This window comes from Nonomuraea corallina (genome assembly GCF_027620315.1).
GTDB classification, from domain to species: domain Bacteria; phylum Actinomycetota; class Actinomycetes; order Streptosporangiales; family Streptosporangiaceae; genus Nonomuraea; species Nonomuraea corallina.
The window spans coordinates 1-54,767 of record NZ_JAPNNL010000027.1; the positions used below are offsets into that span (position 1 = coordinate 1).

The following is a 54,767-nucleotide window of genomic DNA, read 5'->3' on the forward strand; positions in this document are numbered from 1 at the left end:
CCCCGCCGCCGGACCCGCCGGACCTGCGGGAGCGGCGCGGCCCGTCGCTGACCACCGTCTCCTCGTTGCTGCGGACGCGGGTGTCCTGCTCGGAGGTGCGGCGCCGCGAGCCGGGCGCGCGCCTGCGCTGCCCAGGCTGGCCGGGCTGCCCAGGTTGGCCGGGCTGGCCTGGTTGATGGCCGGGCTGGGGGCCGGGTCGCGGGGCGGGCTGGCCGGGCTGGGTGCCCGGCTGAGGGCCGGGCTGCTGGAAGGGCCGCTGGCCGGGGCCGCCGGGCCCTACCGGATAGCCGCCGCGGGCGGGCGGCGCGGGACGCGGGTCGGAGGGCGGGTCGCCGTACTGCTGCGCGGCCATGGTGCCGGTCTGCTCGTAGGCGGCCTCGGGACGACGGGTGGGCGACTGCCCGCCCCAAGGGGCGTCGCCGGTTTGCGGCGGCGGCTCCTGGGGCACGGAACGAGTTGAGCCGGAGCGGCGGCGCCTTCCCGGGCGGGCCGTCCCTTCGTTGCTGCTGTAACTCACGCGTCCTCGCATCGTCGTCGGATATCACGGCGGATTGGGGCGTGACTCCTCGCCGTCCTCGGGTTGTGTCGTGCGGCCTGTCGTCTAGGTGGTCGTCCATGCGGGGCCGACGACGTCCGGCGGTCCGTTCCCGAGGACGAACGAGACCGTCAGGTGATTCCAGGAACAACCTTGGCAGACCTCGACCACGTAGACCCGGAACTCGTCGTAATCATGAGCCATCTCCGCCAGCTCCGCGGCGCCCTTTGCCCGACCGGCATGACGGCCGAGCGAGTCCCCGTAGACATAGGTCACGTTGGTGACGTTCCCCCGCTCGCACAGGGGGCAGAGGCGGTCGGTCGGCTCGCCGAAGTGGCGGGCCGCCCGGAGGAGGTACGGCTGTGCGTCGCAGACGTCGCCGGGCGAAGTCCGCCCGGCGCGCACGGAGTGAACTACCGCCCGCTTCGCGAGGCCGTAATCCACCACCCTTCGCTGTGACCACATGGGCGCCAGACTACGGCTTTTTTCCGATTGATCCCAACGACTTGGGGAAGTCCACGATTGCTTGATATAGCGACACGACGTATCCTCTGGATGTATCGGCTCGATACATCGACGCGAGAGGAGGGCGGTTCCCATGGCCGGCGGACAACGCAGGGTGCTGGAACTGGCCGTGCTCGGGTCGCTGCACGAGACGCCGCTTCATGGCTATGAGCTGCGCAAACGGCTCAACACCATACTCGGCATGTTCCGCGCTTTCTCCTACGGGTCGTTGTATCCGTGCCTGCGCTCGCTACTGGAGGAAGGGCTCATCGCCGAGGAGCAACCGGATCAGCCCACGATCGTGGGTGGCCGATCGAAGATCGTCTATAAGCTCACGGCGGAGGGCAAGGAGCGTCTGCAGGAGCTGCTGACGCAGGCAGGCCCGTCCGCCTGGGAAGACGAGAGCTTCGGCGTCCACTTCGCGTTCTTCCGCCACACCGAGGCCGAAGTCCGCCTGCGCATCCTCGAAGGCCGGCGCAGCCGCCTCGAGGAGCGCCTCGACAGCGTGCGCACCGCCCTGGCCCGCACCAGGGAGCGGCTCGACAGTTACACCCTCGAGCTCCAGCGGCACGGGCTCGAGTCCGTCGAGCGCGAGGTCCGCTGGCTCAATGAGCTGATCGCCACGGAGAGACGGGCCTCCCAGGAGGGCCCTGCAACAGATACCACGTCAAGCAATGAGTAAGGGAGCGAGTGCGATGGGTTCGGTTCGCGTGGCCATTGTCGGTGTCGGCAACTGCGCGGCGTCACTGGTCCAGGGCGTTCACTATTACAAGGACGCCGACCCGGCCGCGCGTGTGCCGGGCCTGATGCACGTGAAGTTCGGTGACTACCACGTAGGCGACGTGGAGTTCGTCGCGGCCTTCGACGTGGACGCCAAGAAGGTCGGGCGCGACCTCTCGGAGGCGATCGTCGCCAGCGAGAACAACACGATCAAGATCACCGATGTGCCCCCGACCGGGGTGATCGTCCAGCGCGGACACACCCACGACGGCCTGGGCGAGTACTACCGTGAGATCATCGAGGAGTCCGACGAGGCTCCGGCCGACGTGGTCCAGGTGCTCCGCGACAGCCAGGCCGACGTGCTCGTCTCCTACCTGCCGGTGGGGTCCGAGGACGCCGCCCGGTTCTACGCGCAGTGCGCGCTCGACGCCGGGGTGGCCTTCGTCAACGCGCTTCCGGTGTTCATCGCCTCCGACCCCGAGTGGGCCGAGAAGTTCACCGAGGCGGGCGTGCCGATCGTCGGCGACGACATCAAGTCGCAGGTCGGCGCCACCATCACGCACCGCGTCCTGGCCAAGCTGTTCGAGGACCGCGGGGTCGAGCTGCTGCGCACCTACCAGCTCAACTTCGGCGGCAACATGGACTTCATGAACATGCTGGAGCGCAAGCGCCTCCAGTCGAAGAAGATCTCCAAGACGCAGTCGGTGACCTCGCAGATCCCGCACGAGATGGCCAAGGCCGACGTGCACATCGGGCCGTCGGACCACGTGCCGTGGCTCGACGACCGCAAGTGGGCCTACGTCCGCCTCGAAGGCCGCTCCTTCGGCGACACCCCGCTCAACCTGGAGTACAAGCTGGAGGTGTGGGACTCGCCGAACTCGGCCGGCATCATCATCGACGCCGTCCGCGCGGCCAAGATCGCCCTGGACCGCGGCGTCGGGGGCCCGATCCTGAGCGCCTCCTCGTACTTCATGAAGTCGCCGCCCGTGCAGTACTCGGACGACGAGGCCCGCGAGCAGGTCGAGAAGTTCATCCGCGGCGAGATCGAGCGCTGAGCCCCGGCGTCGGCGGCGCCGCTGGTGCGGCGCCGCCCGCTAAGGGGCGTACGGCTGGCGCGCGGCGGGCGGCAGGTCCTCGACCGAGGCCGTCGGCCAGCGGAGCGGGTCCGGGCCGAGCTCCGACAGCTGCGGCACCTGCTCCCGGCACCACGGCGAGATGGAGATGAGTCCGCTGACCACGCCGTCGGCGAACTCCGGCCAGGCCATCCACCGCGTCTCCCCCACCTCGTCGGGGTTGGGGCTGGCGGAGCCGTCGACCAGCACCCGGTAGACGGGGCAGAGCTCGTGCTCGACGATGCCGTTGCCCATGACCGCGCGGTAGGAGAAGCGGGGCAGCACCAGGTCGGCGCGCTCGACGGTGAGGCCCAGCTCGAACGACAGCCGGCGGATGACCGCCTGGTCCAGCCGCTCGCCCGGCAGCGGATGGCCGCAGCAGCTGTTGGTCCACACCCCCGGCCAGGTCAGCTTGTGTCCGGCCCGCCTGGTCAGCAGCACGCGGCCCTCGCGGTCGAAGGCATAGCTGGAGAAGGCCAGGTGCAGCGGTGTCTCCGGGCCGTGCACGGACAGCTTGGGCGCGGTGCCGAGCGCGTGGCCGGAGCCGTCAACGAGTACCACGTGTTCCACAGTCGTCACGCTATGAAGCGTACGTGATCATGAGCGTCTCCTGAACCCCCGCGCTCACCCGAGGCGCCTGTCTCTCCGGTCTCCGCGCGTTTCCGCACGAGGTTAGGCTTGCGGCGTGTCTTTCGTCGCCGATCTGCGCGTGGTGCTCCAAGGGCGGGATTTCAGACGGCTCTTCGGCACCCGGCTGGTCTCCCAGTTCTCCGACGGGATCTTCCAGTTCGGCGTCGCCGGGTTCGCCTTCTTCAGCCCCGAGAGCCAGACGACCGCGCTCGCGGTCGCGGCGGGCCTGGCCGTGCTCCTGCTGCCCTACAGCATCCTGGGCCCGTTCGTGGGCGTCTTCATCGACCGGTGGTCGCGGCGGCAGATCCTGGTGATCGCGCCGCTGGTGCGCGGCGTGCTGCTGGTCGGCGCGGCGGCGCTGGTCGCGGCCGACGTGCCCGACGCGGTCTTCTACGTGGCCGCGCTGGCCGTGCTGGGCGTCAACCGGTTCTTCCTGGCGGCGCTCGGCGCCTCGCTGCCGCACGTGGTGCCGGCCGACCGGCTGATGGCCGCCAACGCGGTCACGCCGACGTCCGGCACCGTGGTGACGTTCGTCGGCGCGGGGGTGGGCTTCCTGCTGCGGGAGCTGTTCGGCGGCGGTGACACGGGGGTGGCGCTGCTGCTCGTCACCTCCGGCCTGGTGTTCGGGCTGAGTTCGCTGGTCGCGCGGACGATGGAGCGCTCGCTGCTCGGCCCGTCCGGCGACCCGGACCGGCCGCAGGCCCGCGAGGCGCTGCGCAACGTCGTGACCGGGCTCGTCGACGGCGCCCGCCACCTGGCGGGCCGGCCGATCGCCGCCGCGACGATGGGCGCGATGGCGGCCCACCGGTTCTTCTACGGCATGGCCACCGCGCTCGGCATCATCCTCTACCGCTACTACTTCACCGACGGCGATCCCGACGCGGCGCTGCGCGGCATCAGCCTGGTCGTGGCCACCTCCGGCGTCGGCTACTTCCTCGCCGTGATCATCACCCCGTACGCGACGGAGCGGTTCACCATCACCGGCTGGGTGCCGATCGCGCTGTCGTCGGCCGGCGTGCTCGCGGGCGTGCTGGTGGCGCCTTTCCAGGAGTGGGGGCTGCCGGCGGCCGGGTTCGTGCTCGGCCTGGCCGGGCAGAGCGTCAAGATCTGCGCCGACACGACCGTCCAGCGCGACGTCGCCGACGTCTATCTGGGCCGCGCGTTCTCCCTCTACGACATGCTCTTCAACGGCATGTACGTGCTGGCGGCGGCCCTGTCGGCGGCCATCCTGCCGCCCGACGGCAAGTCGTACGCGGCAGTAGTGATCATCACGGTGGGCTACCTGGCGAGCGGCCTGGCCTACCGGATGATCACTCGGTCCCGCGCGCCGGTCAGCCCGTGACCACGCCGTTGTCCCCGGCCCAGTCGAGGAGCGCCTCGGTGGCCGCTTCCTTGCCGATGACGCCCTTGTCGAGCCGCAGGTCGAGCAGGAACTTGTAGGCCCTGCCCACCACCGGGCCCGGGCCGACGCCGAGCACCCGCTGGATCTCGTTGCCGTCGAGCTCGGGGCGGATCTTGGCCAGCTCCTCCTCTTCGGCCAGCCGGGCGATGCGCTCCTCCAGCTGGTCGTAGGTGCGCGACAGGGCGGCCGCCTTGCGCTTGTTGCGCGTCGTGCAGTCGGCCCTGGTGAGCTTGTGGAGCCGGGTCAGCAGGTGGCCGGCGTCGCGCACGTAGCGGCGCACCGCGCTGTCGGTCCACTCGCCGGTGCCGTAGCCGTGGAAGCGCAGGTGGAGCTCCACCAGGCGGGACACGTCGGCCACCACGTCCTTGGGGAAGCGCAGCTCGCCCATCCGCTTCTTCGTCAGCTGGGCGCCCACGACCTCGTGGTGGTGGAACGACACCCGGCCGCCGGCCTCGTGGCGCCGGGTCTTGGGCTTGCCGATGTCGTGCATGAGCGCCGCCCAGCGCAGGATGCGGTCGGGCTGGGCGTCGTCCTCCTGGGCGATCGCCTGGTCGAGCACGGTCAGCGTGTGCTCGTAGACGTCCTTGTGCCGGTGGTGCTCGTCGATCTCCAGGCGCAGCTTGGGCAGCTCGGGCAGCACGTGCGCGGCCAGACCGGTGTCGACGAGCAGGCGCAGCCCGTCGCGCGGATGAGGGCCGCAGACGAGCTTGTCGAGCTCGTCGCGGATGCGCTCGGCGGAGACGATCTCGATGCGCTCGGCCATCTCGGTCATCGCGGTCACCGCCGCCTGGTCGACCGTGAAGCCGAGCTGCGAGGCGAACCTGGCGGCGCGGAGCATGCGCAGCGGGTCGTCGCCGAAGGAGCGCTCGGGCGGGCCGGGGGTGCGCAGCCGCTTGGCGGCCAGGTCGGCCAGCCCGCCGTAGGGGTCGACGAACTCGTGGGAGGGCAGCCGCACCGCCATCGCGTTGACCGCGAAGTCGCGGCGCTCCAGGTCGGCCTCCAGCGTCTCGCCGTACAGGACCTCGGGCTTGCGCGACTTGGGGTCGTAGCTCTCGCTGCGGTACGTGGTGATCTCGATCAGCCAGCCGCCCTTGCGCACGCCGACCGTGCCGAAGTCGATGCCGATGGTCCAGACGGAGTCGGCCCAGTCACGCACGAGGTCGAGCACCCGTTCAGGCCGCGCGTCGGTGGTCAGGTCAAGGTCCTTGCCGACCCGGCCGAGCAGGAGGTCGCGGACCGGGCCGCCGACGAGGGCGAGTTCGTGGCCGCCGTCGGCGAACAGACGGCCGAGCTCGTCGGCCACAGGGGCGATCTTGCGGAACAGGTCTCGCATGGCCCGCTGCTGAGTTTCGGTCAGATTTGAGTCGGACAAGCTGGGTAGGTCCTTCGAATCGGAACATATCCCCCGAGCCACACCGGGGCCGGGTTACCTTCGGTCTGGGGACCGACGGCGCGATGGAACGAGGCAAGGAGGTCTTTCATGAAGGACGCCCTCGCGATCCACCGCTGGCTCCTCGCACACCAGGTCCACCATGAGATCGTACGCCTTCCGCGCCCCATCACTTGCGCGGACGAGCTTCCCGCGACGATCTCCGCCGCGCCCGAGAGGTGCGTGACGGTCACGGTGTTCGAGGTCGCACCGAGGATAGGGCGCCCGTTCGTCGTCGCCGTCGTCCACTCGCTCGCCGCACCGCCACGCCCGGGAGCCGTCGGAGGGCTGCTCGGCGTCCGCACCGTGCGCCACGCACCAGCCCACCTCGTCAACGAGGCCACCGACTACGCCGCCGGGCTGGTCGGGCCGCTGCTGCTGCCGGAAGAGCTGCCGGTGTTCATCGACGACCGGCTCAGCGCCGACACCGATCCGATCTTCTCCGCCATCGGCGAGCGCCACGCGGTGCTCACCATGCGGGCCCTGGACCTGCTGACACTCCTGTCGGGCAAGACCGTCGACCTTCGCGCGCCGGGCCCCCACGCGGGCCTGGAGGCGGTCGCGCAGGGGCACTGAACCCGTACCATTGCGGGCGTGCGTCGTACTCCAGCCCGGGCCGAAGCGTGATCCGAAGGACCACGCTGCTCGCCGTGCTCTCGGCAGCGCTGCTCGCCCCGATCACGGTGGCGGCGGCGCCGGGCCCGGCTGCCGCGATCACCAGCAGCGCGATCACCAGCAGCGCGATCACCAGCAGGCAGGGCGTCGAGCTGGCCCTCACGTCCGTGACCCCGGACTACGCCACCGAACGGGCGACCGAGATCAAGGTCACCGGCACGGTCCGCAACAGCGGCTCCGCGCCGCTGCCGGGCCTGCGGGTCAGGGTGCGCTACTCCCCCCAGCGCTTCACCGACCGGGCCGCGCTCAGCACCTTCGCCGGTGACACCACGACCGTCACGCAGCCGCCCAACGTCTCCACCCAGTCGAGCATGGTCATCCCCGAGCTGGCCGCCAACTCCTCCGTCGAGTTCGAGCTGACGATGACGCCCGCGCAGTTCGGCCTGACCGCGTTCGGCGCCTACCCGCTCGCCGTCGAGGTGGTCCAGTGGGACGCCGCCCAGCTCGCCTCCCAGCGCACCTTCCTCACGTACGCGCCCGCGACCGCCCAGCCGCGGCCGGTGCGCAACCGGCTGTCGTTCGTGCTGCCCGTGATCGACCAGCCGCGCCGGGCCGACGACGGCACGTTCGTGGACGAGAAGCTGATCGCCGAGCTCACCGGCAAGGGCCGGCTGGCCGACCTCGCCCGCATCGCCGAGACCGCCCCCGCGAACGTCACCTGGGTCGTCGACCCGGCGCTCTTCGACGACGTCCAGGCCATGACCAAGCCGTTCCGGGTCAAGAAGGACGACGACATCGACCAGCGGCCCGCCGAGCCCGCCGCGGGCCAGTGGCTCACCTCAATGCGCGCGGCGCTGGCCGACAACGCCGTCATCGCCACCCCGTACGCCGACCCCGACGTGACCGCGCTGGCCCACCGGGGCCTCGACCGGCAGCCGGCCCGCGCGCTGGAGCTGGCCCGGCAGAAGGCCACGCTGATCAAGAACGACGTGGTGACGTCGACCTACTGGCCGGTCGGCGGCGTGATCGACGCCGACGCGCTCGACCTGCTCGCCGTCGGCACGCCCGGCGGCGCCCGGATCGACAAGGTGCTGCTCGATCCGGCGGCGCTGCCGACGGCGCAGGATTCCTCCGCCGCCGCCGCCGCGACCACGCTCGCCGGCACCCCCGACGCCGCGGCCACCCTCGACACCGTCATGGGCCCCGTCACCGCGCTGGTGGCCGACGCCGAGCTGAGCCGCCTCCTCGAACCCGCCGCCGGCACGCGCGGCGCGACCCTGCTGAGCAGGCAGCGGTTCGTCGCCGAGACCGCGACGCTCGCCGCCGAGCCCGGCCAGACCCGGGCGCGGTCCCTGGTCGTGGCCCCGTCCCGGCGCTGGAACCCCAGCCCGACAGTCGTCTCGACGCTGCTGAAGACCGCCGGCAGGCTGCCGTGGCTGTCGCTCACCCCCCTCGACTCGATCAAGGTGTCCGCCACGCCGGCGCAGCGCGCCGGGCTCACCTACTCCGACAAGGACCGCAAGCAGGAGCTCAGCGGCAAGTACCTCGCCCCGGTCCAGGAGGTCGCCGCGCAGGCGGAGCTGACCGCCCTGATCACCGGCCAGAGCCAGTCGTCCTTCGACGCCGCGGTGCTCAGGCTCACCTCCTCCGCCTGGCGAGGCAGCGCCAAGGTCGGCCGCGCCGTCATCAAGCAGGTCGGCGACGCGGTCGAGGACCGGACCAGGCTGGTGTCGATCACCGGCGCCGGCCCCGACCAGCCGCGCACCCTCGCGGGCAGCGAGGGCGAGGTCCCGATCAGCGTCAAGAACGAGCTCGACGTCCCCGTCTCGCTGCACGTCACGGCCCGGTCCGACGACCCCGACCTGCTCGAGTCCGAGTTCCGGCAGCCGCTGCACATCAACGGCGAGCAGAGCGGCACCGTCCAGATCCCCATGACCGTGACCTCCTCCAGCGGCGGCGACGCCACGGTGACCGTCCAGCTCATGACCGCCGACGGCCGGCCCTACGGCGACCCGGTCAAGCTGATCGTGCGCACCACCGGCTACACCGGCATCGCGCTGGTCATCGTGGGATGCGCGCTGACCGTCATGCTGGCGGCGGTGGTGACGCGGATACTCCGGCGCAGGTCGCAACGGCGCGGCGCACGGGCAGCCAGGACTCGGGAGAGTGAGACCGCATGAGCCGCTTGCTGCGGGCCAGCGCCATCATGGCCGCCGGCACGATGGTGTCCCGCGTGACCGGGTTCATCCGGACCATGGTGCTGGCCTACGCCATCGGCACGGCCTTCCTCGGCGACGCCTACAACGCGGCCTACGCCATCCCCTACAGCATCCTCGACCTGCTGCTGCTCGGCGTGCTCAGCAGCGTCGTGGTGCCGATGATCGTCAGAGCCCAGCAGCAGGACCCCGACGGCGGCCGCGCCTACGAGCAGCGGCTGCTGACGTTCGCCACCATCGTGCTCATCGTGGTGGCCGCGCTGGCCGTGCTGGCCGCCCCCCTGCTCATCGACCTCTACACCGACTGGGACCGCGGTGAGAGGAAGTTCGAGGTGGCGGTGCGGCTGGCCCAGTTCATCCTGCCGCAGCTCGCCTTCTTCGGCATCGGCGCGGTGGCGGGGGCGATCCTCAACACCCGCGACCGGTTCGCCGCCCCGATGTGGGCCCCGGTGGTCAACAACCTGGTCGTCATCTGCGTCCTGATCGCCTACGCCATCGTCGTCACCGACGGCTCCGACCTCAACAGCGTCAGCAACGGCGAACTGGCCCTGCTCGGCCTCGGCACCACGGCCGGCATCGTGGCCCAGGCCACCGTGCTGGTGATCGCGCTCAAGCGGGCCGGGTTCCGCTTCGTCGCCCGTTTCGACCTGCGCAACGCCCGGCTCGGCGAGATGGCCAGGGCCGGGGTCTGGACGATCGGCTACGTGGTGGTCACCCAGCTCGGGTTCATGCTCACCACCAACCTCTCCAGCGCCGCCGGCGACGCGGTCGCCGGCCACGGCATCTCCCCGTACACCCTGGCGTTCCAGCTCTTCCAGCTCCCGTACGGGGTCGTCGGCGTCTCGGTGATCACCGCGATGCTGCCCCGGATGAGCCGGGCCGTGGCCGAAGGGCGCTTCGCGGAGGTCCGCACGGAGTTCGGCTCCGGCGTGCGGCTCATCGGCGCGGTGATGGTGCCGGTGTCGCTGCTGCTCATGGTGCTCGGACCGGCGATCACCGTGCCGCTGTACGGTCACGGCGCCAACACCGTGGCCAACGCCATCTACATCGGCAACGTGCTGCAGGTCTACGGGCTCGCGCTGGTGCCGTTCGCGGTCTTCCAGATGCTGCTGCGGGTCTTCTACAGCTTCGGCGACACCCGTACCCCCGTCTTCGTCGGCGCCGGCACCACCGCGGTCAACGCCGCCTTGATGGTGCTGTTCTACAGCCTGCTGCCGGCCCGCTACGCGGTCATGGGGCTGGCGCTGGCCTACGCGATCGCGTACGGGCTCGGCGCGATCGCGGCCTGGATGCTGGCCAGCCGCAGGGTCGGCGGGCTGGGCGGCTGGCAGATCGGCATGGCGATGACCAAGATGTACCTCGCCGCGCTGCCCACCGCGGCGCTCGCCCTGGCCTCGGTGTGGGCGGTGCAGGAGGTCTTCGGCGGGCTCGGCTTCCTCAATTCGATGATCATTTTGACCGTGGGAGGCGGGCTGGGGATGCTCCTGTATCTGTGGATTGCCCACCGGGTTCGCATTCCCGAGGTCAGCTCGGTCGTTGGGATGGTCGCCGGGCGGGTACGCCGCTAAAGAGCGGGGGGAGCAACCTTCCCGGGCACTAGCATGGTGCCGACACGCGCGAATGGAAGCAGGAGGGGCGTGGGCGGATCCATCCGGCATAGCGTGCCTGCGCATCACACCGCCACGCAGGCGTGGAGAGTCGTGACCAGGGATGATCGGGCCAGCGGGGTGAGCCAGTGAGCACATCGGCAGTCGAGCCCGGCACCCGCCTCGCCCAGCGGTTCCGGCTGGAGGACCGGGTCAGCGAGTCCGACGGCGCCACCTACTGGAAGGCCATCGACGAGATCCTCGCCCGTCCCGTCGCGGTGCTGACCTTCTCGCCCGACTTCCCGCGCGTCCACGAGGTCGTCACCGCCGCCCGCGCCGCCAGCAGGCTCACCGACCCCCGCATCACCCAGGTCTTCGACGCCGCGGAGGACTCCGAGCACTCCTACGTCGTCAGCGAGTGGGTCACCGGCGACACCCTGTCCGACCTGCTGTCCTCCGGTCCGCTGGAGCCGGAGCGGGCCGCCGGGCTGGTCGCCGAGGCCGCCGAGGCGCTCGCCCACGCGCACGAGGCCGACCTCTACCACCTGTGCCTGCGTCCCGGAAACCTGGTGTGGACCACCGGCAACACGGTCAAGGTGCTGGGCGTGGCGGTCGACGCCGCCCTCTACGGGCTGACCACCGACCAGCCCGCGCTGGACGACGCCGAGGGCCTCGGCCGCCTGCTCTACGCGGGGCTGACCGGCCACTGGCCGGGCGACGAGGAAGAGGGCACGCTCCCGGCCGCGCCGATGACCGACGGCCACTTCTGCACCCCCCGTCAGGTGACCGCGGGGGTGCCCGGTTATCTCGATACGGTCACGATCCGGGCCTGCCTGCCCGAGTCGCGCAAGGGCCAGGGCTCGCTCTCCAGCCCCGCCCAGGTCGCCGAGGCGCTCGCCGGCGTGGCCAGGCCGATGCCGATCTCGATCCCGTACCCTTCCTCCCCGCCGTCCGTGACGTCGGCCTCCCCGAGCGAGGGCCTCGACACCGAGCGGCGCCGGCCCCCGCTGCCGCAGCCGGCGCCGCAGGTCATGACGCAGGGCGGCGGCGGCAACCTGCTCAACCGGGTGCTGATGACCGTCGTGGTGCTCCTGGTGATCGTCGCGGTCGGCGTCGGCGCCTGGACGATCGGCCGGAGCCTGGGCAGCCCCGACGACCGGGAGGCGCAGCCGTCCCCGACCGCCGCCGTCAGCCAGTCCCCCGCCCAGTCGCAGGAGGTCAAGCCGGAGGAGGCGACCGGGTTCGACCCGCTCGGCGACAAGGAGGAGAAGGCCGAGCTGGCGGCGCTCACCATCGACGGCAAGCCGAGCACGTTCTGGAAGACCGACAACTACAACAGCGCCGAGCTCGGCAACCTCAAGGACGGGGTGGGCCTGCTTGTCGATCTGGGCAAGTCCATGCAGATCAGCGACGTGGTGGCTACGCTGGGCGAGACGCCGGGCGCCAACGTCGAGCTGAGGGTGGGCGACGAGGCCGACCTGTCGTCGTTGAAGACCGTCGCCAAGGCGAAGGACGCCTCCGGCAAGACGACCTTCAAGCCGGAACAGACGGCGAGCGGCCAGTACGTTTTGATCTGGTTTACCCGACTCCCGGCAGACGCGGGCAAGTTTCATGGCACCATCTATGAAGTAGTGGTGCACTCTCCAGGATCGGCTTAACCAGGACCCCTCTTGTGAACTCCCCACCCGAGACTCCGTCTCCAGCGGATCGTCCCGGCGACGCGGTCAGCGACGCCGGTCTGCTGACCGCGCACATCCAGGGAGATCCTCACGCCTTCAGCGAGATCGTCAAGAGACACCGCGACCGGATGTGGGCCGTCGCGCTGCGCACGCTCGGCGACCCCGACGAGGCCGCCGACGCCGTGCAGGACGCCTTCGTCTCCGCCTACCGCAAGGCCGGCTCGTTCCGCGGCGAGGCCGCCGTCACCACCTGGCTGCACCGCATCGTGGTCAACGCCTGCCTCGACCGGATGCGCCGCAAGTCCGTGCGCCCGGTGGCGGACGACGAGCTCATCGAGGCCGCGGAGCGCGACACCCACCTGCCCGACCAGACGCTGGAGCGCGAGGTCTCGATGGAGGTCTCGGCCGCGCTCAAGCTGCTCCCCGCCGATCAGCGGGCCGCGCTCGTGCTGGTCGACATGATGGGCTACTCCGTCGAAGACGCAGCTCAGGTGCTCCAGGTGCCCAGTGGGACGGTGAAGAGCAGGTGCGCCAGGGGCCGCGCGAAACTTGCCCCGATTCTTTCGCATCTGCGGAACCGATCTGACTTGAGTCGCGTCTCATCCGCGAAGGGAGCAGAACTTCGTGACGGGTGATACGCACTACGATCTGGACGCCCTCGCCGATTTCGCCGAGGGTCTCCTGGACGTCGACAGAGCCGACCGGATCCGCGACCATCTCGCGGTGTGCCCCTCATGCGGGGAGCTGCTGGCGGATCTGGCGGCGGTTCGCGAGGTGCTCGCGGCGACCCCCACCCCGGCCATGCCGATGGGTGTCGCACTACGCATCGACAAGGCGCTGGCCGCCGAGGCGGAGTCGCGGCGCGGCGGGATCGGCCTGGCCGAGGAGCCGGACTGGGACGAGCTCATGCGCGACGCGCCATGGGAGCGGCAGGAGCCGGTTCGCCTCGGGGTCGTCTCCGACGACGGCACCGTCCTCCCGGCGCGGACGCGCACGGTCCGGCGGCGCCGGTGGGCCATGCCCGCGGTGGCCGCGGCGGCCGCGGCCGCGGTGGTGGGCACCGCGGTGGTGACGACGAGCCTGCTGGCCTCCGGCGGCGGCGAGCCGGCCGCCCGGCAGCCGGAGCTCGCGGCGTCGAGCCAGCCGTCCCGGCAGGAGACGCGGGCCAGGGCCTACGCGCTCACCGACAGCGGCCACAACTACAGCGACCAGGAGCTGCGCCAGGCGCTCGGCGACTTCCTCGCACCGGCCCCGATCGTCGGCGGCGACTCCGGCGGCAACCAGGTCGACCACTGCGTGAGCAAGGTGTCCAGCCGCGCCAAGCTGGAGGTCTTCGCCGTCGACCAGGGCCACTACAACGGCCAGGAGGCCATCGTCATGGCGTCCTGGAAGAACAAGGAGGCCAAGCGGCTGCGCATCGACGTCGTCGATCCGTTCAACTGCAAGAACCTGCGCAAGCCCGCTCTGGGCCGCTGGTAGCTCCGTGACCTCGAAAGAGCCCGCTTCGGCGGGCTCTTTCGCGTGTGCGCCCGAAGGCCGGGAATGGCGACGGCTTAGGATCTGTTGAGGCGAACGGCACCATCAGACAGAGAGGCGTGGGAGCGTTGAACGACGTTCGGAACGTGATCATCATTGGATCCGGCCCCGCCGGCTACACCGCGGCCGTCTACTCCGCACGCGCCGAACTCAAGCCTCTGCTTTTCGAGGGCTCCGTGACCGCCGGTGGCGCGCTCATGAACACCACCGACGTGGAGAACTTCCCCGGTTTCCCCGACGGCATCATGGGCCCCGACCTGATGGGCAACCTGCGCAAGCAGGCCGAGCGGTTCGGCGCCGAGCTGATCGCCGACGACGTGGTGGAGGTCGACCTCAAGGCCGACCCCAAGGTCATCAAGACCTACGACAAGACGTACTACGCCAAGTCGGTCATCCTCGCGATGGGCTCCGGCTACCGGGAGCTCGGCCTGGAGAACGAGAAGCGGCTGTCCGGCCGTGGCGTCTCCTGGTGCGCGACCTGTGACGGCTTCTTCTTCCGCAACAAGGACATCGTGGTCGTGGGCGGCGGTGACACCGCGATGGAGGAGGCGACGTTCCTGACCCGGTTCGGCCGCATGGTGACCGTGGTGCACCGCCGCGACCAGCTGCGCGCCAGCAAGATCATGCAGGACCGGGCGTTCGCCAACGACAAGATCCGCTTCGTCTGGGACAGCGAGGTCGTCGACGTCCTCGGCGACACCAAGGTGGAGGCCGTCAAGCTGCGCAACATCAAGACCGGCGAGGAGTCCGAGCTGGCCACCGACGCGCTGTTCCTGGCGATCGGCCACGACCCGCGCACCGAGCTGGTCAAGGGCCAGGTCGAGCTGGACGAGAACGGCTACATCAAGGTCGCCCACCCCGGCACCGCCACCAACATCGACGGCGTGTTCGCCGCGGGCGACGTCGTCGACCACATCTACCGCCAGGCGATCACCGCGGCGGGCACCGGCTGCTCGGCGTCGCTCGACTCCGAGCGCTGGCTCGCCTCAAACGAGAAGTAAGGGAGCGCATCCGTGAAGGCAGTTACCGACGCCACGTTCGAAGCCGAGGTCCTCAAGAGCGACAAGCCCGTTCTGGTCGACTTCTGGGCCGAGTGGTGCGGCCCGTGCCGGCAGGTCGCGCCCATCCTCCAGGAGATCGCCAACGAGCACGGCGACAAGCTGGAGATCGTCAAGCTCAACATCGACGAGAACCCCGAGGTGCCCCGCCAGGCGGGCGTCCTCCAGATCCCGACGATGAACGTCTACAAGGGCGGCGAGCTCGTCAAGCAGATCATCGGCGCCAAGCCGAAGGCCATGCTGCTCCGGGAGCTCGACGGCATCATCTAGGCCCCGTCCGCCGCGAGCCCTCCGCCCTCCGGGGTGGAGGGCTCGCGCGTTTCACGGCTCGCCGCGTCCGTCGCGGCCAGGTCCCGGCCGGGTGGCCGCTGGAGGGCTCTGAAGACCCTCTGGAAGGGGCGTACGGGGTCAGACGGGGCGGAGGGCGCGTTCGGGGCTCATGGAGCCCAGGAGCCGCTCCAGGGCGACCTCCACGTCCTCCCGCCAGGAGACGGCGGTCTTGAGTTCCAGCCGCAATCTGGGAAACCGCAAATGCGGACGAACCGTCTTAAAGCCCACGGAAAGCAAATATTCAGCGGGAACTACGCAACTAGGTTCTTCCCACTTAAGGTCCCCGAACGCCTCGATGGCTTTCACGCCGCGACGCGTGAGGTCTTTGGCGACGCCCTGGATGAGCATCCGGCCCAGCCCGCCGCCGGAGAATTCGGACACGATGTGCGCCGTCATCAGCAGCACGGCGTCGGCGCTCACCGGCGAGGTGGGAAAGGCCACCGAACGCGGGCTGTAGAGCGGAGGGCTGTAGAGGACGAACCCCGCGGGCACCCCGTCGACATAGACGATCTTCCCGCAGCTGCCCCATTCGAGGAGCGTGCCGGAGATCCAGGCTTCCTTCTCCAGCCCGGGGTCGCCCGACATCACCGCCCGCTCGCCGCTGACGGGGTCGAGCTCCCAGAAAACGCACTGACGGCAGCGCCTGGGAAGATCTTCCAGATTGTCCAGGGTGATATTGACCAGCCGACGCGACACCTACGGCCCCAATCGTAGACCCGGAAAAGCGCGGGAAAACCGCGTCCCCAGCTGGCATCGTAGCCCAGGGACAGTGCCACAAGCGGATATCACGGCCGTCTGGCCCCGTCACGGGCGACATGTCCGACTGGCGTAATCTGGAGTCTCGGATCGATATACACCTAGGAGGTGGGCCGTGACAGCAGAGCAGGATCACGGTCAGACGCCCGCGACCCAAGGGTCGCGGATCGACGCCTACGTCGACCGGTACGCGGCGCGAGCTACCGGGATGGTCGCCTCCGAGATCCGAGCTCTCTTCGCCGTCGCGTCGAGGCCCGAGGTGGTCTCGCTCGCCGGCGGCATGCCGTACGTCACGGCGCTTCCCCTCGACATGGTCGGCGAGCTGGTCTCGGATCTCGTGACCAGACGCGGGCCCGTCGCGCTCCAGTACGGCTCCGGCCAGGGCGACCCGCATCTGCGTGAGCAGATCTGCGAGGTCATGGCGCTGGAAGGGATCCAGGCGGGCGGCAACGACGTCGTCGTCACCGTCGGCTCGCAGCAGGCACTCGACCTGATCACGCGGATCTTCATCGACCCGGGCGATGTGATCCTGGCAGAGGGACCCTCGTACGTGGGCGCCCTCGGCACCTTTGCCGCATACGAGGCCAAAGTGGTGCATATCGCCATGGATGATCAGGGCATCGTGCCCGAATCCCTCGCCCAGACCATCTACGCCCTGGAAACGGCGGGAGCTCCGATCAAGTTCCTGTACACGATCCCGACCTTCCACAACCCCGGCGGCGTCACGCTCAACGCGGCCAGGCGGCAGCAGGTGCTCGACATCTGCCAGCGCGCCGGAGTGCTCATCGTCGAGGACAACCCGTACGGACTCCTCGGCTTCGACGGCGAGCCGATGCGCGCGCTGCGCGCGGACAACCCGGACGGCGTGGTCTACCTGGGGTCGTTCTCCAAGACGCTCGCCCCGGGCTTCCGCGTCGGCTGGGCCCTCGCGCCCCACGCCATCCGCGACAAGCTCGTGCTGGCCATGGAGTCGGCCGTGCTGTCGCACTCGTCGTTCACCCAGCTGGCCGTCGGCCAGTACCTCACCACGCAGCCGTGGCGCGAGCAGATCAAGACGTTCAAGGAGCTCTACCGCGAGCGCCGCGACGCCATGCTCGACGCCCTCGCATCCCTGATGCCGCCCGAGGTCACCTGGACGCGGCCCGCAGGCGGGTTCTTCGTCTGGGCCACCCTCCCTGAAGGGCTCGACTCCAAGGCGATCCTGCCCCGGGCGGTGGCCGAACGGGTGGCGTTCGTGCCCGGCACCGGATTCTTCGCCGACGGCAGCGGCTCGCGGCACATGCGGCTGTCGTTCTGCTACCCGGAGCCCGACCGCATCCGCGAGGGCGTCCGCCGCCTGGCGGGCGTCATCGAGCAGGAGATGCAACTGCGCGACATGTTCGGCACCGGCTCCACGCGCGGCCACGCCGGCGTCGACACCCCGGGTCCGGACCTGGCCTGACGCCTCCGACAGGGCCGAGGTCTCGTACGGACCCCGGCCCTGTCGGCGGTCACGCCCCGCGAGACGCGAGCGTACGGTCGTCAAGACGCGGGCGTGGTCGTCAAGACGCGGGCGTACAGTCACTTGACGCGGGCGTACAGGCACGGCGGGCGCGGGCGTGCTGGTCGCGCGAGACGCGGGTGTACGGTGACCGCCCCGGCTCGTGATGGACGCCAGGCCACCGTCGTACGCTGGCGCACCTGCCGCCGGTACGGTTGGACCAGACTGGACCACGGCCTGGAAAACGGCCTGGACCATGGTGACCGTTTGAGGAGACGAGATGAGCGACCTGGGCCACGTGCTCGTGCTGGCCGGGGGCCTGTCCTACGAGCGTGAGGTGTCGCTGCGCTCCGGCCGCCGGGTGAGCGAGGTGCTCAGGGCGACGGGCATCGACGTCGAGGCCCGCGACACCGACGCGTCCCTGGTCCCGTCCATCCTCGCCGACCCGCCGGACGCCGTGTTCGTGACGCTGCACGGCGGCGCCGGCGAGGACGGCGCGATCCGCTCGGTGCTGGAGCTCCTCGACGTCCCTTACGTGGGCGCCGACCCCGACGCGTGCCGGGTCGCCTTCGACAAGCCGACGGCCAAGGCCGTCGTCCGCTCGGTCGGCCTGCGCACGCCTTCCTCGATCACGCTGCCCAAGGAGACATTCCACGACCTCGGCGCGACGGCCGTGCTGGAGCGCATCGTCGACCAGCTCCGCCTCCCGCTGTTCGTCAAGCCCGCCCGCGGCGGCTCCGCCCTGGGCGCGTCCATCGTCCGCACCGCCGAGGAGCTCCCGGCCGCGATGGTCGGCTGCTTCGCGTACGGCGACATCGCCCTCATCGAGCGGTACGTCGAAGGCGTCGAGGTGGCGGTCTCCGTCGTGGACGTCGGCGACGGCCCCGTCGCGCTCCCGGCCGTGGAGATCGTCCCCGACGAGGGCGTGTACGACTACGCCGCCCGCTACACGGCCGGCCACACCGAGTTCTTCGCCCCGGCCCGCCTCTCCCCCGCCGCGGCGGCGGCCTGCGCCGAGACCGCCGTGACGGCTCACACGGCGCTCGGCCTGCGCGACATCTCCCGCACCGACCTCATCGTCGACGCCACGGACACGCCCTACTTCCTGGAGGTGAACGTCGCCCCCGGCATGACGGAGACCTCCCTCCTCCCGATGGCCGCCGAAGCGGCGGGCCAGGACCTCGGCGACCTCTGCCGCGCCCTGCTCCAGAACGCCGCCAACCGCCCCCGCACCACCCTCGCGAACCGCTGAGCACCACCCGCACCACGACGAACGCCGCCCGGCACATCACGGACCACGGCACGCCTCTCCCCACGACCCGGCGATCGCGTCTCCCGCGACCACTCGCCCTGGTGGATCGCGACCGCGACACGACCGAGGACGGATCGCACCCGTAAGTAGCCTTGGCCTGTGATCGACTCCATCTACTCGAAGAGCTTCGCCAGCGACAACCACGCCGGCGTCCACCCCACCGTCCTCGAAGCCATGGCAGACGCCAACCACGGTGACGCGCCCGCGTACGGTGGCGACACCTGGACGGCGACGTTCGAGCAGCGCGTCAAGGACGTGTTCGGCCCACAGGCCGAAGGGTTCGCCGTGCTGAACGGCGCGGGCGCGAACCTGGTCGGCCTGGCACTCATGCTCGGCCGCTATGACGCGATCATCTGCCCCGACACCGCCCACATCGCCACCCACGAGACCGGCGCCACGGAACGCCTGCTCGGGGTGAAACTCGTGACCGTGCCGACGCCTGACGGCAAGCTCCGCCCGGCCGACGTCGCCTCACGCCTGTCCGTCCTGGGCGCGCACCACCACCCTCAGCCCCGTGTCGTCTCCATCTCCCAAGTGACCGAGCTCGGCACCTGCTACTCCCCCGACGAGATCGCGGCCCTCGCCGAGACCGCCCACGCGGCCGGCCTACGCCTCCACGTCGACGGCGCCCGGCTGGCCAACGCGGCGGCGTACCACGGCTGCGGGCTGGACGAGATCACTACGGCGGCGGGCGTGGACGTCTTCAGCTTCGGCGGTACCAAGAACGGGGCGCTCGCCGCTGAGGCGGTCGTCGTCCTGGACCCATCGCTCGCCGGTGCGGTTCCTTTCCTGCGCCGCCAGTCGCTCCAGCTCGCTTCCAAGATGCGGTTCGTCTCGGCTCAGCTCACCGCTCTGCTCACCGACGATCTGTGGCGGCGGAACGCGGCGCACGCCAACGCCATGGCACTCCGCCTAGCGGACGGTCTCGCCGGAGTCCCTGACGTCACTCTTGAGCACCCGGTGGAGTCCAACGCCGTCTTCGCCCGGCTCCCCATCCCGATGGCCACGACGCTCCAGCGGCGCCACCGCTTCCACTTCTGGGACGAGGCGGCCGGTGTCGTCCGCTGGATGACGGCGTTCGACACCACGCCGGACCACGTCGACCACTTCCTCACCGACATCCGCAAGGCAGCCATGTGACCGAGCCGAGCTGCCACGTTTCACGTGAAACACCGCCCGCATGCGATGCGGATCGCTCGTTTCACGTGAAACATCGACCTCCGCCTATGACTGGAGTTGGAAAGCCGAAGGGTAGCGAGGGGGAACCGAGCGGCATGAAAGTCCAGCCCACGGGAACCGAGCGACGTGGGAGTCCAGTCCACAGCAGAACCGAAGCTCCCTGGGCAGCCGACGGGATGGAGCGGCGCCCCCCACGCGGCTACCACCGGGCGGCCGAGGGCTATCCCCGTTCAGCGGACGCCGCCCCGGCAGAGCATGGAGCGACGTCGTCAACGCCCGGCCGTCTCGCTCCGGCGTCAGGGGTCGGGGCCAGAAGCTTGGCTGCCGGAGAGAAGTGCGGACCGTATGAACCACATCAACGGTAGAGGGAAGGCAGTCGGGCGATTTCACCGAGTGAGGGCGCGGTCATGGAACGGCGAGGCAAAGATCGCCAACACCCGAGCGCCCTCACCTCACAGTCGAGCGAAGTGGTTCCACGTGGAATCTCGGCTGGGACTGACTGCTGGAGCAGCGCCGTCCGGCCGAGCAGGCGCTGATCAGCGTGGTCGCCGGGTCTCAGTCGCCTGTTTCACGTGAAACAACGGCCAGGCAGAATCATCAGAGCCCACGACCGGGGGTAGCTCTCGCCTTTCCTGTGGAAGTTCCTGTGCAGATGCCTCGCAGGATCTTCACTCACGGTCTCTCCTACACCACACCGTCCACAAGAAACCACACGCAAGGTTCCTACGCGGACGCCCACGGCGCCGAAGAGCCCATCCAGCCAGGCTTCCACTTCGACTCTCGTTGCCGAGCAAGAAGTGTCGACTCGATTCGGAGCGACTCGTACCGAACCAGCCGCAAGAGCGCAGCCACACGCCCACCGACCGATGCCGAGGAAGCTACTCCTCCGCCTCGCGCATGACGCGGGCCGCCTCAGGGGCCATGGTGCCGATGATGCGCTCCAGGTCGTCGATCGTGGCGAACTCCACCACGATGCGTCCCTTCCTGCGGCCCAGGTCCACCTTCACCTTGGTCTCGAAGTGGTCGGAAAGTCGATCCGCGAGGTGGGCGAGGCCGGGGGCGGTGGGCTTGTTCACCTGACGCTCGCGGGCGGGCTTCGAGGGAGCTGCCTGGACGTTCCCCAGCGCGACGATCTCTTCCACCGCGCGCACGGACAGCAGCTCGGCGACGATGCGCTTGGCGAGCTGGATCATCTCCTCGGGGGTGGACAGACCGAGCAGGGCGCGCGCATGACCGGCGGAGATGGAGCCGGCCGCCAATTTGAGCTGGACGTCGGGCGGAAGCTGGAGCAGGCGCAGGGTGTTGGTGATGTGCGATCGCGAACGGCCGACCTTCTGCGCGATCTGCTCGTGGGTGGCTTCGAAGTCGTCGAGGAGCTGCTGGTAGGCGGCGGCCTCTTCCAGGGGGTTGAGCTGCTCCCTCTGGAGGTTCTCGATCAGCGCGTCACGGAGGAGGTCGGTGTCGCGGGTGTTGCGGACGATCGCCGGGATCTCCTGAAGGCCCGCCATCTTCGAGGCCCGCAGCCGCCGCTCCCCCATGATGAGCTCGTACTGTCCACCCCCAACTGGGCGAACCACCACGGGCTGCAGGAGACCGACCTCACGGATCGACGCCTCCAAGTCCATGAGGCGCTCCTCGTCGAACACCTCGCGCGGCTGCCGTGGGTTCGGCACGATCGCGGAGACGGGGACTTCCTTGAAGTACGCGCCGGCGACAGGCTTCGGCCCCGCGTCGTGCGCCGCCGAGCCGTTGGCGGGCGGCACCGTCCCCGTGCCGTCGACAACGGGACCCGTCGGAATGAGAGCTCCCAGCCCTTTGCCCAATCCCCGCCGCTGCTGGCTCACTGCGTCTCCTCATCCACCCGGGCTGATTCCCGTCACTCCAGGAGAGGTTACCGGTGCGCGCACCGCACAGTGTCTCGTCTACGCACCGTCCCACCGGATTTACGACACCATGCCCTGAACATCCGATGCCAGAGCCTTTCCCGGCACATCTGACGACCGCTCGTCCCGGGCGTGGCGGCCTTCCGCAGCGGACGGTGTGCCAAGCATCGCGAGCCGTCCGGCCAACACCGGATGGGACGATCCTGTGCGAGCCGGTCCCCTACACCATGGCGCGGTGGGCGATCTCGCGGGCCGCGTCCATGTAGGCCATCGCGCCGCTGGAGCCCGGGTCGTACGTCATCACCGACTGGCCGTAGCTGGGCGCCTCCGACAGGCGGACGCTCCGCGGGATCACCGTGCTGAGCACCGTGTCCCCGAAGTGCGCCCGGACCTCGTCCGCCACCTGTGACGCCAGCCGGGTGCGGCCGTCGTACATGGTGAGGACGATCGTGGACAGCCGGAGCGTCGGGTTGAGGTGGGCCTTGATGAGATCGACGTTCCGGAGGAGCTGGCCGAGGCCCTCCAGCGCGTAGTACTCACACTGGATCGGGATCATGACCTCGTCCGCCGCCACCAGGGCGTTGACCGTGAGCAGGCCGAGCGACGGAGGGCAGTCGATGATGACGTAGTCGAAGTCGACCGCGTCGTAGGCCGCGAGCGCCCGGCGCAGGCGAGCCTCCCGGGCCACCAGGGAGACGAGCTCGATCTCGGCGCCGGCCAGGTCGATGGTCGCGGGGGCGCAGTAGAGGTTGGGCATGTCCGGCACCTGCTTGACGATGTCCGCCATCGGCAGGTCGTCGACCAGCACCTGGTAGACGTCGGGTACGTCGCCGCGATGCTCGGTGGCCAGGGCGGTGGACGCGTTGCCCTGGGGGTCCAGGTCGACCACCAGCACGCGCTCGCCCTTCATCGACAATGCGGCCGCGATGTTGACCGACGTGGTGGTCTTGCCCACCCCACCCTTCTGGTTCGCCACCGCGATCACCCGGGTCTTCGCCGGCTTGGGCCAGGAATCGTCAAGGAAGGAGTCGCCCGCCTGAATGGGCAACTTCGTGGCCGGTGTTTCACGTGAAACCACTGAGTTGAGCGCCTCTCGTACCAACGGCGAATCACCTGGGTTCAGGGGGGTCTGGGTCACGGTGGCCATCCTTTCAACCCGTGGCGTACCGGTGGCGGGAATTCGCTGTCGCGACACGCCCTTTTCGGGCCAGCCAACCCCCGTGGCGTGCTCGGACGGAGGCAGATCGGGCCAGCCCAGGCCGCTGTGCGCGACTGGCATGCCGTCACCTCCTTCGTCGCGACCTTTTCTGCTCAGGCGCGCGACCCGCTACGACGCGCACCAGTGTTGCAGGCGGCTCGACCTTACCGCGCCCCACGGTCACAAGCTCGGCCGCACGGGCGCCGACGGCCTTGAGTCGCGGCTCGGCCTCGGCGAGCTCCTCCGCCGCCCGCTCCCCCTTCATCGCGATCAGCTCGCCGCCCTCGCGGAGCAGCGGCATCGCCCAGGTGAGCAGGCGGTCGAGCGGCGCCACCGCGCGGGCGCTGGCGACGTCGAACTGCCGCTCGCCCCGCAGCTCCTCGGCCCGGCCGCGCAGCACCTCGACGTTGTCCAGCTTGAGCGCCTCGACGCACTCCTCAAGGAAAACGGTACGGCGGAGCAGCGGTTCCAGCAGGGTGACCGTGAGATCCGGCCGGACGATGGCCAGCACCAGCCCAGGCAGGCCGGCACCGGAGCCGATATCCACCAGGCGGACGTCCTGCGGCACGACCTCGGCCACCACGGCACAGTTGAGCAGGTGGCGGTCCCAGATCCGCGGCACCTCGCGCGGGCCGAGCAGCCCTCGGACCACTCCGGGACCGGCGAGCAGATCGGCGAACTCCCGGGCTCGGTCCCAGGCATCGCCGGTGAACACATCCCGCGCGATGTCAGGCGGAGGCGGCAGCTCGTCGCTCACTGCTGGGTGACCCTTTCTCACGGTGACGGTGTCAAGGCTATGCGGGGCGATCAGTACTGGAAGACTATCGGCCCCACGTGGACGGCACCCCGCGAGCACGCCGCTTCGACCTTTCCACAATCCGGAAGCCCAGCTCGGGACGGGATCTGTGGACAAGCCTGTGGATAAAACCCGGCTCGCTCGTACGTACGAAAGTTGTGGACAGGGCTCCGGAAACGCGAACGGCCGCCGGCGCCCGAAGGCGGGCCGGCGGCCGGGATGCCAGGGATGCGTCAGGCGGGCAGGACCACCACGTAGCGGTGAGGTTCCTCGCCCTCCGACTCGCTGCGCAGGCCGGCGGCGGCCACCGCATCGTGGACGATCTTGCGCTCGAAGGGGGTCATCGGCTCCAGGGCGCGGGCTTCGCCGCGATCCTTGACCTCGTTGGCCACTTCGGTGCCGAGCTTGCTCAGCTCCGCGCGGCGGCGCTCACGGTAGCCGGCCACGTCGAGCATGAGGCGCGAGCGCTCCCCCGTCTGCCTGTGGACGGCCAGGCGGGTCAGCTCCTGCAGCGCCTCCAGCACTTCGCCTTCCGGGCCGACCAGCTCGGTGCTCTTGATGCCGACGACGGAGACCAGCGCGCGGTCGCCCTCGACGTCCATGTCGATGTCACCGTCGATGTCGGCGATGTCGAGAAGCCCTTCGACGTAGTCGGCCGCGATCTCGCCTTCCTGCTCGAGCGCGTTGAGATCAGGAGCTTTCTCCTGCTCGGCCTCGGTCATGGCCGGCCTCTCCTTCGTGTTCACGACTTCTTGCTGCCGGTGCGCTTGCTGCGGCTCTGCTTGGTGGGCTGGTTCCTGACGATCTTAGGCTGAGGAGGCGGCGCGGGGGCCTCTTCCACTTCCGGAGTCGTCTTGCGCAGCCGCTGGACCATGCTGGGCTTGGGCTTGACCGGGATGACGTTGCCCTTGGCGTCGAACTGCGGCATCGGGTGCCGGCTGTAGAACCAGTGCTGCTGGCCGAGCGTCCACACGTTGGTCGTCACCCAGTAGAGGATCAGGCCGAGCGGGAAGTTCAGGCTGAAGAAGGCGAACAGCGGCGAGATCCACATGAGGATCTTCTGCTGCTGGGCCATGGGGTTGTCGGGCATCTGCGCCATGGATCGGGTGACGCTCTGCCGGACGGTGAGGAACGTGGTCAGCGAGCTGAGCGCGACGAAGAGGGCCAGCACGATCCGCGTCGTGAGCGGGGTCGCGTCCAGGGCGACGAGGTCCTGCTCGGGCATGAAGAAGTAGGCCGGCAGCGGCGCGCCGAAGATGTGCGCCTTGCCGGCGCTGTCGACCAGCTCCTGCGTCATGCCGAACTTCGGCTGGCCGCTGGCCATCGCGTTCAGCACGGTGAACATGCCGATGAAGATCGGGAACTGCGCCAGGACGGGGAGGCAGCCGCCGAGCGGGTTCGCGCCCGCACCCTGGTACAGCGCCATGACCTCCTGGTTCATGCGCTGCTTGTCGTTCTTGTAGCGCTTGCGTAGGTCTGCCACCTTCGGGGCGAGTTCCTGCATCTTCTTCGACGAGCGCATCTGCTTGAGGAAGAGCGGGAAGATGCAGATTCGCATCAGCACGGTCAGCGTGATGATGGTCAGTGCCCACGTCAGTCCGCTGTCCGGATTCAGGAACGTGCTGTATCCCGTATGGATCCAGGTGATGACGAAGGCTACGGCTTCATAGAGCCAGCTCAGCCAGGACAGCTCCACCGAGCTATCTCCCTTGCAATTCGTGAGACCGAACCGGGCGTGGGGGCACCGGGTCAATACCTCCGGGATGGAATGGGTGGCACCGCCCGATGCGCCGGACAGTCAACCAGGTGCCGCGCAGTGCCCCGTGAACGGCTACCGCCTCGAGCCCGTACGCGCTGCACGACGGGTAGAAGCGGCAGCGTGGACCGAGCAGCGGGCTGATGAACGCCCGATAGAACCGAATAGGGCCGATCAGCACCCGAGCGGCGAGGCTCGGTGTCGCTTGCGGCTGCTCCGTCATCTCTGCCCATCCATCGCGGATTCGTGCCGCCTGAGCAGTCGGTCCAAAGTGGAGTCGAGCTCTGCGGCAAGGTGCTCGTATCGCGCTGACGCTGCCGGGGGGTTCGCGCGTACCACAAGCAGGCTACCTCCCGGAAGCCGGTCGAGACGCTCGCGCATCAGGTGTCGGAGCCGCCGCTTGACCTTGTTGCGCACCACGGCGCCCCCGACGGACCGGCTGACGACGAAGCCCACGAGGGGCGTCCCTTCCCCGGAAACGGCGAAATGCACCACCAGCGTGGGGCGGCCGGCGCGTTTGCCGCGCTTGATCGCCGTCTGGAAGTCGTCGCCCCGCCGCATGCGGGTTGGCCGGGAAAGCATGGAAGACGCCTATCGCCCGCCGGTGTGGTTCACCGGCGGGCGGACAGTCGGGCGCGGGACGATCAGGCCGACAGCTTCTCGCGACCCTTGCGGCGGCGAGAGGCGAGGATGGCCCGACCGGCCCGGGTGCGCATCCGCAGCCGGAAGCCGTGGGTCTTCGCGCGGCGACGGTTGTTCGGCTGGAAAGTACGCTTGCTCACGAGTGGGCTCCAGGCTTGAAGGTGCGCACGAGGCGCTGAACACACATGGCTGGCCTGTCAAAAGGCGAGGGCACGCGAAATAGCCGACGCGTGACAAGCCGACCGTCGTACGCTACGCGGCGGAGCGCCCCAGGTCAAACCGGAGTCGTCATCCACGAATCCACAGGCGACTTTTCCACCGGCAGGACCACGTCCACATGTTGTGCACTCAGGTACCACTAGGCTGTGGACAACGCCTTGAACACAGCTGTGCACATAGATACTGTCGGCCCTTCCAGGCCCGCTAGAGGGCTGTGCATAGCTTGTGGATCTCCTGTGGAGACCGCGGGCGTCCCGGCCGGGGGCGACGCTGTGGACGACAGAGCACGGCGCGACGCGTTGGCCCGCTGGATGTGGATAACGATCGTGGGGGGCCGCGAAAGGAAGGAGGGGGAGACGCGCGATGAACAATGTCGACCTGGGCGCGGTGTGGGCCAGGGCCTTGGGCAACTTTCTCAACGAGAACGTGCCCATCCAGCAGCGCACCTGGCTCGGGATGGTGCGCCCCATCGCCCTCGCGGACGACACGATCGTGCTGGGTGTCCCCAACGACTTCCTGAAGGACCTCATCGAGGGCAAACTGCGCCCGCTCGTCGCCCACGCGCTCTCCCAGGAGCTGGGCCGCGCCATGCGCCTGGCCGTGATGATCGACACGACGGCCCCCGAGCCGCCCAAGCAGGAGCCTCATCCCCAGCCTGGGGGTAATGGTTATCCCCAAGGCCAGGACCCTCAGCCCCGTTTTCCACAAGGGCCCGCACCCCAGCATTTCGCGGTTTCCGAGCCTCCGCAGTTCTATTCTCCCCAGCCGGATCCGGGCCAGTCGTCCACCGATTATCCACAGCCGTCGTTCTCCTTCGACCAAGGTTCGTTCGACAAAGGCTCCTTCGCCAAAGGCTCCTTCGACCAGGGCTCGTTCGACCCGCCTCCGTCGTACACACCGCCTGTGGAGAAGGCGCCGGAACCGGCGCCGAACCGGTGGGAGGCCAAGAGCAACAAGCCCAGCGAGCCGGCCCGGCTGAACCAGAAGTACACCTTCGAGACGTTCGTCATCGGGGCCAGCAACCGTTTCGCGCACGCCGCGGCGGTAGCCGTCGCCGAATCCCCCGCCAAGGCGTACAACCCGCTGTTCATCTACGGCGACTCGGGGCTGGGCAAGACGCACCTTCTTCATGCCATCGGGCATTACGCGCAGAGCCTGTACGACGGCGCCCGGGTGCGTTACGTGAGCTCCGAGGAGTTCACCAACGACTTCATCAACAGCATCCGCGACCACAAGGCCGACGGGTTCCGGGGCCGTTATCGCGCGATCGACATCCTGCTCGTGGACGACATCCAGTTCCTGGAGGGCAAGGAGCAGACGCAGGAGGAGTTCTTCCACACCTTCAACACGCTCCACAACGCCAACAAGCAGATCGTGATCTCCAGCGACCGGGCGCCGAAGCAGCTGATCACGCTGGAGGACCGGCTGCGCAACCGGTTCGAGTGGGGCCTGATAACCGACGTGCAGCCGCCCGAGCTGGAGACGCGGATCGCGATCCTGCGGAAGAAGGCCATACAGGAGGGCCTGGCGGCGCCGCCCGAGGTGCTGGAGTACATCGCCAGCCGGATCTCCACCAACATCCGCGAGCTGGAGGGGGCGCTGATCAGGGTCACCGCGTTCGCCAGCCTCAACCGGCAGGGTGTGGATCTCCAACTGGCCGAGGTGGTGCTCAAGGACCTGATCACCTCCGAGTCGGGGCCGGAGATCACGATCGCCACGATCATGGCGAAGACGGCCGAGTACTTCGGCATCAGCATCGACGACCTGTGCGGCAGCTCGCGCAGCAGGGCGCTGGTGAACGCCCGGCAGATCGCGATGTATCTGGCGCGGGAGCTGACGGAGCTGTCGCTACCGAAGATCGGGCAGCAGTTCGGCGGCCGCGACCACACGACCGTGATGCACGCCGAACGCAAGATCCGATCGCTCATCGCCGAGCGCAGGTCGATGTACAACCAGGTCAACGAGCTGACAATGCGGATCAAACAGACGTCCCGCGGGTCCTAGTCGTCATGCACACCCTGTGGAAAACACTGTGGATCAGGGGAAACGCGCCGAGGGCCCGTTCGTACGCCCCACTATGCCCAGAAATTTTCCGCGCCGAGGCTGGGGATAACAGTGGGGACATCCTGAGGAGAACCTGGGGACTACTCGTGGATGACTTGGGGACGGCCTGTGCACAGTCTCCGAGAGGGCCGCGGAAGGCCCGTTTACCCCGTGGACAACCGGTGGAAACCCGGTGGATGACCGGTGGACGAAGGCACCAAGATCTGGGGATGCCCTGTGGGCGACGGCGCTTCATCCCCAGCCGCCGAAGTTTCCCCCAGGCGTCACCCACACCCTCAGTGGATGAAAATCGGGCCACTGAGCAGCGGATACGCGAGTTGTCCACAGTATCCACCGCCCCTAGTGTGATGACTCCACTTATCTCTTAAGAAGAAACTCAAGACCCATAGAGGGGTTCTCGCGGTTCGCGCGTGCGGGAGGCGAGACACTTGGAATCAACGACGAACCAGGAGGCTGATCACCGTGATGTTCCGAATCGAGCGAGACGTCCTCGCTGAGGCGGTGGCATGGACGGCACGCAGCCTCCCGGCACGGCCGTCCGTCCCCGTCCTGGCCGGCATGCGCCTGGAGGTGACCGACGAGCAGCGGCTGAAGCTGTCCGGCTTCGACTACGAGGTCTCGGCCGAGGTGACGCTCGAGGTCCACACCGGCGAGCCCGGCGTGGTCCTCGTCTCCGGCAAGCTGCTGGCCGAGATCACCCGCGCGCTTCCCGCACAGCCTGTGGACTTCGTGGTGGAGGGCGCCAAGGCGGTCGTCACCTGTGGCAGCGCCCGGTTCACCCTGCTCACCATGCCTGTGGAGGACTATCCGACGCTCCCGGCCATGCCGCCGGCGGCCGGGAGGGTGGGCAGCGACGTCTTCGCCGCCGCCGTCGGCCAGGTGGCCGTCGCCGCCGGGCGCGACGACACGCTGCCGATGCTCACCGGCGTGCGCATGGAGATCGAGGGCGACACCGTCACCCTGGCCGCGACCGACCGCTACCGCCTGGCCGTGCGCGAGCTCAAGTGGCAGCCGGGCCAGCCCGACTTCTCCGCCATCGCGATGATCCCCGGCAAGACCCTGGCCGACACGGCCAAGGCCCTGGGGGCCACCGGGGCCGAGGTGGAGATCGCCCTCAGCTCCGCGGGCGGCACCGGCGAAGGCATGATCGGCTTCTCCAGCGCGGGCCGGCGCACCACCACCCGGCTGCTCGACCCCGAGTTCCCCAAGTACCGCTCGCTGCTGCCCACCGAGTTCTCCGCGCGCGCCGACCTGTCCACAGGCCCGTTCGTGGAGGCGGTCAAGCGCGTGGCCCTGGTCGCCGAGCGCAACACTCCGGTGCGGCTGGCCTTCAAGAGCGGCGAGGTCGTCCTGGAGGCGGGCAGCGGCGACGAGGCCCAGGCCGTCGAGGCGCTGCCGGTGGAGTACGAGGGCGAGGAGATGAACATCGCCTTCAACCACCAGTTCCTGCTCGAAGGGCTGGGCGCGATCGACTCCGACGTGGCCAGGCTGCAGATGACCACCTCGACCAAGCCCGCCATCCTCACCGGGGGCAAGCCTGTGGACGAAGGCGGCACTCCCGACTACCGCTACCTGATCATGCCGATCCGCCTGTCCAGCTGAATAATCGGGCGATGATGATGGAAGCCGGACGAGAGGGTAGTGGGGCAGCATGCAGATCGGCATGGTGGGACTCGGCAAGATGGGCGGCAACATGGCCGAGCGGCTGCGCCGCGGCGGTCACGACGTGGTCGGGTTCGACCGCGATCCCTCGATCAGCGACGTGGGGAGCCTGAAGGAGCTGGTCGAGAGGCTGCGGGCGCCCCGCGTGGTCTGGGTGATGGTGCCGGCCGGGGTGCCCACCCAGCAGACGATCGACGACCTCGGCGAGCTGCTGTCCGAGGGCGACGTGGTCGTCGACGGCGGCAACTCCCACTATGTGGACGACCAGAAGCACGCCGCCGAGCTGGCCCGCAAGGGCATCGGCTTCGTCGACTGCGGCGTGAGCGGCGGCGTCTGGGGGCTGGAGAACGGCTACGCCCTCATGTGCGGCGGCGACGGGCCGCACGTCCAGCGGCTGATGCCGATCTTCGAGACGCTCAAGCCCGAAGGCACGGACGGCTTCGTGCACGCCGGGGACGTGGGCGCCGGCCACTTCGCGAAGATGGTCCACAACGGCATCGAGTACGGCATGATGCAGTCCTTCGCCGAAGGCTGGGAGCTGCTGGAGGCCTCCGACGTCGTCAAGGACGTCCGGGGCTGCTTCAGCAGCTGGCGCACCGGCACCGTGATCCGCTCCTGGCTGCTCGATCTCATGGTGCGGGCGCTCGACGACGACGAGCACCTGGAGGGCCTGCGCGGCTACGCCCAGGACTCCGGTGAGGGCCGGTGGACGGTGCAGGCCGCCGTGGACCACGCGGTGCCGCTCCCGGTGATCACCGCCGCGCTGTTCGCCAGGTTCGCCTCCCGTCAGGACGACTCTCCCTCGATGAAGGTGGTGGCCGCGCTGCGCAACCAGTTCGGCGGCCACGCGATCACCGCTACCGAGGGCTCCACGGACAAGGGGGCCGACTCGCCGGGCGCCGACGTGACCCCGCCGCCGCGCGACGCCGACCGGCGGTGAGTTTTCCACAGGGTGTGCGCCGATGACCGAAGAGGTCGGTGTGGCGGGCTAACCTTCGTGGGGTGCACGTCGCCCACCTCTCGCTGACCGACTTCCGGTCCTACGCGTCCGTGGAGCTCGGCCTGGAGCCGGGCGTCACGGCCTTCGTGGGGCCCAACGGCCAGGGCAAGACCAACCTCGTCGAGGCGCTGGGCTACGTGGCGACCCACTCCAGTCACCGGGTGGCCGCCGACGCCCCGCTGGTGCGCCACGGCGCCTCGCGGGCGGTCGTGCGCTGCGCCGTCCACAGGGACGACCGGCGCGCCCTGGTGGAGCTGGAGATCAACCCCGGCCGGGCCAACCGCGCCCGGCTCAACCGCTCCCCCGTCTCCCGCGCGCGCGACGTCATCGGGTTGCTGCGCACGGTCCTGTTCGCCCCCGAGGACCTCTCCATGGTCAAGGGCGACCCGTCCGAGCGCCGCCGCTTCCTGGACGAGCTGCTGGTCTCCAGGGCTCCACGGTTCGCGGGCGTGCGCGCCGACTACGACCGGGTGCTGAAGCAGCGCGGCGCGCTCCTGCGTACGGCCTCGCAGGCCCGCAGAGGGGCCAGGAGCGGCCGTAGAGCCGAGAGTGAGGTCGGATTCACGGCGGCGGGCGCCGGCGACGTGCTGAGCACTCTGGAGGTCTGGGACGCCCATCTGGCCCGCCACGGCGCCGAGCTGCTGCGCGCCCGGCTGGAGCTGGTCGAGGCGCTGCGCCCGCTGGTCGCCGCGGCCTACGCCGCGCTGGCGCCCACGAGCGCTCCCGCGACGCTCGCCTATCGCAGCACGTTGTCCACAGGTGGGGACGACTCGGAGGGCGAAATCCCCGGTGAGAGGGGATCTCCCGAGGCGCAGACGTTATCCACATGCCTGGGGAAAACTCTCGAGGAGCGGCTCAGGGAGCGGCTGCTGGAGGTCCGCTCCGCCGAGCTCGAACGCGGCGTGACCCTCGTCGGCCCCCACCGCGACGACCTGATCCTGCGCCTGGGCGAGCTGCCCGCCAGGGGTTACGCCAGCCACGGCGAGTCCTGGTCGTTCGCGCTCGCGCTGCGGCTGGCCGCCTACGACCTCCTGCGGGCCGACGGCGGCGATCCGGTGCTGATCCTCGACGACGTGTTCGCCGAGCTCGACGCGCAGCGCAGACGCCGCCTCGCCGAGATCGTCGCCCCGGCCGAGCAGGTGCTCATCACCGCGGCCGTGGCCGACGACGTGCCGTCCGAGTTGTCCGGAGCCAGGTTCGACGTCGCTGAAGGGAGCGTGCGACGTGTCCGCTGACCACGATGCCACCGCCAGGGGCGCCGCCCTGGCCAGGGAGAAGCTCGCCCAGGCGAAGGCCGACGCCGCCAGACGGGGCCAGCTCCCCCGCAGCGAGCCCAGGCGCAGGGCGGCCGGCCCCCGCCGGGACGCCGGGGACCCGCAGCTGTTCGGCCGGGCGATCGCCGAGCTGCTGGCGGCCCGGGGCTGGGAGCAGTCCGCGGCGGTGGGCGGCGTGTTCGGCCGGTGGGCCGACATCGTCGGCCCCGAGCTGGCCGCCCACACCAAACCCGAGTCCTTCGCCGACGGCGAGGTGCTCGTCGTGGCCGACTCCACGGCCTGGGCGACGCAGGTCCGGCTGCTCGCGCGCACCCTCGTACGCCGGCTCAACGAGGAGCTGGGCGACAACACCGTGACGAAGGTGAAGGTCAGAGGCCCGATGAATGCGCCGCGACCATCGGGCGGATTGCGGGTGACCGGAAGTCGCGGCCCTGGTGACACCTATGGGTAGCCGCGTCCAGCCGCAGGCCGGGGCCACCCTGGATCCGCCCCGGCCTGCGGTCGGCCTGTGACAGGCGCGGCTGCGGTTGCCGGGCGGTCAGAGGGGTCGCAGACGCGCTGACCCCCCGATCCGGAGGGGGGATGCTGATCCGGGGGGAAAACGGGCCAGAGAGCATCACAGGCGCGTTCAATGCCACCTTCGGGCTCCGAACCCGGTAGAATGAAAGCGGATTCCGGACACGTCCGCTTGCGTGTCACCCCGGCAGGCAAGCCGACTCCCCTGGGTGACCGCGCATCGGGGCACTCACGACGGTGACGGGCACGGCAGGGGCACTTCACGCATTCAGCGTCCCCGCCGCGTGTCCGCGGCAGGAGGATTACGCAGTTGTCCTACGACGCTAGCTCAATCACCGTACTCGAGGGGCTTGAGGCCGTACGCAAGCGCCCGGGTATGTATATCGGCTCGACCGGCGAGCGCGGCCTGCACCACCTCGTCTACGAGATCGTCGACAACGCGGTCGACGAGGCCCTGGCCGGCTTCGCCGACCGGATCGACGTCACGCTGCTCGCCGACAACGGCGTGCGCGTCGTCGACAACGGCCGCGGCATCCCGACCGGCATCCACCCGGTCGAGAAGCGCTCCGCGGTCGAGGTCGTGCTGACGACCCTGCACGCAGGCGGCAAGTTCGACAGCCAGGCCTACGCCGTCTCCGGCGGCCTGCACGGCGTCGGCTCGGCCGTCGTCAACGCGCTGTCGACGGCCATGGACGTCGAGATCAAGCAGAACGGCCACTACTGGCGGATCTTCTTCGACCACGCCAAGCCGACCGCCCCCCTGGCCAAGGGCGAGGAGACCGGCGAGACCGGCACCAGCGTCACGTTCTGGCCCGACCCCGACGTCTTCGAGACCACCACCTGGAACTACGAGACGCTCTCGCGCCGCTTCCAGGAGACGGCCTTCCTCAACAAGGGCCTGACGATCACGATCACCGACGAGCGCCCCGACCACGTCAACGGTGAGGCGCACCGGGCCGAATACCACTACGAGGGCGGCCTGTCCGACTTCGTCAGGCACCTCAACGCCAAGAAGGAGCCGGCCCACGCGTCGATCATCTCCTTCGAGACCGAGGGCGACGGCATCGCGGTCGAGATCTCGATGCAGTGGAACAACTCCTACTCGGAGTCCGTCTACACCTTCGCCAACATGATCAACACGGCCGAGGGCGGCACTCACGAGGAGGGCTTCCGCGCCGCGCTGACGTCCATCGTCAACCGCTACGCGCGCGAGCAGAAGTTCCTCAAGGAGGGCAAGGACGACAACCTCTCCGGCGAGGACGTCCGCGAGGGCCTGACCGCGATCATCTCGGTCAAGCTCTCCGACCCGCAGTTCGAGGGTCAGACCAAGACCAAGCTCGGCAACACCGAGGCCAAGTCGTTCGTCCAGAAGGCCTGCAACGACCACCTGCGCGACTGGTTCGAGCGCAACCCGGGCGAGGCCAAGGACATCATCAACAAGTGCCTGCAGGCATCCCGCGCCCGCATGGCCGCCCGCCAGGCGCGCGACCTGACCCGCCGCAAGTCGCTGCTGGAGTCCGGCAGCGGGCTGCCCGGCAAGCTGGCCGACTGCCAGTGGAACGACCCGGAGAAGTGCGAGCTGTTCATCGTCGAGGGCGACTCGGCCGGCGGCTCGGCCAAGGGCGGTCGCGACTCGCGGTTCCAGGCGATCCTGCCGATCCGCGGCAAGATCCTCAACGTGGAGAAGGCCCGGATCGACAAGGTGCTGAAGAACGCCGAGGTCCAGGCGCTCATCACCGCCCTCGGCACCGGCGTCCACGACGACTTCGACCTCGCCAAGCTGCGCTACCACAAGGTCATCCTGATGGCCGACGCCGACGTCGACGGTCAGCACATCAACACGCTGCTGCTGACGCTGCTGTTCAGGTTCATGCGGCCGCTCATCGAGACCGGCCACGTCTACCTGTCCTGCCCGCCCCTCTACAAGATCAAGTGGGACCGCAAGGGCGAGGACGCCTCGTACGCCTACTCCGACACCGAGCGCGACGCCGTCATCCAGGCGGGGATCGACGCCGGCAAGCCCGACCCGCGCCCGCGCGACAACGTCCAGCGGTTCAAGGGGCTCGGCGAGATGAACGCCGCCCAGCTCTGGGAGACCACGATGAACCCCGAGACCCGGCTGCTGCGCCTCGTCACGCTCGACGACGCGGCCCAGGCCGACGACCTGTTCAGCGTGCTCATGGGCGAGGACGTGGAGGCGCGCCGCGACTTCATCATCCGCAACGCGCGCGACGTCCGCTTCCTCGACGTCTGAGCGGCCTAGCCGCATCACGAAAAAGGACCACAACCTGTGACGGAAGTGAACACCACTCCCCCGGCTGACCGCATCGAACCGGTGGACATCCAGTCCGAGATGCAGCGCAGCTACATGGACTACGCGATGTCCGTCATCGTGTCCAGGGCGCTGCCGGACGTACGTGACGGGCTCAAGCCGGTGCACCGCCGGGTGCTGTACGCGATGTACGACGGCGGCTACCGCCCCGACCGCGGCTACTTCAAGTGCGCCCGCGTCGTCGGCGACGTGATGGGCACCTACCACCCGCACGGCGACACCTCGATCTACGACGCGCTGGTCCGGCTCGCCCAGCACTGGTCGCTGCGCTACCCGCTGGTCGACGGGCAGGGCAACTTCGGCTCGCCGGGCAACGACCCGGCGGCCGCGATGCGCTACACCGAGTGCAAGCTCGCGCCCATCGCCATGGAGATGCTGCGCGACATCGACAAGGAGACCGTCGACTTCCGGCCCAACTACGACGGCAAGTCGCAGGAGCCGGAGGTCCTGCCGGCGCGGTTCCCGCAGCTGCTGGTCAACGGCTCGGGCGGCATCGCCGTCGGCATGGCCACCAACATCCCGCCGCACAACCTGCGTGAGGTGGCCGCCGCGGTCAAATGGTGCCTGGAGCACCCCGAGGCCGAGGACGAGGAGCTGCTCGAAGCCTCGATCAGGCTGGTCAAGGGGCCCGACTTCCCCACCCGCGCGCTCATCGTCGGCCGCCGCGGCATCGAGGACGCCTACCGCACGGGCCGCGGCTCGATCACCATGCGGGCCGTCGTCGAGGTCGAGGAGGACGGCAAGGGCCGCCAGGCGCTGGTCGTCACCGAACTCCCCTACCAGGTCAACCCCGACAACCTCGCGCTCAAGATCGCTGAGCTGGTCCGCGAGGGCAGGCTGACCGGCATCGCCGACGTCCGCGACGAGAGCTCCTCCCGGGTCGGCCAGCGGCTGGTGATCGTGCTCAAGCGCGACGCCGTCGCCAAGGTCGTGCTCAACAACCTCTACAAGCACACCCAGCTGCAGGACACCTTCGGCGCCAACATGCTGGCGCTGGTCGACGGCGTGCCGCGCACGCTCCGGCTCGACCAGTTCATCCGGCACTACGTGGCCCACCAGATCGAGGTCATCGTCCGCCGTACGCGCTATCTGCTGCGCAAGGCGGAGGAGCGCGCCCACATCCTGCGCGCGCTGCTCAAGGCGCTCGACCGGCTCGACGAGGTCATCGCGCTGATCCGGGCGTCGGAGTCCGCCTCCCACGCCCAGCAGGGCCTGATGTCGCTGCTGGAGATCGACGAGATCCAGGCGCAGGCCATTCTGGACATGCAGCTGCGCAAGCTCGCCGCCCTGGAGCGTCAGGCGATCCAGGACGAGTTCGAGCACCTGATGACGCAGATCGCCGAGTACAACGCGATCCTGGCCAGCGAGTCCCGCCAGCGCGAGATCATCGGCGAGGAACTGGGCGAGGTCGTCTCGCGCTACGGCGACGAACGCCGGACCGAGATCATCGCCCACGACGGCGACATGTCCATCGAGGACCTCATCGCCGAGGACGACATCGTCATCACCATCACCCGCGGCGGCTACGCCAAGCGCACCAAGACCGACCTCTACCGCGCGCAGAAACGCGGCGGCAAGGGCGTGCGCGGCGCGCAGCTGCGCCAGGACGACATCGTCGACCACTTCTTCGTCACCACCACCCACCACTGGCTGCTCTTCTTCACCAACAAGGGCCGCGTCTACCGGGTCAAGGCGTACGAGCTCCCCGACGCGGGACGCGACGCCCGCGGCATGCACCTGGCCAACCTCCTGGCCATGCAGCCCGACGAGACGGTCATGGAGGTCCTCTACCTGCGTGACTACGAGGTCGCCCCGTACCTCGTGCTCGCCACCCGCAGCGGCCTGGTGAAGAAGACCCGTTTGTCCGAGTACGACTCCCCCAGGTCCGGCGGCCTGATCGCGATCAATCTGCGCGAGGACGACGAGGTCATCGGCGCCCGCCTGATCTCCGAGGACGACGACCTGCTGCTCGTCTCCAAGGGCGCGCAGTCGATCCGGTTCACCGCCTCCGACGAGGCGCTGCGGCCGATGGGACGCGCCACCAGCGGCGTGATCGGCATGCGATTCCTCGAAGGCGACGAACTCCTGGCCATGAACAGGATCTCTGACGGTCAAGACGTGCTTATCGCCACGAAGGCTGGGTACGCGAAACGCACACCCGTCGAGCAGTATCCAGTCCAAGGACGTGGCGGAAAGGGCGTGCTCACTGCAAAAATCGTGAGCTCTCGTGGCAAGCTGGTCGGAGCCGTCATGGTCAACCCGGAGGACGAGGTCTTCGCGATCACGTCCGCAGGCGGGGTGATCCGGACGAGTGCCGGCGAAATCAAGCAGTCCGGCCGGCAGACCATGGGAGTCCGATTGATGAACCTCGCCGAAGGCGACAGCGTGGTGGCCCTCGCCCGGAACGCCGAGTCGATGGAGACTTCGGTGGAGAGTGAAGCAGACGGGGGAGGAGAGTAATTGATGAGCGCCCAGGGTGGCGCCGCCAGGACCCAGGCGGCTCGGGACAACGGCCAGCAACAGCCGAGCAAGTCCCCTGATCAGAAGCCTCAGAAGGCACAGGAGGAGGAGGGCAACCCGACGAAGCCGGCGCTTCAGCCGGAAGGTCAGCAGCAGCCGCGGCCACCGTCCGCGGGCCCCGGCCCGTCGGCTCCTCCGTCGGCTCCCCCGCGGGTGCCCGCGCCGCCGGAGCGGGACGGCAACAACGACACCACGCGCGTACGCCCGTCGCTGGCGTCCGAGGCTCCCCCGGCCATCGAACTGCCCGGCAAGAAGAAGAAGTCGTCGAGTGGCGGAGGCGCCCGCCTCCCCCGCAAGGCCCACCTGGTACTGCGCCGCGTCGAGCCGTGGTCGGCCATGAAGTTCAGCTTCGTGGTGTCCCTGGTCTGCTTCGTGGTGCTCTTCGTCGCGGTCGCCGTCCTGTACGGCGTGCTGTCGGCCCTGGGCGTGTTCGACTCGATCGTCGACCTGGTCAACCAGCTGAGCCAGGGCGAGCAGGGAGAAGGGTCGCTGCAGATCGACATCGCCTCCTGGTTCGAGCCGATGCGCATCCTGGGCTACACGGCTCTCATCGGCGCCGTGAACGTCGTTCTCATCACCGCCCTCGCCACCCTGGGCGCGGTCATCTACAACGTCTCCAGCGACCTCGTGGGCGGCGTCGAAGTGACCTTCAGCGAGGCCGAGTAACCCGTCCACCCCGCTCACGCCGTCCAGCGGCGGCGCGAGCGGGGTACGGAAGGCGGTAAGCTTTCCTCAGCCGACCAACCGGTTCGCGCCCGCGCGGTGGATGCGATACGGTTTCGGTGGCGCGGGGCTATAGCTCAGACGGTTAGAGCGCTTCCCTGATAAGGAAGAGGTCCCAGGTTCAAGTCCTGGTAGCCCCACCGTATGTCAGAGGCCGTCTCCCATCATGGGAGATGGCCTTTTTGATCTTCTGAGGGACTATGCCTGCTGGTGTAGTCGCCGAAGATCTGGTCCATCGCGTCCGCCCCTTCCAGCAGCACCGGGCGGAGCTGCTTCCGGTAGACCTGTGATCCTGGTAGTCTTTTGGGCGCTCGCGCAGCGTGTGCGGGCGTCTTCTGCATGAGGGAATGAAGCCAGTGATCACGGGTGTGCCCAGCGGCCGCCTGTCGCGGCGGTCCGACGTCTTGTCGTGATTCCACTCCTCATGCCGTAAAGGACTTCCCACCTTGTCTGTGGATCTTCGCATCCAGCAGTCTGTCCTCTCCCGCCGTCCGGCCGCCGTCGAATCGGGGCCGTTCATCCTGGGTTTCGACCCGGCGACCGACAGTCCCAACATCAACTACGCGACACCACGCCCTGGCGCGGAGATCACCGCCTCCGACGTCGCGAGCTTGGTGGGGGCGTTCCGCTCCGCGTCACGACGGCCCCGTTTGGAGTACGTCGTGAACTGCGCCCCCGCCCTTGAGGAGCTGCTGCTCGCGGCTGGTTTCACGGTCGAGGAGCGGCACGAGTTCCTGACCTGCTCGCCCGAATCCTTCGTCTCGCCGCCGCCGGTCGACGGCTTCGTCGTGCGACAACCGGAGAACCGAGCCGAGCGGGCGGCGATGGTGGCCGCCCAAGGCGAGGCATTCGGTGACGCGTTCGAGGTGAGCGACGCCGACGTAGACCGCCTCGAAACGCTGCGGCAGCAGGGCGGCTTCGAGATGGCGGCGTTCGCCTCGGACGGCCCCTGTGCCGGTGCAGGCCAGGCAGTCCCACCCGGCGGCGGGGTCAGTGAGATCGCGGGCATTGCGGTGCGGGCGCCCTACCGGCGTCGCGGTCTCGGCGGGACCATCACGGCCGCGCTCAGCCGGCAGATCTTCGAGTCGGGCGCCGACCTGGCCTGGCTCGAAGCGTCGGGTGACGACTCGTGGCGGGTCTACGAGCGGGTCGGCTTCCGCACGGCGGGCCGCCGCCTCTACATCCGGCTGTAGCCGAACGGGGCCGGCCTACGGGAAGTCTTCAGTGGTCCGGCCCCAGCCTCTCGCGGGCCGGTCTCGTTCCGATATTGATCCACGCAGGATCGGCACAGAACTGGTTCTGATATCAGAGAGGTAGCCGGGTGACGATGGCCACGGACACCGCCGACGAGCAGACCCCGACCCCGGTGCGACGCCGCGGCGGGGTCAGCCTCGGCGTGCCGGGTGAGCACGAGGCGGTGCTCACCGGCTACCGGACCGGGATATCCGGAACCAACACGTCCCCCACGTGGGCACACCTGAAGACCAGCTTGAGGAGTCCGTACGGCCGTCCTCCTGAGCCAGAGAAGGTCCCGCCGCGCCACCGCTCTGCGCGACGCCCTCACCGGGGCACAGCCGTCCGGCGCCAGGTAGCAGGCATGGATCCACATCGACAGTCCTGGCAGGCCGGCCGGGAAGTCCACTGTCTTGTCGCGTACCGGCAGCACCGCCGTGCCTGTGACACTCATCGTCGACGCCGGGGCGGCGCATGTAGTTCGCGGCGGGGCCGGCGACCCAGAGTCGCCTGCGGAGCCGTGGCCTTTGGGCGTGTGAACTCCGCGGGCGACTGGTAGGGCCTGCCGGACTAGCCGTTGGCCTGGGTTACGGCAGCCACGATTTCCGGCTTGTCCGATTGCAGGCTGGCTCGCCATCCCAACGTTGTGCAGCGGGTACTCGTTGATCAGTACCAGCACTTCGTCGGTGTTGGCGATGCCCTTGTAGGCCCCCGCGATGGCTGACTCGATCTTCTGCACCACCTTGCGCTTGGCGTCCAGCCTGAACAGTTCCGGCGCCTCCAGCGAGAAGACGGGCCGCACCGGTTCGGTGCCGACCCGCCCGTCCTGGGAGACGTTCTCCACCGGGTGCTCGCGCAGCCAACCCCGGGTGTCGGGAATCTGGTACGCCTCGTCGAGCGCCTCGGTGATCTCCTTCGGCATCTTTTGCGTCGCATCCGGTGGCGCGCCTTGCGGGACGTCAACGGTGAACCGGGGCATGAGCTGCCTCCTTGTGGCCTGGTCGATGCCAGATGGTTGGACATCGACATCAGCCGGGACGAGCCTGACCGACCCCACGCCACCTTGGTCACCGACCTGGCCACACTGCTCACCCTGCTCCGCACTGACCAACCCATCGACGAGGTACTCGCCGGCGGCGCGGCCCAATCGGAGGGAGACCGTTCGATAGTCGACAGATGGCGCCGACTATTCCCGCTGCCTCAACCAGTGCCCGTCCAGGTCCGCACATAAGGCCACTGGACCTGAACGCCTCGTGACCAGCACCAGGGCGAGGAAGATCGCGCGCCGATACGCAGAGCGTGCTCAAGGTCAGTGGACAGTGCTTACGGAAATGGCAGAACCCGGAGTTCCCGCGGAATGGGCTTATCGTCCACCGTGGTCCGGCATCGTGTCGGGTGCCGCGATATCGCATCTCGAGGACCTGAGGGTCATCCGGGAACCAGAGCGAAACCGTAAGCGTTCGATGATTGACTGGCTCGAAGAGCGGGGGCGGCAAATGAGCAACGCGAGGCGCTCAAGAAGGCGAGAAAAACGGCGACGCGCCCGAGCGGCCGAGCAGGCGGCTAGGGAGAAAAGTGCGGTTCGCAGGCTTGCGCTCTACACGGTGGCCAGCGTTCTTGTTCTCGGCTGCTTGATCTATCTGGTGTTTCCGAGCGTGGGAGTGGCCGGCGCAAATGGCATCGCATCGTTCGTAATCTTCGCTGCAGCGAGTCCGCGCGACGGCTGGATACCGTTAACTGGTCCCCGTGCGATCTTTCGCGTCCAGGTCATGACCATCAGCGGTCTTCTGACTATAGCGTTCGTGCTGGCGTATGGAATCTTGGAGCAGATGGGGTGAGTGACCAACCGCGGGTCAAGCCCACCCGATTGACTCGTGACAGTGGCCGCTTTCCGAACTTCGGAAGGCGGCCATTCTGCTGTCCGCGTGACGTGAAGTCCGCAAGGACTTGGGCTGCGGGATGGGCGCTGCCCTCAGGAGGTGGTGCATGAGCTGGTTCCAGGCGGGGCCGTCGAACCGAACAGACCCGGGGCACCCCAGGCTCGGACGAGCTTGTCAGGCACCGGCGGGCTGCATACGCGGGCGTCGAACACGCCCTGGTACTTCCACGGGCCCTTGCCGCGCGTAGTCCAGTAGTACTGTGCGTCGATCAGGGCCACGACGTGGAACTCGTCGTCTTCGGGGGTGGCGCCGAAGATCATCCCGACGTGGACGGTGCCGCCGCCTGCCACTCTCCCGGCTCTCTCGGGACCGCCAGAGCCGTCAGTGGCGCCTCGTGCGGCGGCGGCGAGCTGATTTCGGGTCTCCTCGGTGATCGACAGCGGGAGGACCGAACCGGCCGGAAGACGATTCTCCTGCTCGTAGTAGTCGTTCTCGAGGTTGACCGTCCGCGTTGGCGTGACCGGCGCGGCTGAGACGGGCGCATGGCCGGAGCTGGACTGGTCAGGCTCCTGTAACACCACCGTCAGCGTCGCGATGACCGCGACGCTGAAAGCGATGACCAGACTTAAGGTGAGGAACAGGGCCGTTGACGTGCCACCACGCCCGCCGATGGCAGGCGGAATCGGATCACTCACCAGCGTTTTCTACCACGACCTTTCTCGCGTCGTCCTGGCCGATGGCGCTCCGCTCGGGCGCTTCGGGTGATGCCGGAAGGACGCGTTCCGTCCCTCGGTGAAACGGCCGAAAGGATGAGGCCGGGGGACGCGTACCCTGCTTTCGGCCGGTGTGGCGCCGTGGGACGGCCCGCAGGATGGGGGGCCATGTCACGTGAGGATGTCCCCCCAGGGCCGGGCTCTCAGGGCCTGGCCGGTCACCGTCCGGCCGCTCCCGACGGCAGGTCCCGGATCGTCGCGCTCGACGTGCTGCGCGGGTTCACGTTGTGCGAGATCCTGCTCGCCAACATCCAGTTGATCGCCGGTGGTGGCACCGCCGTCGTGGTGCGGCCGCTGGGGGAGTGGGATCCGTGGCTCGGGCTGCCGATCTTCTCGCTGCTGTTCGGCGTCGGGTTCTCCTTGCTGCTCGACTCCGCGTCGCGGCGTGTCGACCGGCCGCGGGTCGTGCTGCTGCGCCGGCTGGTGGCGTTGCTGGCGATCGGCCTGGTGCACATGGCGCTGTGGCCGGGGGAGGTCCTGACCGAGTACGCCGTCGTCGGCCTGTTGGTGCTGTTGCCATCAAGTTGGTTGCCGCGGTGGGCGGTCGCGGGTCTCGCCGTCGTGTTCGTGCCGGTCGCGCTGGTGGCCGGGGGCGGGCCGCTGCTCATCGCCGGGCTGTTCCTGGTGGGTTCGGCGCTGGTCAGGTACGGGGTGGTGGAGCGGATCGAGGGGTCCACCTGGGTGCCGCTGGGGCTGGGCCTGGTCTTCGCGGCGGGGGCGGCGGCGGCGCTGGGGGCGCGGGCCGGGGCGGGGCCGTCGTTCGCCTCGGGTCTGGCTGATCTGCTGGTCGCGGGGGCGGTCGTGTGCGCTCTGCTGGTGCTGCTCAGGACGCCGCTGCGGCCGGTGCTGCGGGTCGTCTTCGCGCCTCTGGGGCGGATGGCGTTGACCGGCTACCTGACGGCCACGCTGCTCGTCCTGGCCGCCGCCCACCTGCTCGGCCTGCCGATCGCGGAGTCCTCCCAGACCGCGTTCCTCACGGCGGGCGCCGTCCTCGCCGCGCAGTGGGCGTTCTCCACCCTCTGGCTGCGCCGGTACCGGCAGGGGCCTCTGGAGTGGGTCTGGCGCTGGGCCACCTGGGCGCGTCGCCCGGCGATCACGTCCTGACCGGCGGGCGACGCCGGTCGCACTCGGCCGTTTCCCAGGTGGCGGCCAGGTCGCGGCAGCGCACCGCGATGGTCCCGGGCCGGAAGGCGATCTCGTGGGCGCATCCGGCGGGGTCGGGCAGGATCTCGTCCAGGATCACCTCGCCGCGCATCCCGGCGAGGTCCAGCACGCAGCTCGTCACGCCCTGGTACGTGATCGTCAGGTCTTCGTCGTGCTTGAAGCAGCTGTGACGGAAAGCGAGCTCCAGGGACGGGTCCGCGCCGTCCGGCCCGTACGAGATCCGCGCCAGGGTGAGGTCCTTCACACACCGCGGGCCGAGAAAGTCGTAGTGCAGCGGATCCGTGGCGAACGCTCGGGCGCCCGGGGGCAGGGCGTCCGCGAGTTCGGGGAGGCGCTCCAGGTAGCCGGACGGGTCGATGACGCCGTCGACGACCTCGCCGCCGGGCAGGGTCATCGACGCGTCGAGATCGACGTACTTCACAGGACGCGCATCCACAGGTTGGTGGCGTGGGGGACCTGCGTCACGCTGAGGCGTTCGAGCTTGACGTCGGCGCCGCCGGGGTGGTCGAAGAGGCGGACGCCGTCGCCGAGCATGACGTTGGCGACGCAGGTGAGGATCTCGTCTAGCGCGCCGGCCGCGAGGCATTGGCGGGCCACGTCGGCGCCGATGACGTTGACGTACTTGTCGCCGGCGGCGGCCTTCGACTGGCTGATCGCGGTGTGGAGGTCGGTGACGAAGGTGACGCCTGGTACGGGCTTGGCCGGGGGGTTGTGGGTGAGCACGAACTGGGGACCGCTCCAGCCTCCGCCGAACGCCTCGCCCTCGTGCTCGGTGTCCTTGTACGGGTCGTCGCCGCCGTAGGAGCGGTTGCCCACGAGGAGGGAGCCGACCTGGGGGAGCAGGTCGTCGACGGTCGGGTTGGGCCCGAGGTGTTCGGTCAGCCAGGACATGTCGCCGCCGGGGCCGGCGATGAAGCCGTCCAGGGACATGGTCACTGAGTAGAGCATTTTCGCCATGGTTCCTCCTGCGATCGGACCTTACCTGGAGGAAGACCGCGCGGAGCAAAGAAAGTCATCGGGGTATGTTTTGTCCTGTTTTATGACTATAGGGCTTGCCTAGCTCTTTGAGGGAGAATCCATGCGCCGTTCCTTCCGTGTCCGCCTGTTCGGGGGCATTGCCATCTGCTGGACGTCACGGTCTGGACGGTCAACGACGTTGCCCTCGCCGCGCGCCTGATCGATTTCGGCGTGCCCGGAATTGTCACCGACTATCCCGACGAGTTGTGCGATCCGCTAGAAATGTCGGTTCCGCCGGAGATTTGGGTGCTGATTCGCGCCTGAATCACCCTAAGATCCCCTTCATGCAGCCACTGCGGCAGGGGGATCCGACAGCGCTGGGCCCCTACGTGCTTCTCGGTTTCCTCGGTGAAGGCGGCCAGGGCGCCGTTTTCGCCGGACGGGCACCCGACGGCACCGCCATCGCGGCCAAGGTGCTGCACGCCCGTTTCGCCGGTGACACCGCCGCCGTACAGCGCTTCCGGCGTGAGGTCGAGCTGGCCCGCCGGGTGGCCCAGTTCTGTACGGCACGCGTGCTCGACGTCGGATTCGCGGGCGGCGTGCCGTACATCGTCTCCGAACTGGTCGAGGGCGTCTCCCTCCAGCAGGCCGTACGCACGCGTGGCCCGTTGACCGGCGACGATCTGATACGGCTCGCGGTGGCGACCATGACAGCGCTGATCTCCATCCACCGGGCGGGCATCGTGCACCGCGATTTCAAGCCCTCCAACGTGTTGCTGGCCGCTGACGGGCCCAGGGTGATCGACTTCGGCATCGCCAGGGCGCTGGACGCCTCCTCCGTCACCGCCAGCAGTGTGGTGGGCTCGCCCGGCTACATGTCGCCCGAGCAGATTCGGGCCGAGCAGATCAGGCCCGCCTCTGATCTGTTCTCGTGGGCCGGGACGATGGTCTATGCCGCCACCGGTTCGCCCGCGTTCGGCCTCGACTCCATCCCTGCGGTCATGCATCGGGTGCTCAACCTGGAGCCTGACCTCCGGGCCATCGGTGAGCCGCTGCGTGACGTGCTGACGGCGTGTTTTCAGAAGGATCCCGCGCTGCGCCCTGACGCCCAGACGGCCTGGCACGCGCTGATGGACGGCTCCCCGGCCGCCGGACCCGTGACGCCTTCCCGGGACAGCGTGCCCGGCGACAACTCTCGCAGGGACAACGGACCCGCTGAGGCTCCCAGGGACAGCGTGCCCAGTGAACCCAAAAGGGACAACGGCCCCGGCGAGCCCGGGGTTTCTCGCCGTGAAACCACACCCGGGGCGCCTGGACGAGACCATGCCGCGCGCCGTACCTCCAAGTGGGGACGGCCTGTGGCGGTGGCGGCGGGGGTGGCGGTGACGGTGAGTGCGGTCTACATCCTGTGGCCCGCGCCCTTACCCGGCCGGCCCGCGGTCGCAGACCTGGCGGCCACCACCACGCTCGGCCCGCAAGCCTCGGCCCCGCCCGCTACCGCATCGCCGGCGCCTGCCACGCCAGCCGGCACGACCCCGCCGGCCTCCGCGCGGAAGGCCACCTCGAGCACCAGCCCGACCTCATCGTCGGCCACCACTCCAACCCCCACCCCGACGACGACTCCCACCCCGAAGACAACCCCCACCCGACGCCCCGCGGCGTCTGGACGCTGGGACATGAAGGGTGACGTGTCAGAGTGGGACATCACCGGCCCGCGCAGTGCCAAGCTGACCCGATACCCCGAAGGACCCGGAGGCCCCGGCTGGGGGTTCCTGATGTGGACGAAACGGCCGATGAGCACCAGCTTCACACTCTCGGTCCGCGCGCGCCTGCTCGAGCTCGGCCGCCGGGACAAGACCCCGAAGTACGGCTTGCTGTTCTCCAACACGGAGCCGGGCAACGACATCGGCTACTACGTCGAACCGCTCACCGCAGGCGGCATGCTCACCGTTCTGGTGATGGAGAAGGGCGCGTTCAGCTGGGAGCGCATCCCATGGCCGCTCGGGTTCGACCCCGATGACTTCCACACGCTCAAGGTGACCAGGAAGGGCTCGACCTATACCTTCTACGTGGACGGTCGACGGGTGTCCCAGCGTGAGGTGCCCGGAGTCGACCCAGAAGGTGTGGGCCGGGTCGGTCTGGCCGGCTTCGATGTCCTCGCCGAATTCCAAGACTTCAGAATGCGGAACTGACTTCCCTCATCGCCCAAGGCTGCGACGAGGCTGATCGCGGTGTGGAGGTCGGTGACGAAGGTGACGCCTGGTACGGGCGTGCACGGGGGTTGTGGGTGAGCACGAACTGGGGGCCGCTCCAGCCTCCGCCGAACGCCTCGCCCTCGTGCTCGGTGTCCTTGTACGGGTCGTCGCCGCCGTAGGAGCGGTTGCCCACGAGGAGGGAGCCGACCTGGGGGAGCAGGTCGTCGACGGCGGGGTTGGGGACAACTCATCGCAAGCCGGGGGGTGCCTTTTGTCCGATTTGGGAGGTGTATTAGGTTAGGCTCGCCTAACTTTCTGATTGGAGTGCCCATGCGTCGTCCCTTCCGTGTCCGCCTGTTCGGGGCCTTGCTCGCCCCCGCCGTGCTAGCGCTGCCCGCCTGCGGCAGCGAGGGTGCGACCGACGTGGCCGCCGCGACCGGAGGCGCCGCTCCGGAAGTGACCGTGACGCACGCCCAGGGCAGCACCACACTCCCCGCCAAGCCGGAGAAGGTCGTGGTCTTCGACCTGGGCGTGCTCACCACCCTCGACGAGCTCGGGGTCAAGGTGGCCGGAGTGCCGGCGGTCGAGGGCCTGCCGGACAAGCTCTCCCAGTACGCCGGCGACGGCTACCCCAAGGTCGGTTCGCTGTTCGAGCCGGACTACGAGAAGGTCAACGCGCTGGACCCGGACCTCATCGTGGTGGCCGGCCGGTCGTCGGCCGCGTACGCGGAACTAGCCAAGATCGCCCCCACGGTCGACCTGACCGTGGACAACGCGGCGTTCCTGGACAGCTTCCGCGAGCGGACCACGGCGCTCGGCACGATCTTCGGCAAGGAGGCGGAGGTCAAGCAGCGCCTCGACGCCATCGACGCGGCCGCGGCCGAGGTCAAGGCCAAGGCGGGCGACCGTACCGGGCTGGTCGTGCTCACCACCGGCGGCAAGATCAGCGCGCACGGCCCCGGTGGCCGGTTCGGCATGGTGCACGACGCTCTCGGCGTGAAGCCCGCCGCCGAAGGGCTGAAGACCGAGACCCACGGCGAGGCGATCTCCGCCGAGTTCATCGGCGAGACCGACCCCGACCTGCTGTACGTCGTCGACCGCGACGCGGCCATCGGGGAGAGCGGCGCGGCCGCCAAGCAGGTGCTGGACAATGCGCTCGTCAACGGAACCAAGGCCGCCAAGAACGGCAAGATCGTCTACCTCGACCCGTTCGCCTGGTACCTCGCGCCGACCGCGCTCAGCTCGGTCGACGCCATGGTCAAGGCCGTCGGAGACAGCCTGTCGTGACGCGCCTGCGCGCCTGGCACCTGGTGGCCGGGACGGCGGCGCTCGCCGTCCTGGCCGCCTGGTCGCTGTTCGTGGGCGTGAGCGACCTCACCCTGGCGGGCCTGCTCGACGGGCGGCCGGACGACGTACGGGTCCTCGTCGAGTCCCGGCTGCCGAGGCTGGTGGCCATCCTGCTGGCCGGCACCGCTATGAGCGTGGCCGGTCTGGTGATGATGCACCTCGTCGGCAACCGGTTCGTCACCCCGTCCACCGCGGGCACCACCGAGTCGGCCACCTTCGGCGTCCTCGTGGCCACGCTGCTCGCCGGCGGCGAGGCCCTGATCGTCAAGATGGCCATGGCGGTGGCGTTCGCGCTGCTCGGCACCTTCTTCTTCATGGCGGTGCTGCGGCGCCTGACATTTCGCGACATGATGCTCGTACCGCTGGCCGGCATCATGTTCGGCGGCGTCATCGGCGCCGCCACCATGTTCGTCGCCTACCGGGCCGACCTGCTGCAGAGCCTCGGCGCGTGGACGGCCGGCGACTTCTCCGGCGTGCTGCGCGGGCGCTACGAGCTGCTGTGGATCGCCGGCGCGGTGACCGTGCTCGGCTACCTGTACGCGGACCGGTTCACCGTCGCCGGGCTGGGCCGCAGCTTCGCGATCAACCTCGGCGTGCGCTACGACCGGGTGGTCAACACCGGGCTGGTGCTGGCCGCGGTCATCACCGCGGTCGTGGTGGTCACGGTCGGGGAGGTTCCGTTCGTCAGCCTCATCGTGCCCAACCTGGTCACGATGGCGCTCGGCGACAACCTGCGGTACGCGCTGCCCGCCACCGCGCTGACCGGGGCGCTGTTCGTGCTGCTCTGCGACATCCTGGGGAGGGTCGTGCGGTTCCCGTACGAGATCCCGGTCTCGACCGTCCTGGGCGTCATCGGCAGCGCCGTCTTCCTGACCCTGCTGGGCGGAGGCAAGCGGATGGGACTGCGATGACCGCGCCGACCGGGACCGCTCTCGCCGCCGCCCGCCGCCGCGAGCGCCGCCGGCTCGCCGTGCTCGCGCTGGTGGCCGTCGCAGTGGTCGCCGGGTTCTGCCTGGTCGGGCTCACCGGCAACTGGGAGTACGCGATGGGCATCCGGTCACGCAAGATCGCCACGATGGTCGCGGTGGGCGTGGCGGTGGCCTGCTCCAGCGTGCTGTTCCAGACCGTGACCGGCAACCGCATCCTCACGCCCGGCATCATGGGCTTCGACCAGCTCTTCGTGCTGGTCCAGACGTTGATCGTGTTCCTGTTCGGCGCGCTGGCGCTGAGCACGGCCGATCCGCGGCTGCTGTTCGCCGGTCAGGTGACGGTCATGGTGGTCTTCGCCGGACTGCTCTACCGGTGGCTGTTCGGTCGCGAGGGGCGTGACCTCTACGTGCTGGTGCTGGCCGGGGTCGTCTTCGGCACCCTGTTCGGCAGCCTGTCCTCGCTGGCCGCCCGGTTGATCAACCCGAACGACTTCGTGGTGCTGCAGGACAGCCTCTTCGCCAGCTTCAACCAGGTGGACCCGGGTCTGCTCGCCCTGTCGGCCGTGCTGGTCGCCGTGATGGCGGCCTGGACCGTACGGCTCGCGCACCGGCTCGACGTGGTCGCGCTCGGCCGCGACCACGCGCTCAACCTGGGCGTGCACCACGCCTCGGTGGTCAACCAGGCGCTGGTGGTCGTCGCGGTGCTGGTGTCGGTGTCCACCGCGCTGGTCGGCCCGCTCACCTTCCTCGGCGTGCTGGTCGCCAACCTGGCCAGGCAGCTCACCGGCAGCTTCCGCCACCTGACGCTGCTGCCCGCCGCGACGCTGATCTCGGTGATCGTGCTGGTCGGCGGGCAGCTCGTGCTGGAACGGGTGTTCACCATGAACACCGCGCTCAGTGTGATCATCAACTTCGTCGGCGGTGCCTACTTCATCGCCCTGCTCATCCGGGAGTCCCGACGGTGATCGAGATCAAGGACGTCACCAAGAGGTACGGCGACACCACCGTGGTCGACCGGGTGTCGCTGACCATCCGGCCCGGCGGCGTCACGTCCGTCATCGGCGCCAACGGCGCGGGCAAGTCGACGCTGCTGTCGATCATCAGCCGACTGATCCCCGCCGACGCCGGCACGGTCACCGTGGACGGCCTGGACGTGGCCACCACCCCCGGCGAGCTGCTGGCCCGCCGGCTGGCCGTGCTGCGGCAGGACAACCACATGTCGGTCCGGCTCACCGTGCGGGAGCTGGTCGCCTTCGGCCGCTTCCCGCACTCCGGCGGCCGGCTCACCGCCCGCGACCACGAGCTCGTGGACGAGGCCATCGGCTACTTCGAGCTGGACGGCCTGGCCGACCGGCACCTCGACCAGCTGTCGGGCGGCCAGCGGCAGCGCGCGTACGTGGCCATGGTGCTCTGCCAGGACACCGACTACGTGCTGTTGGACGAGCCGCTGAACAACCTCGACATGCGGCACGCGGTGCACATGATGCGCCGCGTGCGGCGGATGGCCGACGACTTCGGCAAGACCGTGGTCCTGGTCGTGCACGACATCAACTTCGCCTCCTGCCACTCCGACACGATCGTGGCGATGCGGGACGGCGCGGTGATCGCGCAGGGGAGCACGGCGGAGATGATGCGGCCCGAGCTGCTCCGCGAGGTCTACGACCTGGACATCGGCGTGCACGAGATCGGCGGCAGCCGCATCGGCGTCTACTTCTCCTGACAGAACACCGTGCCCAGCGCCCCGGCCAGGGCGCTCAGGATCATGGCGCGCACGCCAGGAGCGGCGACCCGGCTCGGACCATGAGGCGGGCCGCACGCTCACCTGTGGAGAACCGCAGGGCGGTCAGCAGCGGTTGATGCGGGAGTTCACCAGATTGATGTTGCGGATGACGATGTTGACGCCGCACGGGCTCTCGTTGATCGCCGAGTTCGTCAGCGTGAGGTTCTGCAGCGTGATGTCGGAGGTGACGGGGAACTCGCTGCGGGCCGCGAGGCGGATGTCGGAGCCGTTCACGGTGCCGCTCTGGGCGGCGATCGTGACGTTGTAGCAGTTCTCGATGAGGATCGAGTTGCTGCCGGTCTGCGCGATGTCCACCCGGTCGATCACCGCGCCGCCGCTCTCCGACACGCAGAAGACGCCGCGTCCGCCGCCGCGCGCCTTGACGGTGCCGACGCGCACGTTCACCGGGTACGAGCTGCCGATCCGGCCGTTGCGGTTGGCCATCCGGAACGCCGCGTACCCGGTGCCGGTGCCGGCGCCCTCGGCGTCCACGGTGCCGATCGTGGCGTTGATCGTGTCGTTCAGCAGCAGGCCGGACTCGCCGGTGTTGCGCGCGGTGACGGTGCCGATGGTGATGCCGTCGACGCCGTACGTCTCCACGCCGTGGCTGCCGCCGCCGGAGGCGTACACGCTGTCGATGCGGACGTTCCTGGTGCGGACGTTCCTGTTGGCGTGGTTGTCGATCCGCACGCCCAGCCCGGCCGAGCCGAGCCGCAGGTCGAGCTGCCCGAACGTGATGTTCGTGCCGTTGCGTACGAAGACCGCGAAGTACGGGTTGCCGGTCACGGCGAGCCTGGTGACCTCGACGTCGGTGACGTTCTGGGCGCGGACGACGGCGTTGTTGGCGCTGATCGTGCCGGAGACGTCGATCGTGCCGCACACCTCGAGGACGGTGTAGCTGGGCAGGTCGAGCGACTGGTTGGCGTTCATGCCGCCGGAGCCGCGGACGACCACCTTCTGCTTGGACGTGCGGCCCGGGGTGAGGCTGCCGACGGCGCGGCGCATGGCCTCGATCATGCTGCTGCCGGTGTAGAGGGTGGCGCCGCCGTTCCTGGCCGTCCACGTGCCGCCGCTGAGCACGGCCTCGGCGTTGTAGGAGCCGCTGCCGCAGCCGGAGGAGGAGCCGCCGCTCACCTTGACGAGCTGCCATTGCTGGTTGGCGCCGCCGAGGTCGTCCCACTGGGAGACGCGGGCGCCGTCGGCGGTGGACCACTCCCAGGCTTCCAGGGCCTTGCCGCTGTGCCGGTTGATCAGCCGGACGTGGCCGCCGTCGGAGTCGGCCAGCCTGAACTGCTGGTTCCAGCCATTGGCGTCGGACCACTGGACGATCTGGGCGCCGTTCTCGGCGTTCCAGGCGTACACGTCGAGGACCTTGCCGCTGTGGCGGGACCTGAGCCGGTAGTAGCCGTCGCCTGAGCTGACGAACTGCCACTGCTGCTGGTAGCCGTCGTTGCGGGCCCACTGCACGATCGGCGCGCCGTCGTTGGTGGCGAGCTCGTACACGTCGAGGGCCTTGCCGCTGTGCCGGTTGACGAGGACGTACCAGGCGTCGGTCTCGACGGTGGCGGCGGCCGCGGGCGGCGGCTGCGCGACGAGGGCGCCCGCCAGCGCCATGACCAGGGCGGCCAGGACGGTGAGCAGGCACCTCCGGGCTCGGGCAACGGATCTCACTGTCTGCTCCCATCCATTAGGGAAGCGCTTTCCCAGGACCAGATCAGCGAGGACGCACCGCCGCGTCAAGCGCGCCGGCCTCGGCGGCCTTTCTGCCTGCCGAAACCTATGGAAACTTTCATGCGATGTCTTAGGCTGGCACTCCCGGCATTTCACCAGAAGGGCACGCATGCACCTCGTCAGGTCCGCTCAATCGCCCCGCTGGGTGGTCCGCGCCGAGGACGGCGACCGGGCGCTGCCCGCCGGTTTCTCCCTCGGCGACGCCCTGTCCGCCGACCTCGGCCACTTCCGCGACCGGCTCGCCCGCGCCGCCGAGCCGGTCGAGCCGGTCACCCCCGCGGCTCCCGTCGACGCGGACACCGAGGTGTGGGCGGCCGGCGTCACCTACCGCCGTTCCCGCGAGGCCCGGGTCGAAGAGAGCACCGAACCCGACATCTACCAGCGCGTCTACGACGCCGAACGGCCCGAGCTGTTCTTCAAGTCGCTCGGCTGGCGGGTGCGCGGCCACGGCGAGACCATCGGCGTGCGCGAGGACTCCACCTGGGACGTGCCCGAGCCGGAGCTGGCCGTGGTGGTCACCGCCAGCGGCGAGATCGCCGGCTACACCGTCTGCGACGACGTCAGCAGCCGCTCCATCGAGGGCGACAACCCGCTCTACCTGCCCCAGGCCAAGATGTACGCGGGAGCCACCGCGCTCGGCCCCGGCATCCGCCCCGCCTGGGAGGTGCCGGACCCGTACGACCTGGCGATGACGGTGACGATCACCCGCGACGGCGTCACCGCCTGGTCCGACCGGGCGAACACCGGCCAGCTCCACCGCCGCCTCGACGAGCTGGTGAGCTGCCTGTTCGCGGCCGAGCGCTATCCCCGCGGGGTGGTGCTGTCGACCGGCACCTGCATGGTCCCGGGGTCGGACTTCACGCTGCTGCCCGGCGACCGGGTGGAGATCGTCATCGACGGCGTGGGCACGCTCGCCAACGACGTGCGGCCGTCCCGGGAGATCGTCTCACCGGCTTGAGCCGGGCCGCGTCCCGGGCGGACCGGCGGGTCAGTGAGCCGGGCGGCGGTGCTCGGCGACCAGGCAGCCGTTGCGGCTGACCCTGGCTCGCTCGTACGGGCAGAGCTGGCGGGTCACGTAGGACCGGGCGAGGGCGTCGGCGTCACGGCGGCCGACGCCCCAGCCTATGGTGTGCCACCTGGCGGCCTCGCCCGTGGTGTCCAGGACGGTGATCTCGAAGAGTTCCGCGGGTGTGCACCTGGTGTGGTCGTGTCCGGATGTCACCTGGTTCATGGCTGGAACCTGCTCCGCCGCCGCCGGGGGTAAACCGCCGCCCGCACCCGGGGGCCGGGGTGAGGGCCGGAGCGTCCCTGCTGAGGCGTCGTACGGGAGCGACCCGAAAAATTTCGTGACAATGGGAACTGCGCATCGCCGCCGCGGCAATCACAGGCGTCACCGATTCCGGAGAGGCAGCCGATGCGACAACAGAGCCCGCTGATGGATCCCGAGACGCTGGACGATGCCGAGATCATCGCCCGCTCCAGGGAGGACCCCGAGGGGTTCGCCGTCCTGTTCACCCGGCACGCGCCCGCGCTCAAGCGGTACGCGGTGCGCAGGCTGGGCGCAGAGGCGGCCGAGGACGTCGTGGCCGAGACGTTCGTGGCGGCGTTCCGCCAGCGCGCCCGCTACGACCTGACGCGCCCCGACGCCCGGCCCTGGCTGTACGGCATCGCCACCAACCTGATCGGCCGCCACCGCCGCGGCGAGATCGCGCTCTACCGGGCGCTGGCCCGCACCGGCGTCGACCCGGTCACCGAGCCGTTCACCGACGGGGTGGAGTCGCGGGTGGACGCGTCGGGGGCGCGGGCCGCGCTCGCGGGCGCCCTGGCGCGGCTGCCGGCCGGACACCGCGACGTGCTGCTGCTGGTCACCTGGGGCGGGCTCGGCTATGAGGAGGCCGCCGCCGCGCTGGGCGTGCCCGTGGGCACCGTCCGATCGCGGATGAACAGGGCCAGGGAGAAGCTCCGCCGGTCCCTGCGTGACATCGATCCGACCACGACGTATGAGGAGCACGGCTCATGAACGACAGGGAACTGCTCGACCGGCTGCGCGCCGAGGTTCCGCCGACGCTGGACACCCGGGCCGAGGAGGCCCGGCTGCGCGCGGCCATCGCCGA

Annotated in this window: 51 protein-coding genes, 1 tRNA gene and 1 pseudogene; 34 read left to right on the forward strand and 19 right to left on the reverse strand. The window is 69.4% G+C overall.

The annotated features are described in order from the left end of the window. A pseudogene (locus OUY22_RS09825) lies at positions 1–448 on the reverse strand (hypothetical protein); the annotation flags it as partial. A 153-nt stretch (positions 449–601) separates the two neighbouring features. Next, positions 602–1,135, reverse strand: a complete 534-nt coding sequence (locus OUY22_RS09830) for a DUF5318 family protein (RefSeq protein ID WP_333486647.1) — start codon at positions 1,133–1,135, stop codon at positions 602–604. Between OUY22_RS09830 and OUY22_RS09835 the strand changes: the two genes are divergently transcribed. Both OUY22_RS09835 and OUY22_RS09840 read left to right on the forward strand, forming a co-directional pair. Continuing rightward, positions 1,134–1,721, forward strand: coding sequence for a PadR family transcriptional regulator (locus tag OUY22_RS09835; RefSeq protein ID WP_270154524.1), 588 nt, complete (start codon positions 1,134–1,136; stop codon positions 1,719–1,721). The two genes, OUY22_RS09830 and OUY22_RS09835, sit on opposite strands and share 2 nt — an antisense overlap. A gap of 13 nt (positions 1,722–1,734) precedes the next feature. After that, positions 1,735–2,814: an inositol-3-phosphate synthase gene (locus OUY22_RS09840; protein ID WP_270154525.1), complete on the forward strand. Its 1,080-nt coding sequence runs from the start codon at positions 1,735–1,737 to the stop codon at positions 2,812–2,814. 39 nt (positions 2,815–2,853) lie between these two features. Here OUY22_RS09840 and idi read toward each other — a convergent pair whose 3' ends face one another. Beyond that, positions 2,854–3,450 carry an isopentenyl-diphosphate Delta-isomerase gene (idi, locus tag OUY22_RS09845; RefSeq protein WP_270154526.1) on the reverse strand — a complete coding sequence of 199 codons (597 nt, stop codon included), beginning with the start codon at positions 3,448–3,450 and terminating at the stop codon, positions 2,854–2,856. A gap of 106 nt (positions 3,451–3,556) precedes the next feature. On the opposite strand from idi, the gene OUY22_RS09850 reads away from it, so the two are divergent. Further along, on the forward strand, positions 3,557–4,843 hold the full coding sequence (locus tag OUY22_RS09850) for an MFS transporter (RefSeq protein ID WP_270154527.1): 1,287 nt from the start codon (positions 3,557–3,559) through the stop codon (positions 4,841–4,843). On the opposite strand, the gene OUY22_RS09855 is transcribed toward OUY22_RS09850, so the two are convergent. Next, positions 4,833–6,236 (reverse strand): CCA tRNA nucleotidyltransferase, encoded by a 1,404-nt coding sequence (locus tag OUY22_RS09855; protein ID WP_270154528.1) that lies wholly within the window; start codon positions 6,234–6,236, stop codon positions 4,833–4,835. The genes OUY22_RS09850 and OUY22_RS09855 overlap by 11 nt on opposite strands. 147 nt (positions 6,237–6,383) lie before the next feature. On the opposite strand from OUY22_RS09855, the gene OUY22_RS09860 reads away from it, so the two are divergent. The 8 genes from OUY22_RS09860 (at position 6,384) to trxA (ending at position 15,292) form a co-directional block, all read left to right on the forward strand. Then, positions 6,384–6,908 (forward strand): aminoacyl-tRNA deacylase, encoded by a 525-nt coding sequence (locus OUY22_RS09860; protein ID WP_270154529.1) that lies wholly within the window; start codon positions 6,384–6,386, stop codon positions 6,906–6,908. Between the two features lie 47 nt (positions 6,909–6,955). After that, positions 6,956–9,127 carry a DUF6049 family protein gene (locus OUY22_RS09865; protein ID WP_270154530.1) on the forward strand — a complete coding sequence of 724 codons (2,172 nt, stop codon included), beginning with the start codon at positions 6,956–6,958 and terminating at the stop codon, positions 9,125–9,127. Continuing rightward, positions 9,124–10,731 (forward strand): murein biosynthesis integral membrane protein MurJ, encoded by a 1,608-nt coding sequence (gene murJ, locus OUY22_RS09870; RefSeq protein WP_270154531.1) that lies wholly within the window; start codon positions 9,124–9,126, stop codon positions 10,729–10,731. Before OUY22_RS09865 ends, murJ begins: the two co-directional genes overlap by 4 nt. Positions 10,732–10,898: 167 nt before the next feature. Then, positions 10,899–12,407, forward strand: a complete 1,509-nt coding sequence (locus OUY22_RS09875) for a protein kinase family protein (protein WP_270154532.1) — start codon at positions 10,899–10,901, stop codon at positions 12,405–12,407. Between the two features lie 14 nt (positions 12,408–12,421). Continuing rightward, positions 12,422–13,063 (forward strand): RNA polymerase sigma factor SigM, encoded by a 642-nt coding sequence (gene sigM / locus OUY22_RS09880; RefSeq protein WP_270154533.1) that lies wholly within the window; start codon positions 12,422–12,424, stop codon positions 13,061–13,063. Next, complete coding sequence (locus tag OUY22_RS09885) at positions 13,053–13,907, forward strand: zf-HC2 domain-containing protein (RefSeq protein ID WP_270154534.1); 855 nt, start codon at positions 13,053–13,055, stop codon at positions 13,905–13,907. The genes sigM and OUY22_RS09885 overlap by 11 nt, the downstream gene beginning before the upstream one ends. A gap of 125 nt (positions 13,908–14,032) precedes the next feature. Further along, positions 14,033–14,965 carry a thioredoxin-disulfide reductase gene (trxB, locus tag OUY22_RS09890; RefSeq protein WP_270154535.1) on the forward strand — a complete coding sequence of 311 codons (933 nt, stop codon included), beginning with the start codon at positions 14,033–14,035 and terminating at the stop codon, positions 14,963–14,965. A 12-nt stretch (positions 14,966–14,977) separates the two neighbouring features. Next, positions 14,978–15,292, forward strand: a complete 315-nt coding sequence (gene trxA / locus OUY22_RS09895) for a thioredoxin (protein ID WP_270154536.1) — start codon at positions 14,978–14,980, stop codon at positions 15,290–15,292. Positions 15,293–15,430: 138 nt separating this feature from the next. On the opposite strand, the gene OUY22_RS09900 is transcribed toward trxA, so the two are convergent. Next, complete coding sequence (locus tag OUY22_RS09900) at positions 15,431–16,048, reverse strand: GNAT family N-acetyltransferase (protein ID WP_270154537.1); 618 nt, start codon at positions 16,046–16,048, stop codon at positions 15,431–15,433. A gap of 268 nt (positions 16,049–16,316) precedes the next feature. Here OUY22_RS09900 and OUY22_RS09905 point away from each other — a divergent pair, with 268 nt between their 5' ends. The 3 genes from OUY22_RS09905 to OUY22_RS09915 all read left to right on the forward strand — a co-directional run bounded on the left by OUY22_RS09905 (position 16,317) and on the right by OUY22_RS09915 (position 20,040). Continuing rightward, positions 16,317–17,549, forward strand: coding sequence for an aminotransferase-like domain-containing protein (locus tag OUY22_RS09905; RefSeq protein WP_270154569.1), 1,233 nt, complete (start codon positions 16,317–16,319; stop codon positions 17,547–17,549). A 319-nt stretch (positions 17,550–17,868) separates the two neighbouring features. Continuing rightward, entirely contained in the window at positions 17,869–18,840 is a 972-nt protein-coding gene (locus OUY22_RS09910; RefSeq protein WP_270154538.1) for a D-alanine--D-alanine ligase family protein, read from the forward strand. Between the two features lie 159 nt (positions 18,841–18,999). After that, positions 19,000–20,040 carry a threonine aldolase family protein gene (locus tag OUY22_RS09915; protein WP_270154539.1) on the forward strand — a complete coding sequence of 347 codons (1,041 nt, stop codon included), beginning with the start codon at positions 19,000–19,002 and terminating at the stop codon, positions 20,038–20,040. Between the two features lie 917 nt (positions 20,041–20,957). On the opposite strand, the gene OUY22_RS09920 is transcribed toward OUY22_RS09915, so the two are convergent. From OUY22_RS09920 to rpmH, 8 genes are all read right to left on the reverse strand, one after another. Further along, a complete protein-coding gene (locus tag OUY22_RS09920; RefSeq protein ID WP_270154540.1) occupies positions 20,958–21,923 on the reverse strand; it encodes a ParB/RepB/Spo0J family partition protein in 966 nt (321 codons plus the stop codon). A 259-nt stretch (positions 21,924–22,182) separates the two neighbouring features. After that, on the reverse strand, positions 22,183–23,109 hold the full coding sequence (locus tag OUY22_RS09925; protein ID WP_270154541.1) for a ParA family protein: 927 nt from the start codon (positions 23,107–23,109) through the stop codon (positions 22,183–22,185). Between the two features lie 136 nt (positions 23,110–23,245). Continuing rightward, positions 23,246–23,917 carry a 16S rRNA (guanine(527)-N(7))-methyltransferase RsmG gene (rsmG, locus tag OUY22_RS09930; RefSeq protein WP_270154542.1) on the reverse strand — a complete coding sequence of 224 codons (672 nt, stop codon included), beginning with the start codon at positions 23,915–23,917 and terminating at the stop codon, positions 23,246–23,248. Positions 23,918–24,189: 272 nt separating this feature from the next. Beyond that, positions 24,190–24,678: a Jag family protein gene (locus OUY22_RS09935; protein ID WP_270154570.1), complete on the reverse strand. Its 489-nt coding sequence runs from the start codon at positions 24,676–24,678 to the stop codon at positions 24,190–24,192. Between the two features lie 20 nt (positions 24,679–24,698). After that, positions 24,699–25,652: a membrane protein insertase YidC gene (yidC, locus tag OUY22_RS09940; RefSeq protein ID WP_270154543.1), complete on the reverse strand. Its 954-nt coding sequence runs from the start codon at positions 25,650–25,652 to the stop codon at positions 24,699–24,701. A gap of 4 nt (positions 25,653–25,656) precedes the next feature. After that, on the reverse strand, positions 25,657–25,935 hold the full coding sequence (yidD, locus tag OUY22_RS09945) for a membrane protein insertion efficiency factor YidD (protein WP_270154544.1): 279 nt from the start codon (positions 25,933–25,935) through the stop codon (positions 25,657–25,659). Continuing rightward, on the reverse strand, positions 25,932–26,294 hold the full coding sequence (rnpA, locus tag OUY22_RS09950) for a ribonuclease P protein component (protein WP_270154545.1): 363 nt from the start codon (positions 26,292–26,294) through the stop codon (positions 25,932–25,934). Before rnpA ends, yidD begins: the two co-directional genes overlap by 4 nt. Before the next feature lie 62 nt (positions 26,295–26,356). Then, positions 26,357–26,494, reverse strand: coding sequence for a 50S ribosomal protein L34 (rpmH, locus tag OUY22_RS09955; protein ID WP_020547366.1), 138 nt, complete (start codon positions 26,492–26,494; stop codon positions 26,357–26,359). A gap of 442 nt (positions 26,495–26,936) precedes the next feature. On the opposite strand from rpmH, the gene dnaA reads away from it, so the two are divergent. The 10 genes from dnaA to OUY22_RS10005 all read left to right on the forward strand — a co-directional run bounded on the left by dnaA (position 26,937) and on the right by OUY22_RS10005 (position 39,857). After that, positions 26,937–28,577 carry a chromosomal replication initiator protein DnaA gene (gene dnaA / locus OUY22_RS09960; protein ID WP_270154546.1) on the forward strand — a complete coding sequence of 547 codons (1,641 nt, stop codon included), beginning with the start codon at positions 26,937–26,939 and terminating at the stop codon, positions 28,575–28,577. A gap of 522 nt (positions 28,578–29,099) precedes the next feature. Continuing rightward, positions 29,100–30,239 carry a DNA polymerase III subunit beta gene (gene dnaN / locus OUY22_RS09965; protein WP_270154547.1) on the forward strand — a complete coding sequence of 380 codons (1,140 nt, stop codon included), beginning with the start codon at positions 29,100–29,102 and terminating at the stop codon, positions 30,237–30,239. Between the two features lie 49 nt (positions 30,240–30,288). Further along, positions 30,289–31,239 (forward strand): phosphogluconate dehydrogenase (NAD(+)-dependent, decarboxylating), encoded by a 951-nt coding sequence (gnd, locus tag OUY22_RS09970; RefSeq protein ID WP_270154548.1) that lies wholly within the window; start codon positions 30,289–30,291, stop codon positions 31,237–31,239. A 62-nt stretch (positions 31,240–31,301) separates the two neighbouring features. Beyond that, positions 31,302–32,534: a DNA replication/repair protein RecF gene (gene recF, locus OUY22_RS09975; protein ID WP_270154549.1), complete on the forward strand. Its 1,233-nt coding sequence runs from the start codon at positions 31,302–31,304 to the stop codon at positions 32,532–32,534. Then, on the forward strand, positions 32,524–33,024 hold the full coding sequence (locus tag OUY22_RS09980; RefSeq protein WP_270154550.1) for a DUF721 domain-containing protein: 501 nt from the start codon (positions 32,524–32,526) through the stop codon (positions 33,022–33,024). Before recF ends, OUY22_RS09980 begins: the two co-directional genes overlap by 11 nt. Positions 33,025–33,420: 396 nt before the next feature. Beyond that, a complete protein-coding gene (gene gyrB, locus OUY22_RS09985) occupies positions 33,421–35,343 on the forward strand; it encodes a DNA topoisomerase (ATP-hydrolyzing) subunit B (protein ID WP_408638135.1) in 1,923 nt (640 codons plus the stop codon). A 36-nt stretch (positions 35,344–35,379) separates the two neighbouring features. Continuing rightward, a complete protein-coding gene (gyrA, locus tag OUY22_RS09990) occupies positions 35,380–37,881 on the forward strand; it encodes a DNA gyrase subunit A (RefSeq protein WP_270154552.1) in 2,502 nt (833 codons plus the stop codon). A gap of 3 nt (positions 37,882–37,884) precedes the next feature. Further along, complete coding sequence (locus tag OUY22_RS09995) at positions 37,885–38,607, forward strand: DUF3566 domain-containing protein (protein ID WP_270154553.1); 723 nt, start codon at positions 37,885–37,887, stop codon at positions 38,605–38,607. A 123-nt stretch (positions 38,608–38,730) separates the two neighbouring features. Beyond that, a tRNA-Ile gene (locus OUY22_RS10000) sits at positions 38,731–38,804 on the forward strand. A gap of 312 nt (positions 38,805–39,116) precedes the next feature. Then, the gene (locus OUY22_RS10005; protein ID WP_270154554.1) at positions 39,117–39,857 is read left to right on the forward strand and encodes a GNAT family N-acetyltransferase; all 741 of its coding nucleotides are present in this window, start codon (positions 39,117–39,119) and stop codon (positions 39,855–39,857) included. Here OUY22_RS10005 and OUY22_RS10010 read toward each other — a convergent pair. After that, a complete protein-coding gene (locus tag OUY22_RS10010) occupies positions 39,842–40,876 on the reverse strand; it encodes a hypothetical protein (protein WP_270154555.1) in 1,035 nt (344 codons plus the stop codon). The two genes, OUY22_RS10005 and OUY22_RS10010, sit on opposite strands and share 16 nt — an antisense overlap. Before the next feature lie 484 nt (positions 40,877–41,360). Between OUY22_RS10010 and OUY22_RS10015 the strand changes: the two genes are divergently transcribed. Beyond that, a complete protein-coding gene (locus tag OUY22_RS10015; RefSeq protein ID WP_270154556.1) occupies positions 41,361–41,735 on the forward strand; it encodes a hypothetical protein in 375 nt (124 codons plus the stop codon). A gap of 134 nt (positions 41,736–41,869) precedes the next feature. On the opposite strand, the gene OUY22_RS10020 is transcribed toward OUY22_RS10015, so the two are convergent. Continuing rightward, the gene (locus OUY22_RS10020) at positions 41,870–42,472 is read right to left on the reverse strand and encodes a hypothetical protein (protein ID WP_270154557.1); all 603 of its coding nucleotides are present in this window, start codon (positions 42,470–42,472) and stop codon (positions 41,870–41,872) included. A 186-nt stretch (positions 42,473–42,658) separates the two neighbouring features. Between OUY22_RS10020 and OUY22_RS10025 the strand changes: the two genes are divergently transcribed. Then, entirely contained in the window at positions 42,659–43,654 is a 996-nt protein-coding gene (locus tag OUY22_RS10025) for a DUF418 domain-containing protein (RefSeq protein ID WP_270154558.1), read from the forward strand. Here the strand turns inward: OUY22_RS10025 and OUY22_RS10030 are convergent. Further along, positions 43,644–44,135, reverse strand: coding sequence for a hypothetical protein (locus tag OUY22_RS10030; protein ID WP_270154559.1), 492 nt, complete (start codon positions 44,133–44,135; stop codon positions 43,644–43,646). The genes OUY22_RS10025 and OUY22_RS10030 overlap by 11 nt on opposite strands. Then, a complete protein-coding gene (locus OUY22_RS10035) occupies positions 44,132–44,671 on the reverse strand; it encodes a dihydrofolate reductase family protein (RefSeq protein WP_270154560.1) in 540 nt (179 codons plus the stop codon). The genes OUY22_RS10030 and OUY22_RS10035 overlap by 4 nt, the downstream gene beginning before the upstream one ends. Positions 44,672–44,839: 168 nt before the next feature. Here OUY22_RS10035 and OUY22_RS36755 point away from each other — a divergent pair, with 168 nt between their 5' ends. From OUY22_RS36755 to OUY22_RS10060, 6 genes are all read left to right on the forward strand, one after another. Beyond that, on the forward strand, positions 44,840–44,995 hold the full coding sequence (locus OUY22_RS36755; protein ID WP_333486650.1) for a glycerophosphodiester phosphodiesterase family protein: 156 nt from the start codon (positions 44,840–44,842) through the stop codon (positions 44,993–44,995). 20 nt (positions 44,996–45,015) lie between these two features. Further along, a complete protein-coding gene (locus OUY22_RS10040) occupies positions 45,016–46,863 on the forward strand; it encodes a serine/threonine protein kinase (protein WP_270154561.1) in 1,848 nt (615 codons plus the stop codon). A gap of 333 nt (positions 46,864–47,196) precedes the next feature. Continuing rightward, a complete protein-coding gene (locus tag OUY22_RS10045) occupies positions 47,197–48,153 on the forward strand; it encodes a siderophore ABC transporter substrate-binding protein (RefSeq protein WP_270154562.1) in 957 nt (318 codons plus the stop codon). Then, positions 48,150–49,124 (forward strand): ABC transporter permease, encoded by a 975-nt coding sequence (locus OUY22_RS10050; protein WP_270154563.1) that lies wholly within the window; start codon positions 48,150–48,152, stop codon positions 49,122–49,124. The genes OUY22_RS10045 and OUY22_RS10050 overlap by 4 nt, the downstream gene beginning before the upstream one ends. Continuing rightward, positions 49,121–50,107 (forward strand): iron chelate uptake ABC transporter family permease subunit, encoded by a 987-nt coding sequence (locus OUY22_RS10055; RefSeq protein ID WP_270154564.1) that lies wholly within the window; start codon positions 49,121–49,123, stop codon positions 50,105–50,107. The genes OUY22_RS10050 and OUY22_RS10055 overlap by 4 nt, the downstream gene beginning before the upstream one ends. Continuing rightward, complete coding sequence (locus OUY22_RS10060) at positions 50,104–50,862, forward strand: iron ABC transporter ATP-binding protein (RefSeq protein ID WP_270154565.1); 759 nt, start codon at positions 50,104–50,106, stop codon at positions 50,860–50,862. Before OUY22_RS10055 ends, OUY22_RS10060 begins: the two co-directional genes overlap by 4 nt. 123 nt (positions 50,863–50,985) lie before the next feature. Here OUY22_RS10060 and OUY22_RS10065 read toward each other — a convergent pair whose 3' ends face one another. Continuing rightward, positions 50,986–52,536: an RICIN domain-containing protein gene (locus OUY22_RS10065; RefSeq protein ID WP_270154571.1), complete on the reverse strand. Its 1,551-nt coding sequence runs from the start codon at positions 52,534–52,536 to the stop codon at positions 50,986–50,988. A gap of 226 nt (positions 52,537–52,762) precedes the next feature. On the opposite strand from OUY22_RS10065, the gene OUY22_RS10070 reads away from it, so the two are divergent. Next, positions 52,763–53,611, forward strand: coding sequence for a fumarylacetoacetate hydrolase family protein (locus OUY22_RS10070; protein WP_270154566.1), 849 nt, complete (start codon positions 52,763–52,765; stop codon positions 53,609–53,611). Positions 53,612–53,641: 30 nt separating this feature from the next. Here the strand turns inward: OUY22_RS10070 and OUY22_RS10075 are convergent, their stop codons facing one another. After that, positions 53,642–53,884, reverse strand: a complete 243-nt coding sequence (locus OUY22_RS10075) for a hypothetical protein (RefSeq protein WP_270154567.1) — start codon at positions 53,882–53,884, stop codon at positions 53,642–53,644. A gap of 183 nt (positions 53,885–54,067) precedes the next feature. On the opposite strand from OUY22_RS10075, the gene OUY22_RS10080 reads away from it, so the two are divergent. Continuing rightward, positions 54,068–54,673: an RNA polymerase sigma factor gene (locus OUY22_RS10080; protein WP_270154568.1), complete on the forward strand. Its 606-nt coding sequence runs from the start codon at positions 54,068–54,070 to the stop codon at positions 54,671–54,673. Positions 54,674–54,767: the final 94 nt, after the last annotated feature.

Excerpts from the sequence above, each read along its gene's own strand:
- OUY22_RS09835 (WP_270154524.1), top strand. The coding sequence starts at position 1,134 with ATGGCCGGCGGACAACGCAGGGTGCTGGAACTGGCCGTGCTCGGGTCG.
- OUY22_RS09830 (WP_333486647.1), bottom strand. The coding sequence starts at position 1,135 with ATGGGAACCGCCCTCCTCTCGCGTCGATGTATCGAGCCGATACATCCA.
- OUY22_RS09840 (WP_270154525.1), top strand. The coding sequence starts at position 1,735 with ATGGGTTCGGTTCGCGTGGCCATTGTCGGTGTCGGCAACTGCGCGGCG.
- OUY22_RS09855 (WP_270154528.1), bottom strand. The coding sequence starts at position 6,236 with ATGCGAGACCTGTTCCGCAAGATCGCCCCTGTGGCCGACGAGCTCGGC.
- OUY22_RS09860 (WP_270154529.1), top strand. The coding sequence starts at position 6,384 with ATGAAGGACGCCCTCGCGATCCACCGCTGGCTCCTCGCACACCAGGTC.
- murJ (WP_270154531.1), top strand. The coding sequence starts at position 9,124 with ATGAGCCGCTTGCTGCGGGCCAGCGCCATCATGGCCGCCGGCACGATG.
- OUY22_RS09905 (WP_270154569.1), top strand. The coding sequence starts at position 16,317 with ATGGTCGCCTCCGAGATCCGAGCTCTCTTCGCCGTCGCGTCGAGGCCC.
- OUY22_RS09910 (WP_270154538.1), top strand. The coding sequence starts at position 17,869 with ATGAGCGACCTGGGCCACGTGCTCGTGCTGGCCGGGGGCCTGTCCTAC.
- OUY22_RS09925 (WP_270154541.1), bottom strand. The coding sequence starts at position 23,109 with ATGGCCACCGTGACCCAGACCCCCCTGAACCCAGGTGATTCGCCGTTG.
- OUY22_RS09935 (WP_270154570.1), bottom strand. The coding sequence starts at position 24,678 with ATGACCGAGGCCGAGCAGGAGAAAGCTCCTGATCTCAACGCGCTCGAG.
- yidD (WP_270154544.1), bottom strand. The coding sequence starts at position 25,935 with ATGACGGAGCAGCCGCAAGCGACACCGAGCCTCGCCGCTCGGGTGCTG.
- rnpA (WP_270154545.1), bottom strand. The coding sequence starts at position 26,294 with ATGCTTTCCCGGCCAACCCGCATGCGGCGGGGCGACGACTTCCAGACG.
- dnaA (WP_270154546.1), top strand. The coding sequence starts at position 26,937 with ATGAACAATGTCGACCTGGGCGCGGTGTGGGCCAGGGCCTTGGGCAAC.
- gnd (WP_270154548.1), top strand. The coding sequence starts at position 30,289 with ATGCAGATCGGCATGGTGGGACTCGGCAAGATGGGCGGCAACATGGCC.
- OUY22_RS09995 (WP_270154553.1), top strand. The coding sequence starts at position 37,885 with ATGAGCGCCCAGGGTGGCGCCGCCAGGACCCAGGCGGCTCGGGACAAC.
- OUY22_RS10010 (WP_270154555.1), bottom strand. The coding sequence starts at position 40,876 with ATGCCCCGGTTCACCGTTGACGTCCCGCAAGGCGCGCCACCGGATGCG.
- OUY22_RS10015 (WP_270154556.1), top strand. The coding sequence starts at position 41,361 with ATGATTGACTGGCTCGAAGAGCGGGGGCGGCAAATGAGCAACGCGAGG.
- OUY22_RS10025 (WP_270154558.1), top strand. The coding sequence starts at position 42,659 with ATGTCACGTGAGGATGTCCCCCCAGGGCCGGGCTCTCAGGGCCTGGCC.
- OUY22_RS10035 (WP_270154560.1), bottom strand. The coding sequence starts at position 44,671 with ATGGCGAAAATGCTCTACTCAGTGACCATGTCCCTGGACGGCTTCATC.
- OUY22_RS10040 (WP_270154561.1), top strand. The coding sequence starts at position 45,016 with ATGCAGCCACTGCGGCAGGGGGATCCGACAGCGCTGGGCCCCTACGTG.
- OUY22_RS10045 (WP_270154562.1), top strand. The coding sequence starts at position 47,197 with ATGCGTCGTCCCTTCCGTGTCCGCCTGTTCGGGGCCTTGCTCGCCCCC.
- OUY22_RS10055 (WP_270154564.1), top strand. The coding sequence starts at position 49,121 with ATGACCGCGCCGACCGGGACCGCTCTCGCCGCCGCCCGCCGCCGCGAG.
- OUY22_RS10065 (WP_270154571.1), bottom strand. The coding sequence starts at position 52,536 with ATGGCGCTGGCGGGCGCCCTCGTCGCGCAGCCGCCGCCCGCGGCCGCC.
- OUY22_RS10070 (WP_270154566.1), top strand. The coding sequence starts at position 52,763 with ATGCACCTCGTCAGGTCCGCTCAATCGCCCCGCTGGGTGGTCCGCGCC.
- OUY22_RS10075 (WP_270154567.1), bottom strand. The coding sequence starts at position 53,884 with ATGAACCAGGTGACATCCGGACACGACCACACCAGGTGCACACCCGCG.
- OUY22_RS10080 (WP_270154568.1), top strand. The coding sequence starts at position 54,068 with ATGCGACAACAGAGCCCGCTGATGGATCCCGAGACGCTGGACGATGCC.